General features: G+C 65.2%; 53 protein-coding genes and 2 tRNA genes (1 of these 55 cut by a window edge). 39 read left to right on the top strand and 16 right to left on the bottom strand.

Annotated features, from left to right (window positions below; translation table 11 throughout):
* The 9 genes from grpE to PSK12I2_RS0115670 all read left to right on the top strand — a co-directional run.
* Window positions 1-412: the 3' portion of a nucleotide exchange factor GrpE gene (gene grpE / locus PSK12I2_RS0115710; protein ID WP_007162665.1), read on the top strand. It extends 152 nt beyond the left edge of the window; only the last 412 of its 564 coding nucleotides appear in the window; the start codon falls outside the window, past its left edge; its stop codon occupies window positions 410-412.
* A 93-nt stretch (window positions 413-505) separates the two neighbouring features.
* A complete protein-coding gene (dnaK, locus tag PSK12I2_RS0115705; RefSeq protein WP_007162664.1) occupies window positions 506-2,434 on the top strand; it encodes a molecular chaperone DnaK in 1,929 nt (642 codons plus the stop codon).
* A gap of 112 nt (window positions 2,435-2,546) precedes the next feature.
* The gene (gene dnaJ, locus PSK12I2_RS0115700) at window positions 2,547-3,680 is read left to right on the top strand and encodes a molecular chaperone DnaJ (RefSeq protein ID WP_007162663.1); all 1,134 of its coding nucleotides are present in this window, start codon (window positions 2,547-2,549) and stop codon (window positions 3,678-3,680) included.
* Between the two features lie 54 nt (window positions 3,681-3,734).
* Window positions 3,735-4,541, top strand: a complete 807-nt coding sequence (gene dapB / locus PSK12I2_RS0115695; RefSeq protein ID WP_007162662.1) for a 4-hydroxy-tetrahydrodipicolinate reductase — start codon at window positions 3,735-3,737, stop codon at window positions 4,539-4,541.
* A gap of 176 nt (window positions 4,542-4,717) precedes the next feature.
* Window positions 4,718-5,854: a glutamine-hydrolyzing carbamoyl-phosphate synthase small subunit gene (gene carA / locus PSK12I2_RS0115690; RefSeq protein WP_027599122.1), complete on the top strand. Its 1,137-nt coding sequence runs from the start codon at window positions 4,718-4,720 to the stop codon at window positions 5,852-5,854.
* A gap of 21 nt (window positions 5,855-5,875) precedes the next feature.
* Window positions 5,876-6,532, top strand: a complete 657-nt coding sequence (gene leuE, locus PSK12I2_RS0115685) for a leucine efflux protein LeuE (RefSeq protein ID WP_007162660.1) — start codon at window positions 5,876-5,878, stop codon at window positions 6,530-6,532.
* Window positions 6,533-6,553: 21 nt separating this feature from the next.
* The gene (carB, locus tag PSK12I2_RS0115680) at window positions 6,554-9,775 is read left to right on the top strand and encodes a carbamoyl-phosphate synthase large subunit (protein WP_027599121.1); all 3,222 of its coding nucleotides are present in this window, start codon (window positions 6,554-6,556) and stop codon (window positions 9,773-9,775) included.
* Window positions 9,772-10,248 carry a transcription elongation factor GreA gene (greA, locus tag PSK12I2_RS0115675; RefSeq protein ID WP_007162658.1) on the top strand — a complete coding sequence of 159 codons (477 nt, stop codon included), beginning with the start codon at window positions 9,772-9,774 and terminating at the stop codon, window positions 10,246-10,248. Before carB ends, greA begins: the two co-directional genes overlap by 4 nt.
* Complete coding sequence (locus tag PSK12I2_RS0115670) at window positions 10,226-10,678, top strand: hypothetical protein (RefSeq protein WP_051398734.1); 453 nt, start codon at window positions 10,226-10,228, stop codon at window positions 10,676-10,678. Before greA ends, PSK12I2_RS0115670 begins: the two co-directional genes overlap by 23 nt.
* Here the strand turns inward: PSK12I2_RS0115670 and yhbY are convergent.
* Window positions 10,666-10,977: a ribosome assembly RNA-binding protein YhbY gene (gene yhbY, locus PSK12I2_RS0115665; protein ID WP_017640628.1), complete on the bottom strand. Its 312-nt coding sequence runs from the start codon at window positions 10,975-10,977 to the stop codon at window positions 10,666-10,668. The two genes, PSK12I2_RS0115670 and yhbY, sit on opposite strands and share 13 nt — an antisense overlap.
* 531 nt (window positions 10,978-11,508) lie before the next feature.
* Here yhbY and ftsH point away from each other — a divergent pair.
* The 14 genes from ftsH to pnp all read left to right on the top strand — a co-directional run bounded on the left by ftsH (window position 11,509) and on the right by pnp (window position 25,868).
* A complete protein-coding gene (gene ftsH / locus PSK12I2_RS0115660) occupies window positions 11,509-13,425 on the top strand; it encodes an ATP-dependent zinc metalloprotease FtsH (RefSeq protein WP_027599119.1) in 1,917 nt (638 codons plus the stop codon).
* Window positions 13,426-13,432: 7 nt separating this feature from the next.
* The gene (gene folP / locus PSK12I2_RS0115655; RefSeq protein WP_027599118.1) at window positions 13,433-14,296 is read left to right on the top strand and encodes a dihydropteroate synthase; all 864 of its coding nucleotides are present in this window, start codon (window positions 13,433-13,435) and stop codon (window positions 14,294-14,296) included.
* Window positions 14,296-15,633 (top strand): phosphoglucosamine mutase, encoded by a 1,338-nt coding sequence (gene glmM / locus PSK12I2_RS0115650; protein WP_007162653.1) that lies wholly within the window; start codon window positions 14,296-14,298, stop codon window positions 15,631-15,633. Before folP ends, glmM begins: the two co-directional genes overlap by 1 nt.
* Before the next feature lie 66 nt (window positions 15,634-15,699).
* Window positions 15,700-16,458, top strand: coding sequence for a triose-phosphate isomerase (gene tpiA / locus PSK12I2_RS0115645; RefSeq protein ID WP_027599117.1), 759 nt, complete (start codon window positions 15,700-15,702; stop codon window positions 16,456-16,458).
* Complete coding sequence (gene secG / locus PSK12I2_RS0115640; RefSeq protein ID WP_027599116.1) at window positions 16,458-16,838, top strand: preprotein translocase subunit SecG; 381 nt, start codon at window positions 16,458-16,460, stop codon at window positions 16,836-16,838. Before tpiA ends, secG begins: the two co-directional genes overlap by 1 nt.
* A 16-nt stretch (window positions 16,839-16,854) precedes the next feature.
* Window positions 16,855-16,940, top strand: a tRNA-Leu gene (locus PSK12I2_RS0115635).
* Between the two features lie 85 nt (window positions 16,941-17,025).
* Window positions 17,026-17,102: transfer RNA gene (locus PSK12I2_RS0115630), tRNA-Met, on the top strand.
* A 127-nt stretch (window positions 17,103-17,229) separates the two neighbouring features.
* On the top strand, window positions 17,230-17,688 hold the full coding sequence (rimP, locus tag PSK12I2_RS0115625; RefSeq protein WP_007162650.1) for a ribosome maturation factor RimP: 459 nt from the start codon (window positions 17,230-17,232) through the stop codon (window positions 17,686-17,688).
* A 49-nt stretch (window positions 17,689-17,737) separates the two neighbouring features.
* The gene (gene nusA / locus PSK12I2_RS0115620) at window positions 17,738-19,210 is read left to right on the top strand and encodes a transcription termination factor NusA (protein ID WP_007162649.1); all 1,473 of its coding nucleotides are present in this window, start codon (window positions 17,738-17,740) and stop codon (window positions 19,208-19,210) included.
* 26 nt (window positions 19,211-19,236) lie between these two features.
* A complete protein-coding gene (gene infB, locus PSK12I2_RS0115615; protein ID WP_027599115.1) occupies window positions 19,237-21,795 on the top strand; it encodes a translation initiation factor IF-2 in 2,559 nt (852 codons plus the stop codon).
* A 132-nt stretch (window positions 21,796-21,927) separates the two neighbouring features.
* Complete coding sequence (gene rbfA / locus PSK12I2_RS0115610) at window positions 21,928-22,311, top strand: 30S ribosome-binding factor RbfA (protein ID WP_007162647.1); 384 nt, start codon at window positions 21,928-21,930, stop codon at window positions 22,309-22,311.
* Window positions 22,312-22,313: 2 nt separating this feature from the next.
* Window positions 22,314-23,228, top strand: a complete 915-nt coding sequence (gene truB / locus PSK12I2_RS0115605) for a tRNA pseudouridine(55) synthase TruB (RefSeq protein ID WP_027599114.1) — start codon at window positions 22,314-22,316, stop codon at window positions 23,226-23,228.
* A gap of 93 nt (window positions 23,229-23,321) precedes the next feature.
* Window positions 23,322-23,591, top strand: coding sequence for a 30S ribosomal protein S15 (gene rpsO, locus PSK12I2_RS0115600; protein ID WP_007162645.1), 270 nt, complete (start codon window positions 23,322-23,324; stop codon window positions 23,589-23,591).
* A gap of 174 nt (window positions 23,592-23,765) precedes the next feature.
* Window positions 23,766-25,868, top strand: a complete 2,103-nt coding sequence (pnp, locus tag PSK12I2_RS0115595; RefSeq protein ID WP_007162644.1) for a polyribonucleotide nucleotidyltransferase — start codon at window positions 23,766-23,768, stop codon at window positions 25,866-25,868.
* A 331-nt stretch (window positions 25,869-26,199) separates the two neighbouring features.
* Here pnp and PSK12I2_RS0115590 read toward each other — a convergent pair whose 3' ends face one another.
* Window positions 26,200-27,084 (bottom strand): LysR substrate-binding domain-containing protein, encoded by an 885-nt coding sequence (locus PSK12I2_RS0115590; protein ID WP_027599113.1) that lies wholly within the window; start codon window positions 27,082-27,084, stop codon window positions 26,200-26,202.
* Window positions 27,085-27,197: 113 nt separating this feature from the next.
* Between PSK12I2_RS0115590 and PSK12I2_RS0115585 the strand changes: the two genes are divergently transcribed.
* From PSK12I2_RS0115585 to PSK12I2_RS0115545, 9 genes are all read left to right on the top strand, one after another.
* Window positions 27,198-28,688: an aldehyde dehydrogenase family protein gene (locus tag PSK12I2_RS0115585; RefSeq protein WP_027599112.1), complete on the top strand. Its 1,491-nt coding sequence runs from the start codon at window positions 27,198-27,200 to the stop codon at window positions 28,686-28,688.
* 24 nt (window positions 28,689-28,712) lie between these two features.
* Complete coding sequence (locus tag PSK12I2_RS0115580; RefSeq protein WP_027599111.1) at window positions 28,713-29,990, top strand: FAD-binding oxidoreductase; 1,278 nt, start codon at window positions 28,713-28,715, stop codon at window positions 29,988-29,990.
* A 494-nt stretch (window positions 29,991-30,484) separates the two neighbouring features.
* On the top strand, window positions 30,485-31,606 hold the full coding sequence (locus PSK12I2_RS0115575) for a branched-chain amino acid ABC transporter substrate-binding protein (protein ID WP_027599110.1): 1,122 nt from the start codon (window positions 30,485-30,487) through the stop codon (window positions 31,604-31,606).
* A 96-nt stretch (window positions 31,607-31,702) separates the two neighbouring features.
* The gene (locus PSK12I2_RS0115570; RefSeq protein WP_027599109.1) at window positions 31,703-32,617 is read left to right on the top strand and encodes a branched-chain amino acid ABC transporter permease; all 915 of its coding nucleotides are present in this window, start codon (window positions 31,703-31,705) and stop codon (window positions 32,615-32,617) included.
* Window positions 32,618-32,620: 3 nt separating this feature from the next.
* On the top strand, window positions 32,621-33,901 hold the full coding sequence (gene livM, locus PSK12I2_RS0115565; protein WP_027599108.1) for a high-affinity branched-chain amino acid ABC transporter permease LivM: 1,281 nt from the start codon (window positions 32,621-32,623) through the stop codon (window positions 33,899-33,901).
* The gene (locus tag PSK12I2_RS0115560) at window positions 33,898-34,773 is read left to right on the top strand and encodes an ABC transporter ATP-binding protein (RefSeq protein ID WP_027599107.1); all 876 of its coding nucleotides are present in this window, start codon (window positions 33,898-33,900) and stop codon (window positions 34,771-34,773) included. Before livM ends, PSK12I2_RS0115560 begins: the two co-directional genes overlap by 4 nt.
* The gene (locus PSK12I2_RS0115555; RefSeq protein WP_007162636.1) at window positions 34,770-35,486 is read left to right on the top strand and encodes an ABC transporter ATP-binding protein; all 717 of its coding nucleotides are present in this window, start codon (window positions 34,770-34,772) and stop codon (window positions 35,484-35,486) included. The genes PSK12I2_RS0115560 and PSK12I2_RS0115555 overlap by 4 nt, the downstream gene beginning before the upstream one ends.
* Window positions 35,487-35,488: 2 nt before the next feature.
* Window positions 35,489-37,210: an aconitase X gene (locus PSK12I2_RS0115550; protein WP_027599106.1), complete on the top strand. Its 1,722-nt coding sequence runs from the start codon at window positions 35,489-35,491 to the stop codon at window positions 37,208-37,210.
* A 250-nt stretch (window positions 37,211-37,460) separates the two neighbouring features.
* Window positions 37,461-38,219, top strand: a complete 759-nt coding sequence (locus PSK12I2_RS0115545) for an SDR family oxidoreductase (protein WP_027599105.1) — start codon at window positions 37,461-37,463, stop codon at window positions 38,217-38,219.
* A 9-nt stretch (window positions 38,220-38,228) separates the two neighbouring features.
* On the opposite strand, the gene PSK12I2_RS0115540 is transcribed toward PSK12I2_RS0115545, so the two are convergent.
* The 3 genes from PSK12I2_RS0115540 to PSK12I2_RS0115530 all read right to left on the bottom strand — a co-directional run bounded on the left by PSK12I2_RS0115540 (window position 38,229) and on the right by PSK12I2_RS0115530 (window position 40,074).
* Complete coding sequence (locus PSK12I2_RS0115540) at window positions 38,229-38,939, bottom strand: anti-sigma factor domain-containing protein (protein WP_037007774.1); 711 nt, start codon at window positions 38,937-38,939, stop codon at window positions 38,229-38,231.
* Window positions 38,936-39,463, bottom strand: coding sequence for a sigma-70 family RNA polymerase sigma factor (locus PSK12I2_RS0115535; protein WP_027599103.1), 528 nt, complete (start codon window positions 39,461-39,463; stop codon window positions 38,936-38,938). The genes PSK12I2_RS0115540 and PSK12I2_RS0115535 overlap by 4 nt, the downstream gene beginning before the upstream one ends.
* A gap of 83 nt (window positions 39,464-39,546) precedes the next feature.
* Window positions 39,547-40,074, bottom strand: a complete 528-nt coding sequence (locus PSK12I2_RS0115530; protein ID WP_027599102.1) for a DUF3455 domain-containing protein — start codon at window positions 40,072-40,074, stop codon at window positions 39,547-39,549.
* A gap of 257 nt (window positions 40,075-40,331) precedes the next feature.
* Here PSK12I2_RS0115530 and PSK12I2_RS0115525 point away from each other — a divergent pair, with 257 nt between their 5' ends.
* Both PSK12I2_RS0115525 and PSK12I2_RS0115520 read left to right on the top strand, forming a co-directional pair.
* Complete coding sequence (locus tag PSK12I2_RS0115525) at window positions 40,332-41,960, top strand: glycosyltransferase family 39 protein (RefSeq protein WP_244898833.1); 1,629 nt, start codon at window positions 40,332-40,334, stop codon at window positions 41,958-41,960.
* A 10-nt stretch (window positions 41,961-41,970) separates the two neighbouring features.
* Window positions 41,971-43,227: a metallophosphoesterase gene (locus PSK12I2_RS0115520; RefSeq protein ID WP_027599100.1), complete on the top strand. Its 1,257-nt coding sequence runs from the start codon at window positions 41,971-41,973 to the stop codon at window positions 43,225-43,227.
* 4 nt (window positions 43,228-43,231) lie between these two features.
* On the opposite strand, the gene PSK12I2_RS0115515 is transcribed toward PSK12I2_RS0115520, so the two are convergent.
* From PSK12I2_RS0115515 to PSK12I2_RS0115495, 5 genes are all read right to left on the bottom strand, one after another.
* Window positions 43,232-43,804, bottom strand: a complete 573-nt coding sequence (locus tag PSK12I2_RS0115515; RefSeq protein WP_027599099.1) for a HupE/UreJ family protein — start codon at window positions 43,802-43,804, stop codon at window positions 43,232-43,234.
* A 28-nt stretch (window positions 43,805-43,832) separates the two neighbouring features.
* Window positions 43,833-44,447 (bottom strand): urease accessory protein UreG, encoded by a 615-nt coding sequence (gene ureG, locus PSK12I2_RS0115510; RefSeq protein WP_007162627.1) that lies wholly within the window; start codon window positions 44,445-44,447, stop codon window positions 43,833-43,835.
* A gap of 11 nt (window positions 44,448-44,458) precedes the next feature.
* The gene (locus PSK12I2_RS0115505) at window positions 44,459-45,130 is read right to left on the bottom strand and encodes an urease accessory protein UreF (RefSeq protein ID WP_027599098.1); all 672 of its coding nucleotides are present in this window, start codon (window positions 45,128-45,130) and stop codon (window positions 44,459-44,461) included.
* On the bottom strand, window positions 45,127-45,627 hold the full coding sequence (ureE, locus tag PSK12I2_RS0115500; RefSeq protein ID WP_027599097.1) for an urease accessory protein UreE: 501 nt from the start codon (window positions 45,625-45,627) through the stop codon (window positions 45,127-45,129). The genes PSK12I2_RS0115505 and ureE overlap by 4 nt, the downstream gene beginning before the upstream one ends.
* A 97-nt stretch (window positions 45,628-45,724) precedes the next feature.
* A complete protein-coding gene (locus tag PSK12I2_RS0115495) occupies window positions 45,725-46,417 on the bottom strand; it encodes a TetR family transcriptional regulator (protein ID WP_027599096.1) in 693 nt (230 codons plus the stop codon).
* Window positions 46,418-46,533: 116 nt separating this feature from the next.
* On the opposite strand from PSK12I2_RS0115495, the gene pcaQ reads away from it, so the two are divergent.
* The 3 genes from pcaQ to pcaG all read left to right on the top strand — a co-directional run bounded on the left by pcaQ (window position 46,534) and on the right by pcaG (window position 48,905).
* Window positions 46,534-47,457, top strand: coding sequence for a pca operon transcription factor PcaQ (gene pcaQ / locus PSK12I2_RS0115490; protein WP_027599095.1), 924 nt, complete (start codon window positions 46,534-46,536; stop codon window positions 47,455-47,457).
* A 100-nt stretch (window positions 47,458-47,557) separates the two neighbouring features.
* Window positions 47,558-48,283 carry a protocatechuate 3,4-dioxygenase subunit beta gene (gene pcaH, locus PSK12I2_RS0115485; RefSeq protein ID WP_027599094.1) on the top strand — a complete coding sequence of 242 codons (726 nt, stop codon included), beginning with the start codon at window positions 47,558-47,560 and terminating at the stop codon, window positions 48,281-48,283.
* 10 nt (window positions 48,284-48,293) lie between these two features.
* The gene (gene pcaG, locus PSK12I2_RS0115480; protein WP_027599093.1) at window positions 48,294-48,905 is read left to right on the top strand and encodes a protocatechuate 3,4-dioxygenase subunit alpha; all 612 of its coding nucleotides are present in this window, start codon (window positions 48,294-48,296) and stop codon (window positions 48,903-48,905) included.
* A gap of 60 nt (window positions 48,906-48,965) precedes the next feature.
* Here pcaG and coq7 read toward each other — a convergent pair whose 3' ends face one another.
* The 4 genes from coq7 to hemJ all read right to left on the bottom strand — a co-directional run bounded on the left by coq7 (window position 48,966) and on the right by hemJ (window position 51,339).
* A complete protein-coding gene (coq7, locus tag PSK12I2_RS0115475; protein ID WP_007162620.1) occupies window positions 48,966-49,613 on the bottom strand; it encodes a 2-polyprenyl-3-methyl-6-methoxy-1,4-benzoquinone monooxygenase in 648 nt (215 codons plus the stop codon).
* A gap of 40 nt (window positions 49,614-49,653) precedes the next feature.
* Window positions 49,654-49,995: a histidine triad nucleotide-binding protein gene (locus PSK12I2_RS0115470; RefSeq protein WP_017642985.1), complete on the bottom strand. Its 342-nt coding sequence runs from the start codon at window positions 49,993-49,995 to the stop codon at window positions 49,654-49,656.
* 81 nt (window positions 49,996-50,076) lie between these two features.
* Window positions 50,077-50,865 carry an SDR family oxidoreductase gene (locus tag PSK12I2_RS0115465; RefSeq protein ID WP_027599092.1) on the bottom strand — a complete coding sequence of 263 codons (789 nt, stop codon included), beginning with the start codon at window positions 50,863-50,865 and terminating at the stop codon, window positions 50,077-50,079.
* 48 nt (window positions 50,866-50,913) lie between these two features.
* Entirely contained in the window at window positions 50,914-51,339 is a 426-nt protein-coding gene (hemJ, locus tag PSK12I2_RS0115460; RefSeq protein ID WP_007162617.1) for a protoporphyrinogen oxidase HemJ, read from the bottom strand.
* A gap of 187 nt (window positions 51,340-51,526) precedes the next feature.
* On the opposite strand from hemJ, the gene erpA reads away from it, so the two are divergent.
* Window positions 51,527-51,877 carry an iron-sulfur cluster insertion protein ErpA gene (gene erpA, locus PSK12I2_RS0115455; protein WP_007162616.1) on the top strand — a complete coding sequence of 117 codons (351 nt, stop codon included), beginning with the start codon at window positions 51,527-51,529 and terminating at the stop codon, window positions 51,875-51,877.
* Between the two features lie 18 nt (window positions 51,878-51,895).
* Here erpA and PSK12I2_RS0115450 read toward each other — a convergent pair whose 3' ends face one another.
* Both PSK12I2_RS0115450 and PSK12I2_RS0115445 read right to left on the bottom strand, forming a co-directional pair.
* A complete protein-coding gene (locus tag PSK12I2_RS0115450; protein ID WP_027599091.1) occupies window positions 51,896-52,981 on the bottom strand; it encodes an anhydro-N-acetylmuramic acid kinase in 1,086 nt (361 codons plus the stop codon).
* A 1-nt stretch (window position 52,982) separates the two neighbouring features.
* Window positions 52,983-54,419: a peptidoglycan DD-metalloendopeptidase family protein gene (locus PSK12I2_RS0115445; protein ID WP_027599090.1), complete on the bottom strand. Its 1,437-nt coding sequence runs from the start codon at window positions 54,417-54,419 to the stop codon at window positions 52,983-52,985.
* A gap of 167 nt (window positions 54,420-54,586) precedes the next feature.
* Between PSK12I2_RS0115445 and tyrS the strand changes: the two genes are divergently transcribed.
* Window positions 54,587-55,786, top strand: coding sequence for a tyrosine--tRNA ligase (gene tyrS / locus PSK12I2_RS0115440; protein WP_027599089.1), 1,200 nt, complete (start codon window positions 54,587-54,589; stop codon window positions 55,784-55,786).
* The last annotated feature ends 102 nt before the right edge of the window (window positions 55,787-55,888 follow it).

The following is a 55,888-nucleotide window of genomic DNA, read 5'->3' as shown; positions in this document are numbered from 1 at the left end:
CGTGCGTCGTCGCGCCGAGCAGGATGTGGAAAAGGCGCATAAGTTCGCCCTGGAAAAATTCGCTGGCGACCTGCTGCCGGTGCTCGACAGCCTGGAGCGTGGCCTGGAGCTGTCCAACGCCACCGACGAGACTTTGAAGCCCATGCGTGAAGGCATGGAGCTGACCCTGAAGATGCTGCAGGACACCCTCAAGCGCTATCAGGTCGAGGCCGTCGATCCCCACGGCGCGCCCTTCAATCCGGAACACCACCAGGCCATGGCCATGGAGGAGAGCGCCACCGCCGAGCCGGGCAGCGTCCTCAAGGTGTTTCAAAAGGGCTATCTGCTCAATGGTCGCCTGCTGCGGCCGGCGATGGTGGTCGTCAGCAAGGCACCTGCAGCGCAGCAGCCGAGCATCGACGAAAAGGCTTGAAATTCTTTCGCTCGGCCCCATCTGGTAGGCAAGCGAACATCAAAGGCCCCCTGAGCGGGCCGCGCGGAATCTGAGATTTCTGGAGAAGACTACATGGGCAAGATCATCGGTATCGACCTGGGGACCACCAACTCCTGCGTCGCGATCCTCGAAAACGGCAACGTCAAGGTACTGGAAAACGCCGAAGGCACCCGTACCACGCCGTCCATCATCGCCTACACCAACGACGGCGAGACCCTGGTTGGCCAGCCAGCCAAGCGCCAGGCGGTGACCAATCCGCAGAACACCCTGTACGCGGTCAAGCGTCTGATCGGCCGGCGTTATGAAGAAAACGTCGTGCAGAAAGACATCCAGATGGTCCCCTACAAGATCGTCAAGGCGGACAACGGTGACGCCTGGGTCGAGGCCAAGGGCCAGAAGATGGCGCCGCCGCAGGTGTCTGCCGAAGTCCTGAAGAAGATGAAGAAGACCGCCGAGGACTACCTGGGCGAAGCCGTGACCGAAGCGGTCATCACCGTCCCGGCCTACTTCAACGACAGCCAGCGCCAGGCCACCAAGGATGCCGGTCGCATCGCCGGTCTGGACGTCAAGCGCATCATCAACGAGCCCACCGCGGCTGCCCTGGCCTATGGCCTGGACAAGGCCAAGGGCGACCATACCGTGATCGTCTATGACCTGGGCGGCGGTACCTTCGACGTCTCGGTCATCGAGATCGCCGAGGTCGACGGTGAGCATCAGTTCGAGGTGCTGGCCACCAATGGCGACACCTTCCTGGGCGGCGAAGACTTCGACATCCGCCTGATCGACTACCTCGTCGAGGAATTCAAGAAAGAAAGCGGCATGAACCTCAAGGGTGACCCGCTGGCCATGCAGCGCCTGAAGGAAGCTGCGGAAAAAGCCAAGATCGAGCTGTCCTCGGCTACCCAGACCGACGTCAACCTGCCCTACATCACCGCCGATGCCAGCGGTCCCAAGCACCTGAACGTCAAGGTCTCCCGCGCCAAGCTGGAGTCCCTGGTGGAAGAGCTGGTCGAGCGCACCATCGAGCCCTGCCGCACGGCGTTGAAGGACTCCGGTCTGGACGTCTCCGACATCCACGAGGTCATCCTGGTGGGCGGTCAGACCCGCATGCCGCTGGTGCAGAAGCGCGTGGCCGACTTCTTCGGCAAGGAAGCGCGCAAGGACGTCAACCCGGACGAAGCCGTCGCCATCGGTGCCGCCATCCAGGGCGCCGTGCTGGCCGGTGACGTCAAGGACGTGCTGCTGCTGGACGTCACCCCGCTGACCCTGGGCATCGAGACCATGGGTGGCGTGATGACCGCGCTGATCGAGAAGAACACCACCATCCCGACCAAGAAGTCGCAGGTGTTCTCCACCGCCGACGACAACCAGGGCGCCGTGACCATCCACGTGCTGCAGGGCGAGCGCAAGCAGGCCGCGCAGAACAAGTCGCTGGGCAAGTTCGACCTGGCCGAGATCCCGCCGGCGCCGCGTGGCGTACCGCAGATCGAGGTGACCTTCGACATCGACGCCAACGGTATCCTCAACGTGTCCGCCAAGGACAAGGCCACCGGCAAGCAGCAGTCCATCGTCATCAAGGCGTCCTCCGGTCTGTCCGAGGAAGAGATTCAGCAGATGGTGCGTGACGCCGAGGCCAATGCCGACGAGGATCGCAAGTTCGAAGAGCTGGCCGCGGCCCGCAACCAGGGCGATGCCCTGGTGCACGGCACCCGCAAGATGCTGACCGAGGCGGGCGACAAGGCCACCGCGGAAGAGAAGAGCACCATCGAGAAGGCCATTGGCGAACTGGAAACCGCCGTGCGCGGTGACGACAAGGACGCCATCGAAGCCAAGATGAATGCCCTGTCCCAGGCCTCCGCGCCGCTGGCCCAGAAGCTCTATTCCGAGCAGGGCGCTGGCGCCGGTGCCGAAGGCGCCTCGGCCAAGGCGGACGGTGATGCCAAGAAGCCCGGCGACGACGTGGTCGATGCCGAGTTCGAGGAAGTGAAGGACAACAAGTAAGCCCCGTGCTTACCGCACCTGGCGGGCTTCGGCCCGTCGGATCCGCCACGCGGGAGCCTGCTCCCGCGTTGGCGTGTCTGGAGGGTGAGAAAATTTAAGGTGCAGAAAGTCTATGGCCAAACGTGATTACTATGAGGTGCTCGGGGTCGAGCGCGGCGCCAGCGAAGCCGAGCTCAAGAAGGCCTACCGACGCCTGGCGATGAAATACCACCCGGATCGCAATCCGGGGGACGCGGCTGCCGAAGAGCAGTTCAAGGAGGCCGCCGAGGCCTACGAAGTGCTGTCCGATGCGGGCAAGCGCTCGGCCTACGACCAGTACGGCCATGCTGGCGTCGATCCGAGCATGGGCGGCGGCGGTTTCGGTGGCGCGGCGGGAGGCGCGAGCTTCTCCGACATCTTCGGCGATGTCTTCAGCGACTTCTTTGGCGGACGCGGTGGCGCCGGTGGACGCGGCGGCCCGCAGCGCGGTGCCGACCTGCGCTACACCCTGGACCTGGATCTGGAAGAGGCGGTGCGTGGGACCACGGTCACCATTCGCGTGCCCACCCTGGTCGAGTGCAAGGTCTGCGATGGCAATGGCGCCAAGCCGGGTACCTCGGCGTCCACCTGCCCCACCTGCGGTGGCATCGGCCAGGTGCGCATGCAGCAGGGCTTCTTCTCGGTCCAGCAGACCTGCCCGCGCTGCCACGGCAGCGGCAAGATCATTCCCGAGCCCTGCAACGCCTGTCATGGTCAGGGGCGCGTGGAAGAGCAGAAGACCCTGTCGGTCAAGGTGCCCGCGGGCGTCGACACCGGCGACCGCATCCGCCTGACCGGCGAAGGCGAGGCTGGAACCTTGGGTGGCCCCAGCGGCGACCTCTATGTCGTGGTCAATGTGCGCGAGCACTCGATCTTCCAGCGCGACGGCAAGCACCTCTATTGCGAGGTGCCGATCAACTTCACCGACGCCGCCCTGGGTGGCGAGCTGGAAGTGCCGACCCTGGATGGCCGCGTCAAGCTGAAGATCCCCGAGGGCACCCAGACCGGCAAGATGTTCCGCCTGCGCGGCAAGGGCGTGACGCCCGTGCGCGGTGGTGGCGCCGGCGACCTGATGTGCAAGGTGGTGGTGGAGACTCCGGTCAACCTGAGCCGGCGCCAGCGCGAGCTGCTCGAGGAGTTCCGTAACACCCTGCAGAGCGACAGCTCCCATTCGCCCCGGGCCAGTGGCTGGTTCGACGGCATGAAGCGCTTCTTCGACGACCTCTAAACCGGCAGGGGCGCCGTCGCGAGGCGGCGCCCGGCCAGCAGCCTGGAGCTGATGATGCGACGTATAGCTGTAATGGGCGCCGCGGGGCGCATGGGCAAGACCCTGATCGAAGCGGTCCAGCAGACCCAGGGCGCTGCCGGTCTCACCGCCGCGGTGGATCGCCCGGAAAGCAGTCTGGTAGGTGCCGACGCCGGCGAACTCGCCGGTATCGGCCGCAACGGGGTGATGCTGTCGGGCGATCTGGCGCGGGTGCTGGATGATTTCGATGTGCTCATCGACTTCACCCATCCCAACGTGACCCTGCAGAATCTGGCGCTCTGCCGCAAGGCCAGGAAGGCCATGGTGATCGGCACCACCGGCTTCACCGCCGAGCAGAAGCTGACCCTGCTGGAAGCGAGCAAGGAAATTCCCATCGTCTTCGCCGCCAACTTCAGCGTCGGCGTCAATCTCTGCCTCAAGCTGCTGGACACCGCTGCTCGCGTGCTGGGTGACGAGGTCGACATCGAGATCATCGAGGCGCACCACAGGCACAAGGTCGATGCGCCTTCGGGGACCGCCCTGCGCATGGGCGAGGTCGTTGCCCAGGCGCTGGGTCGCGATCTGGAAGAGGTGGCCGTCTATGGCCGCGAAGGCCAGACCGGTGCCCGCGACCGCCAGACCATCGGCTTCGCCACCGTGCGCGCTGGCGACGTGGTGGGCGATCACACGGTGCTGTTCGCCAGCGAAGGCGAGCGAGTCGAGATCACCCACAAGGCCTCCAGCCGCATGACCTTCGCCAAGGGCGCGGTGCGCGCGGCCCTCTGGCTCAAGGACAAACAGCCGGCGCTATATGACATGCAGGACGTGCTGGAGTTGCGCTGATCCCCTTGCGGGGGTGCCAGCCGTGATCAATTCGTGTACAATGCAGCTTTAGTGTATCCACTAAAAGCTAGCGCAGAATGAAATCACAACATTAAAACGGGATGACTCTTCGAGATGTCATCCCGTTTTTTTGCACCCTGCGTTTGCCCGCCAAGGCTTGATTTTCGGAGGTCTTCTTGACTAAGCCAGCCATACTCGCACTTGCCGATGGCAGCATCTTTCGCGGTGAATCCATCGGTGCCGACGGCCACACGGTCGGCGAAGTGGTGTTCAACACCGCCATGACCGGCTACCAGGAAATCCTGACTGATCCTTCCTATGCGAAGCAGATCGTCACCCTGACCTATCCGCACATCGGCAACACCGGCACCACGCCGCAGGATGGCGAGGCCGCCCAGGTGTGGGCTGCCGGGCTGATCATCCGCGACCTGCCGCTGCTGGCCAGCAACTGGCGCAACAAGCAGTCGCTGCCGGACTATCTCAAGGAGAACGGCACCATCGCCATCGCCGGTATCGACACCCGTCGACTGACCCGCATCCTCCGTGAGAAGGGCGCTCAGGATGGCTGCATCCTTACCGGCGAAGACGCCACCGAGGAGCGCGCCCTGGAACTGGCCCGCGCCTTCCCCGGCCTCAAGGGCATGGACCTGGCCAAGGAAGTCAGCGTCAAGGAGCGCTACGAGTGGCGGTCCGGCGTCTGGTCGCTGGAAACCGACAGCCACGCCGAGATCCCGGCCGAGCAGCTGCCCTATCACGTGGTGGCCTTCGACTATGGCGTCAAGCTAAACATTCTGCGCATGCTGGTGGCCCGCGGCTGCCGCATTACCGTGCTGCCGGCCCAGACCCCGGCCAGCGAAGCCCTGGCGCTGCAACCCGATGGCATCTTCCTGGCCAATGGCCCGGGCGATCCCGAGCCGTGCGACTACGCCATCAAGGCGATCCAGGACGTCCTGGAAACCGAGATTCCGGTGTTCGGCATCTGCCTGGGCCACCAGTTGCTGGCCCTGGCTTCCGGCGCCAAGACGGTGAAGATGCCCAACGGTCACCACGGCGCCAACCATCCGGTGCAGGATCTCGACAGCGGCGTGGTGATGATCACCAGTCAGAACCACGGTTTCGCCGTGGACGAGGCCAGCCTGCCGGCCAATGTGCGGGCCACCCACAAGTCGCTGTTCGATGGCACCCTGCAGGGCATCGAGCGTACCGACAAGGTCGCCTTCAGCTTCCAGGGTCACCCCGAGGCGAGCCCTGGCCCGCACGACGTGGCGCCGCTGTTCGACAAGTTCATCCAGGCCATGGCGGCACGCCGCTAAGACGGGAGGAGGGTAGCGCTCATGCTGGCGAATCTGGGTGTCATCGACTTCTGGACCTATGTGGTCGGGACCCTGTTCGTCATCCTGTTGCCCGGCCCCAATTCCTTCTTCGTGCTGGCCACCAGTGCCCAGCGCGGCATTCGCAGCGGTTACCAGGCGGCCTCGGCCGTGTTCCTCGGTGACGCCGTGCTGATGCTGCTCTCGGCGCTGGGCGTTGCCTCGCTGCTCAAGGCCGAGCCGCTGTTCTTCCAGATCCTCAAGTATCTGGGCGCGGCGTACCTGTTCTACCTCGGCTGGGGCATGTTGCGCGGCGGACTCAAGTCTTGGCGCAGCCCGGCCCAGGGCCAGGCCGAGGCGACCCTGCGCGAAGACGTCCACCAGCCGTTCCGCAAGGCGCTGCTGCTGAGCCTGTCGAACCCGAAGGCGATCCTGTTCTTCGTTTCCTTCTTCATCCAGTTCGTGGACCCCGGTTACGCCCATCCGGCGCTGTCCTTCCTGGTGCTGGGCGCGGTACTGGAAGCGATCAGCTTCTGCTACCTGTCGTTCCTGATTTTCTGCGGCGTTCGCCTGGCGGCCTGGTTCCGTCAGCGGCGTCGCCTCAGCGCGGGCGCCACCGGTGGCGTCGGCGCCCTGTTCGTGGGGTTCGGTGTGAAGCTGGCCACCGCAACCCTGACCTGATTACCTGCATTCGAGAAGCCCATGCCTAAGCGTACAGACATCAAGAGCATCCTGATCCTCGGGGCCGGCCCCATCGTCATCGGCCAGGCCTGCGAGTTCGACTATTCCGGCGCCCAGGCCTGCAAGGCCCTGCGCGAGGAAGGCTTCCGCGTCATCCTGGTGAACTCCAATCCGGCCACCATCATGACCGACCCGTCGATGGCCGACGCCACCTACATCGAGCCGATCAAGTGGGCCACCGTGGCCAAGATCATCGAGAAGGAGCGCCCCGACGCCCTGCTGCCGACCATGGGCGGCCAGACCGCGCTGAACTGCGCCCTGGACCTGGAGCGGCATGGCGTGCTGGCGAAATTCGGCGTCGAGATGATCGGCGCCAACGCCGACACCATCGACAAGGCCGAGGATCGTTCGCGCTTCGACAAGGCCATGAAGGACATCGGCCTGGCCTGCCCGGTCTCGGGTATCGCCCACAGCATGGAAGAAGCCTACGGCGTGCTGGAGAAGGTCGGCTTCCCCTGCATCATCCGGCCGAGCTTCACCATGGGTGGCACCGGTGGCGGCATCGCCTACAACCGCGAGGAATTCGAAGAAATCTGCACCCGTGGTCTGGATCTGTCGCCGACCAACGAACTGCTGATCGACGAATCCCTGATCGGCTGGAAGGAATACGAGATGGAGGTGGTCCGCGACAAGAAGGACAACTGCATCATCGTCTGCTCCATCGAGAACTTCGATCCCATGGGCGTGCACACCGGTGACTCCATCACCGTGGCCCCGGCCCAGACGCTGACCGACAAGGAATACCAGATCATGCGCAACGCCTCCCTGGCGGTGCTGCGCGAGATCGGGGTCGAGACCGGCGGCTCCAATGTCCAGTTCGGCATCTGCCCCAACACCGGGCGCATGGTAGTGATCGAAATGAACCCGCGGGTGTCGCGTTCCTCGGCACTGGCCTCCAAGGCCACCGGCTTCCCCATCGCCAAGATCGCCGCCAAGCTGGCGGTCGGCTACACCCTGGACGAGCTGCAGAACGACATCACCGGCGGTCGCACCCCGGCGTCCTTCGAGCCGGCCATCGACTACGTGGTCACCAAGATCCCGCGCTTCGCCTTCGAGAAATTCCCCAAGGCCGATGCCCGTCTGACCACCCAGATGAAATCCGTGGGTGAGGTCATGTCCATCGGCCGTACCTTCCAGGAATCCCTGCAGAAAGCCCTGCGTGGCCTGGAAGTCGGCGTGGTCGGCTTCGATCCCAAGCTGGATCCGGCCGATCCCGAAGCCGACGGCACCCTCAAGCGCGAGCTGACCGTGCCGGGCGCCGATCGCATCTGGTACATCGGTGACGCCTTCCGCCAGGGCTATAGCCTGGACAAGGTCTTCGAGCTGACCCGCATCGATCCCTGGTTCCTGGTGCAGATCGAAGACCTGATCAAGGACGAGGAGCGCATCAAGACCCTGGGTCTGGCCGACCTCGACTACGACCTGATGCGCAAGCTCAAGCGCAAGGGCTTCTCCGATGCGCGCCTGGCCAAGCTGCTCGGCGTCACCGAGAAGAACCTGCGGGCCCATCGCCACAAGCTCAAGGTGCTGCCGGTGTACAAGCGGGTGGACACCTGCGCCGCCGAATTCGCCACCGATACCGCCTACCTCTACTCCACCTACGAGGAAGAGTGCGAGGCCAAGCCCAGCGGTCGCGACAAGATCATGATCCTCGGCGGCGGTCCCAACCGCATCGGCCAGGGCATCGAGTTCGACTACTGCTGCGTGCACGCGGCCCTGGCCATGCGTGAAGACGGCTACGAGACCATCATGGTCAACTGCAACCCGGAAACCGTCTCCACCGACTACGACACCTCCGACCGCCTGTTCTTCGAGCCGGTGACCCTGGAAGACGTACTGGAGATCGTCCGCGTCGAGCAGCCCAAGGGCGTCATCGTCCAGTACGGCGGCCAGACCCCGCTCAAGCTCTGCCGTGCCCTGGAAGAGGCCGGTGTGCCCATCATCGGCACCAGCCCCGACGCCATCGACCGCGCCGAAGACCGCGAACGCTTCCAGCAGATGGTGCAGCGCCTAAACCTGCGCCAGCCGGCCAACGCCACCGCGCGCAGCGAAGACGAGGCCCTGGCCCTGTCCAAGAACATCGGCTATCCGATGGTGGTCCGTCCCTCCTACGTGCTGGGCGGCCGGGCGATGGAGATCGTCTACCAGGAAGAAGAACTCAAGCGCTACATGCGCGAAGCGGTGAAGGTGTCCAACGACAGCCCCGTTCTGCTCGACCACTTCCTCAACTGCGCCATCGAGGTGGACGTGGACGCGGTGTGCGACGGCCAGACCGTGGTGATCGGCGCCATCATGCAGCACATCGAACAGGCCGGCGTGCACTCCGGTGACTCCGCCTGCTCGCTGCCGCCCTATTCGCTGCCCAAGCACATCCAGGACGAGATCCGCGAGCAGGTCAAGAAGATGGCCCTGGAGCTCGGCGTGATCGGTCTGATGAACGTGCAGATGGCCGTGCAGGGCGAAGACATCTACGTCATCGAGGTCAACCCGCGCGCCTCCCGTACCGTGCCCTTCGTCTCCAAGTGCATCGGCGAGTCCCTGGCCAAGGTGGCCGCCCGGGTCATGGCCGGCAAGACCCTGGCCGAAGTCGGCTTCACCCAGGAGATCATTCCGCCGTTCTTCAGCGTCAAGGAAGCGGTCTTCCCCTTCAACAAGTTCCCCGGCGTCGACCCCATCCTCGGCCCGGAGATGAAGTCCACCGGTGAGGTGATGGGCGTTGGCGACAGCTTCGGCGAAGCCTTCGCCAAGGCCCAGCTGGGTGCCAACGAGATCCTGCCGAACTCCGGCTGCGCCTTCATCAGCGTGCGTGACGACGACAAGCCCGAAGCCGTGCAGGTCGCTCGCGATCTGGTCGGCCTCGGCTTCGAGGTCGTCGCCACCGCCGGTACCGCGCGGGTGATCGAGGCGGCCGGTCTGCCGGTGCGTCGCGTGAACAAGGTGACCGAAGGCCGTCCCCATGTGGTCGACATGATCAAGAACGACGAGGTCACCCTGATCATCAACACCACCGAAGGCCGGCAGTCCATCGCCGATTCCTACTCGATCCGCCGCAACGCGCTGCAGCACAAGCTGTGCTGCACCACCACCATTGCCGGCGGCCAGGCCATTTGCGAAGCTTTGAAATTCGGCGCCGAGAAGACCGTGCGCCGGCTGCAAGATCTGCATGCAGGAGTTAAGGCATGACCAAGTACCCCATGACCGTCCAGGGCGCCCGTGCCCTGGAAGACGAGCTCAAGCACCTCAAGACCGAGCTGCGCCCGCAGATCACCCAGGCCATCGCCGAAGCGCGTGAACTGGGTGACCTCAAGGAGAACGCCGAGTACCACGCCGCCCGCGAACAGCAGGGCATGGTCGAGGCGCGGATCCGCGATATCGAAGGGCGCCTGCAGAATGCCCAGGTGATCGACGTGACCGCCCTGCCGCACACCGGCAAGGTGATCTTCGGTACCACCGTGGAGATCGCCAATACCGAGACCGACGAGACCGTGACCTACCAGATCGTCGGTGACGACGAGGCGGACATCAAGCAGGGCAAGCTGTCGGTGGGTTCGCCCATCGCCCGCGCCCTGATCGGCAAGGAAGAAGGGGACGTGGTGCTGGTGAAGACCCCGGGTGGCGATGTCGAATACGAAATTGTCGCCGTCCGTCACGTCTGATCGTCGCGCCGGAGGCTGGCTCGCCAGGCTGCTCGCTGCAGCCTGGCAGCTGGCCCAGGTGTTCTGGGTCGGCCCGCTGGTCGCCCTGCACCTGTGCATCCCCGTGGCGCTCGCCCAGGCGGGCTGGGCACCGCTGCTGATCCAGTCCGGGCGTGAAGAGTTGCTGCGCATGATGCTCAGCGCCGCGGCCGGCGGGGTCTTTACCCAGATCGTGGTGCTGGTGTGGTGGGCAGGCGTGGGCGCCCTGTGGCGTGATCTGCGCGGCCAGCTGCTGCTCGCCAGTGCCCTGGCTGTGCTGCTGCAGAACGAACTGGCGCGCTTCTGGACCGGGCCGACCGCCCTGGCCGGCTACCTGGTCCTGCTGCTCTGCGGTCTGATCCTGGTGCTGCAGCCCGTTCCCGGGCGTGCGCCGGGCAATCAGACGGTATAGCGCACCACGTTGGAGAGATTGCGATTCTGCTCGCGCGCCTTGCGGTAGATCAGCGCCATCTTGCCGATGACCTGCACCAGCTCCGCCTTGCTCGACGCGCACAGTTCGTCGATCAGGGCCCGGCGGTCTTCCCGCTCCGTGACGGCCAGCTTGATCTTGATCAGCTCGTGATCGTTGAGCGCACGGTCGAGCTCGCCCAGCACGCCTTCGCTCAGGCCGTTCTCGCTGATGGTGACCACCGGCTTGAGTTGATGACCGATCGCCTTGAACCGCTTTTTAAGCTCGTTGTTGAGCGCCATAATTCACCCCGGATAAAAGCCGGACAGTTTATCCCAGCTGCCACGTGCCGCCCAGCGATACGCGAAAACTTACCCACGCGCCCTGCAACGCCTGCCTGGTCGGCTCAAGGAACACCGCGACGGGCCTCCGGTCAAGTCGGTGCGCCAGGAAGACCTCGTCGCGAGCATCGAAGGGCCTTGTTATTTTTCATGGGGCCCCCATATGAGCGAGCTGAGTGCGACGGATCGATCCAGGGGCCTGCGGGACGAAGATGGCATGAGTCCTTCGAGCAGGGCTCTGGCGCCGCCGTCCGCGTCGCGGGACCAGATCGCGCCAGCAATATGTATTGGGTCGCGGTTTTAGGGGCAATTGAGAGAATTGATGGCCGCAACGTCTGCCTTGCCCTAGAGTCAAAGGCAGAAGACTCATATAGCGTTACAGACGATGTCTGCCGTGGGCCAGGCTTTGTGTAGTAACTTACCGGTCACTGCCGGTTTCGCTTCGAACGGTTTACCCACGAAACCGGCGCAGAGGGTAGTCAATTGAACGACATGGCAAAGAATCTGATCCTGTGGCTGATCATCGCCGCGGTGCTCGTCACCGTGATGAACAACTTCTCCAGCCCCAACGAACCCCAGACGCTCAACTACTCCGACTTCATCCAGCAGGTGAAGGACGGGCAGATTGAGAGCGTGACCGTGGATGGCTATGTCATCACCGGCAAGCATCGTGATGGCGATCCCTTCAAGACCATCCGTCCGGCAATCCAGGACAATGGCCTGATCGGCGATCTGGTCAACAACAGCGTCACCATCACCGGCAAGCAGCCCGAGCAGCAGAGCATCTGGACTCAGTTGCTGGTGGCCAGCTTCCCGATCCTGGTGATCATCGCCGTCTTCATGTTTTTCATGCGCCAGATGCAGGGAGGCGCCGGCGGTCGCGGCGGTCCCATGAGCTTTGGCAAGAGCAAGGCGCGACTGCTGTCGGAAGACCAGGTCAAGACCACCTTCGCCGATGTCGCCGGTTGCGACGAAGCCAAGGAAGAAGTCACCGAGCTGGTCGAATTCCTCCGTGATCCAGGCAAGTTCCAACGCCTGGGTGGTCGTATTCCCCGCGGTGTCCTGATGGTCGGCTCGCCGGGTACCGGCAAGACGCTGCTGGCCAAGGCCGTGGCCGGTGAGGCCAAGGTGCCGTTCTTCACCATTTCCGGTTCGGATTTCGTCGAAATGTTCGTCGGTGTCGGCGCCAGCCGTGTCCGTGACATGTTCGACCAGGCCAAGAAGCACGCGCCCTGCATCATCTTCATCGACGAGATCGATGCGGTCGGTCGCCATCGTGGCAACGGCATGGGCGGTGGTCACGACGAGCGCGAGCAGACCCTGAACCAGCTGCTGGTCGAGATGGATGGCTTCGAGATGAACGATGGCATCATCGTCATCGCTGCCACCAACCGTCCTGATGTGCTCGACCCGGCCCTGCTGCGTCCTGGTCGCTTCGATCGTCAGGTGGTGGTCGGTCTCCCGGACATCCGTGGTCGCGAACAGATCCTCAAGGTGCACATGCGCAAGGTGCCGGTCGGCGAGCGCGTCGACGCCGGCGTCATCGCCCGCGGTACCCCGGGTTTCTCCGGTGCCGATCTGGCCAACCTGGTTAACGAGGCCTCGTTGTTCGCCGCTCGTGCCAACAAGCGCATCGTCGACATGCGCGAGTTCGAACTGGCCAAGGACAAGATCATGATGGGCGCCGAGCGCAAGACCATGGTCATGTCCGAGAAGGAGAAGCGCAACACCGCCTACCACGAAGCGGGTCACGCCATCGTCGGTCGCCTGGTGCCCGAACACGATCCGGTCTACAAGGTCTCCATCATTCCCCGCGGTCGCGCACTGGGCGTAACCATGTTCCTCCCCGAGGAGGACCGCTACAGCCTGTCCAAGCGTGCCCTGGAAAGCCAGATCTGCTCGCTGTTCGGCGGCCGTATCGCCGAGGAAATGACCCTGGGCTTCGAGGGGGTGACCACCGGTGCCTCCAACGACATCATGCGCGCGACCTCCCTGGCACGGAACATGGTCACCAAGTGGGGCCTGTCCGAGAAGCTCGGCCCGCTGCTGTATGGCGAGGAAGAGAACGAAGGCTATCTGGGTCGTTCGGGTGGCGGCGGCGCCGGCAACATGTCGGGCGAGACCGCCAAGCAGATCGACCTGGAAATCCGCCGGATCATCGACGACTGCTATGGCACGGCCAAGCGCCTGCTGGACGAGAACCGCGACAAGCTCGAACTCATGGCCGATGCCCTGATGAAGTACGAGACCATCGATTCCGATCAGATCGACGACATCATGGCCGGCAAGGTCCCGCGTGAGCCGCGCGACTGGCATGACCGTGGCGGTCCTACCGGTGACGCTCCGGCGCCGCAGAGTGGTAGCGATCGTCCGGAAACCCCCATCGGTGGTCCGGCCGGAGAACACTGAAACATCCATGTTTAATCCGCTTCCTTCGACCCGATTGCCTTGCGGCAATCGGGTTCTTGTTTTTGACGCGCCCAAAGTCATGGGCATCCTCAACGTCACTCCCGACTCCTTTTCCGATGGCGGCCGCTATACGGCGGTCGAGAGCGCCCTGCGCCATGCCGAGGGAATGGTGTCGGCGGGTGCGGCCATCATCGATGTCGGGGGCGAGTCCACGCGCCCGGGGGCGCCCGCGGTATCCGAAGCGGAAGAGCTCGATCGGGTCGTGCCGGTGATCGAGGCGATCGCCCGCGAGCTCGATGTCGTGATTTCCATGGATACCTCCACGCCCACGGTCATGCGCGAAGGCGCCAGGGCGGGTGCCGGTCTGATCAATGACGTCCGCTCGCTGCGTCGGCCCGGTGCCCTCGAGACGGCGGCCGCGACCGATCTGGCGATCTGCCTGATGCACATGCGCGGCGAGCCCGGCACCATGCAGCAGGCGCCCGTCTATGCCGATGTCGCAGGCGAGGTAGGCGCCTTTCTCGCGGAGCAGGTGGCCCGCTGCGAAGCGGTCGGCATCTCCCGTCAGCGGCTGGTGCTGGATCCAGGCTATGGCTTCGCCAAGACCCTCGAGCACAACCTCGAACTGTTCAGGCGACAGGCCGAGTTGCTCGCCTTTGGGCTACCCTTGCTGGTGGGTGTCTCGCGCAAGAGCATGATCGGCGCGGTCACCGGGCGGCCTGTGGAAGGTCGTCTGGCGGGCGGTCTGGCCCTTGCGGCCCTGGCACTGGTCAAGGGCGCGCAGATCCTCAGGGTCCATGATGTGGCGGAAACGGTGGACGTGGTGAAGATGATCACCGCAGTCGAAGGCTTCAGGCAGGAACAGAACTGATGGCAAGAAAGTATTTTGGAACCGATGGCATTCGCGGCAAGGTCGGGACGTATCCCATTACCCCGGATTTCATGCTCAAGCTGGGCTGGGCGGCCGGTATCGCCTTTCGCAGCCGCGGTGGTTGCCGGGTCCTGGTCGGCAAGGACACCCGCAACTCGGGCTACATGTTCGAATCGGCACTGGAAGCCGGGCTGTCCGCCGCCGGCGCCGACGTCATGCTGCTCGGTCCCATGCCCACGCCAGGGATCGCCTACCTGACGCGGACCTTCCAGGCCAGCGCCGGCATCGTTATCAGTGCGTCGCACAATCCCTACTACGACAATGGCATCAAGTTCTTTTCCGGCGCCGGCACCAAGCTGCCCGATGAACTCGAGACCATGATCGAGGAACTGCTCGATACGCCCATGACCGTGGTCGACTCGGCGCGTATCGGCAAGGTCTCGCGCATCAATGATGCCGCCGGGCGCTACATCGAGTTCTGCAAGAGCAGTGTGCCTACCGGGACCAGCTTCGCCGGCATGAAGATCGTGCTGGATTGCGCCAATGGCGCTACCTACAAGATCGCGCCCAGCGTCTTCCGCGAGCTGGGGGCGGACGTCAGCGTGCTGGGCGTGCAGCCGGACGGACTCAACATCAACAAGGATTGCGGCTCCACTCACCTGGAAGGGCTGCAGCAGGCAGTGCTCGACCAGCATGCCGACATTGGCATCGCCTTCGATGGCGACGGCGACCGGGTGCTGATGGTGGATCACACCGGGGCGGCGGTAGATGGCGACGAGCTCCTCTATCTGATCGCTCGCGACCTCAAGCGCCGCGGCCGCCTCGAGGGTGGGGTGGTAGGTACCCTGATGAGCAATCTCGGACTCGAGCTGGGCCTGGCCGAGCTGGATATTCCCTTCGTGCGCGCCAAAGTCGGGGATCGCTATGTGATGGCCGAACTACTGGAGCGCAACTGGGTGCTGGGCGGCGAGAATTCCGGGCACGTGGTCTGCTGCCAGTACACCACCACCGGAGACGCCACCATCGCCGCGCTGCAGGTGCTGATCGCCCTGCGCAATGCCGGCCAGACCCTGGCCCAGGCGCGCATGGCGCTGCGCAAGTGCCCGCAGGTGCTGATCAACGTGAGATTCGGTGGCGGCCAGGATCCCCTGGAGCATCCACGGGTCAAGCAGGCCAGTGCCGAGGTGACCGAGAAGATGGCCGGCAAGGGGCGGGTGCTGCTGCGCAAGTCCGGGACCGAGCCGCTGTTGCGGGTCATGGTCGAGGGCGAGAACGAACGAGAGGTGCGGGCCCATGCGGAAGCCCTCGCTCAGTTGATAACCGAGGTATGTGCTTGATTTGCTTGCATGCCTGTTTTCGATTGAGTAACATCTGCGCCCACTTCGCTCCCTGAGGTAAAACGCATGCGTCGTTCCCTGGTTGCCGGTAACTGGAAAATGCATGGCTCGCTGCAAGGCGTGTCGGCGCTGGTCGCAGGCTTGAAAGGGTTGGATGGCGCAGCGGGTGTCGATGTCGTGGTGATTCCGACATTGGTGCATCTGCCAGGGGTGGCTGAAGCGTTGGCGGAAACGTCGCTGATGGTGGGAGCCCAGACCTGTGCTCCCGTCGCGGGCGAGAAGGCTCTGACTGGCGAGGTGTCCTCGACCCAGTTGGCAGAATTCGGTTGCCGCTACGTACTGGTGGGGCACTCCGAGCGACGTGCGCTGCTGGGCGAGGATGATGTGGTGGTGGCGAAGAAATTCGCGGCCATTCAGGAGGGCGGGATGATTCCCGTGCTCTGCGTCGGCGAAACCCGTGAAGAGCGGGAGGCCGAGCGCACTCTGGACGTGGTGGGTGGCCAGCTGAAGGCGGTCATCGATGCGGTTGGAGTGGCAGCGTTCGCCAATGCCGTCGTGGCCTACGAGCCGGTCTGGGCGATAGGTACGGGGCTCACGGCGACGCCGGAGCAGGCGCAAGAGGTTCATGCGGCGATTCGCGCCCTGGTGCGCGAGGCCGATGCTGGGGTCGCTGAAGGCCTTCAGTTGTTGTATGGCGGCAGTGTCAAGGCCGCCAACGCTGCCGAATTGTTCGGTATGCCGGATATCGATGGGGGGCTGGTAGGTGGAGCCTCCCTGAATGCTGAAGAGTTCAGTGCGATTTGCCGCGCTGCAGGACGTGGATAATGTTGGAAACTGCAGTTGTCGTGATCCACTTGCTGATGGCGCTTGGCCTGATCGTGCTGGTATTGATGCAGCAGGGCAAGGGTGCCGAAGCCGGTGCATCCTTTGGTGCGGGCGCCTCGGGTACCGTATTCGGTAGCCAAGGTTCTGCTACCTTTCTGAGTCGCTTTACTGCTATACTAGCCGCGGTTTTTTTCGCGACTAGCCTGGGTCTGGCGTACTTCGCCAAGAACCATGCGCTGAGTCTGCGCGAAGTGGGTCTGCCCACTCAGCCAGTCCAGCAGGCTCCTCAGCCGAAGCAGGATGGTAACGATGTTCCCCTGAGTCAGCCTAGCGCTGCCCAGAGTGGTACTTCCGGGGACGTGCCCCAGGAGTCCAAGTAGGTTTCAAAGGTTTCATGCCGAAGTGGTGGAATTGGTAGACACGCTATCTTGAGGGGGTAGTGGCCACAGGCTGTATGGGTTCGAGTCCCATCTTCGGCACCAAATAGCAAAGACGTCCTGCAGGACGCGGCGAGAGAGTAGGTTGACTCCTAGAGTTCAGTTGAATATAATCTCGCTCCAGCTTTGACGCGGGGTGGAGCAGTCTGGTAGCTCGTCGGGCTCATAACCCGAAGGTCGTTGGTTCAAATCCAGCCCCCGCAACCAGTTTTTTAAAGCCCCTTTATAGGGGCTTTTTGTTGGCTGGACAGTTCGGGTCGCGCTTTCTTGCGCAGACCTCTTAGGGATGGGCGTAATGCCCATTTTTTATTCTCAAAAAACGCGAGGCAACCAGGTGTCGAGCAAGCTAGAACAGTTGCAGGCCTTGCTGGCCCCCGTCGTCGAGGCGCTTGGCTATGTCTGCTGGGGTGTCGAGTACATCTCCCAAGGGCGGCATTCGCTACTGCGTGTCTATATCGATCATCCCAACGGCATTCTCGTCGAAGATTGCGAGGCCGTCAGTCGCCAGGTAAGTGGCGTACTCGATGTGGAAGATCCCATCACCAATGAATACACCCTCGAGGTGTCTTCCCCCGGTATGGATAGACCGCTGTTCACGCTGGAGCAATTCGCTGCCCACGCCGGTGAACAGGTCAAGGTCAAACTTCGGTCGCCCTTCGAAGGGCGACGTAATTTCCAGGGTTTGCTGCGCGGTGTGGAAGACCAGGACGTCGTGGTGCAGGTGGACGAGCATGAGTATCTGCTGCCCATCGAGATGATCGACAAGGCCAACGTCGTTCCCCGTTTCGAGTGATTTGAGCGCGAGACCGCGGATCCCAAGGATTGCGAATACGAGGCGTAAGATGAGCAAAGAAGTTCTGCTGGTAGTGGAATCTGTTTCGAACGAGAAGGGTGTTCCACCCGGCGTCATCTTCGAGGCACTGGAGTTGGCTCTCGCCACGGCTACCAAGAAGCGCTACGAAGAAGATGTGGATCTGCGGGTGTCGATCAACCGACACAACGGCAGCTACGAAACCTTCCGTCGCTGGACCGTGGTGGAAGACGAAGACTATCAGCTGCCCGATTCGCATCTGACGGTGGAAGACGCCCAAGAAGAGCATCCTGGCGTCAAGGCCGGTGAAGTGATCGAAGAAAAGATCGAGTCCATCGAATTCGGTCGGATCGCCGCCCAGACCGCCAAGCAGGTGATCGTGCAGAAGGTGCGCGAGGCCGAGCGGGCTCAGGTGGTGGACGCCTATCGCGAGAAGGTCGGCGAGATCATCTCCGGTACCGTCAAGAAGGTCACCCGTGACAGCGTGATCGTCGACCTGGGCAACAATGCCGAGGCGCTGCTGCCGCGCGAGCACATCATTCCCCGCGAGACCTTCCGCATGGGCGTGCGTCTGCGTGCCCTGCTCAAGGAAATCCGCACGGAGAACCGCGGTCCGCAGCTGATGCTGTCGCGTACCGATCCGCAGATGCTGATCGAGCTGTTCCGCATCGAGGTGCCGGAAATTTCCGAGCAGCTGATCGATGTCATGGCCGCCGCCCGGGATCCGGGTTCGCGCGCCAAGATCGCCGTCCGTTCCAAGGACAAGCGCATCGATCCCCAGGGTGCCTGCATCGGCATGCGCGGTTCGCGCGTCCAGGCGGTATCCGGTGAGCTGGGTGGCGAGCGGGTCGACATCGTCCTCTGGGACGACAACCCGGCGCAGTTCGTCATCAACGCCATGGCCCCGGCCGAAGTCGCCTCGATCATCGTCGACGAAGACAGCCGTACCATGGACATCGCCGTCGCCGAGGACAACCTGGCCCAGGCCATTGGCCGTGGCGGTCAGAACGTGCGCCTGGCCAGTCAGCTGACCGGCTGGACGCTCAACGTGATGACCGAGGCGGACATCAACGCCAAGCAGCAGGCCGAGACCGGCGACATCATCCAGCGCTTCATCGACGAGCTGGATGTCGACGAGGAACTGGCGCAGGTGCTGGTGGAAGAAGGCTTCACCTCCCTCGAGGAAGTGGCCTACGTGCCCATGGAAGAGATGCTCAACATCGATGGCTTCGACGAAGACATCGTCAACGAGCTGCGTACCCGGGCCAAGGATCGCCTGCTGACCCGGGCCATCGCGACCGAAGAACAGAAGAGCCCCAGCGAAGATCTGCTGACCCTCGACGGCATGGACCCCCAGCTCGCCAGCGCGCTGGCCCAGCGTGGCGTGGTGAATCGCGAAGAGCTCGCCGAGCAGTCGATCGACGACCTGCTCGACATCAACGGCATGACCGAAGAGCGTGCCGGCAAGCTGATCATGGCTGCCCGTGCCCATTGGTTCGAGTAAGCGGCGCAGTCTGAGGAGAGAAGTGCATGACGCAAGTCACGGTGAAAGAACTGGCCCAAACGGTCAATACGCCGGTGGAACGTCTGCTACAGCAGATGCGCGAGGCAGGTCTGACGCACAGCAGTGCTGAGCAGCTGGTGAGCGATGCGGAGAAGCAGGCCCTGCTGACGCATCTCAAGGGGACGGCGCAGCTCGACGAGCCGAGCAAGATCACCCTGCAGCGCAAGACCCAGACCACGCTGAAAGTGGCCGGCAGCAAGACAGTCAGCGTCGAAGTGCGCAAGAAGAAGACCTTCGTCAAGCGCAGCACCGCTGAACTCGAGGCCGAACAGCGCCGCGAGCAGGAAGCCCAGCGCGCGGCCGACGAGGCTGCGGCCCAGGCACGTGCCGAGGAAGAAGCTCAGCGCGCCGCCGAAGCGGCTGCCCAGCAGCAGGCCGAAGCCGCTGCCCAGGCCGCGCAGCAGCAGGCGGTCGCCGCCGAGGCTGCGGCGCCTGCCGCGTCGGAAGCCCCGGCCGTGGTGGCCGAGCAGCAGCCCGCTGCCGAGGCTGCCGCCGAGGTCAAGAAGGCCGATCCGGCCGGCGAGCGCAAGCGCGAAGAGCCGCGTCGTCCCGTGCATCCTGCGCCGAGCAGCAAGCGCGACGAAGACGAGCGTCGCGAGCGCAAGAACGCCCAACATCGCCCGTCGATCAAGGACAAGGTCGCAGCTCCCCGTACCGTGCGCAGTGGCGACGACGAGGAAGAAGGCTTTGGCCGGCGCGGTGGTCGCGGTGGCAAGTCGCGACTCAAGAAGCGAAACCAACACGGGTTCCAGAGCCCGACAGGACCTGTAGTGCGCGAAGTCAATCTAGGCGAGACCATCACCGTCTCTGAGCTTGCTCAGCAGATGTCGGTGAAGGCCGCCGAAGTCATCAAGTTCATGTTCAAGATGGGGTCTCCCGCCACCATCAACCAGGTGCTCGACCGCGAGACGGCGCAGCTGGTGGCCGAAGAGCTGGGCCACAAGGTCAAGCTGGTCAACGAGAACGCGCTGGAAGATCAGCTGGCCGAGTCCCTCAAGTTCGAGGGCGGCAAGGCCCTGCACCGCGCGCCGGTGGTGACCGTCATGGGTCACGTCGACCACGGCAAGACCTCGCTGCTGGACTACATCCGTCGCGCCAAGGTCGCGTCGGGCGAGGCCGGCGGCATCACCCAGCACATCGGTGCCTACCACGTGGAAACCGAGCGTGGCATGGTGACCTTCCTGGATACCCCTGGCCACGCCGCGTTCACCGCGATGCGTGCCCGCGGTGCCAAGGCCACCGACATCGTCATCCTGGTCGTCGCGGCCGATGACGGCGTCATGCCGCAGACCGAGGAAGCCATCCAGCACGCCAAGGCGGCGGGTGTACCTATCGTCGTGGCGGTCAACAAGATCGACAAGCCCGATGCCGACCCGGATCGCGTCAAGCACGATCTGGCCGGTCGTCAGGTGATCCCGGAAGAGTGGGGCGGCGACACCCAGTTCGTACACGTCTCGGCCAAGGCCGGTACCGGCGTCGACGAACTGCTCGAAGCCATCCTGCTGCAGGCCGAGGTCCTGGAACTGACCGCCACGCCGGAAGCACCCGGTCGCGGCGTGGTCATCGAATCGCGCCTGGACAAGGGTCGTGGTCCGGTGGCTACCGTGCTGGTGCAGAACGGTACCCTGCGTCAGGGCGACATGGCACTGGTCGGCGTCAACTTCGGCCGCATCCGCGCCATGCTCGACGAGAACGGCAAGCCGATCAAGGAAGCCGGTCCGTCCATTCCGGTCGAGATCCTTGGCCTGGACGGCACCCCGGATGCCGGTGACGAGCTCACCGTGCTGACCGACGAGAAGAAGGCCCGCGAAGTGGCGCTGTTCCGTCAGGGCAAGTTCCGCGAGATCAAGCTGGCCCGCGCTCACGCCGGCAAGCTCGAGAACATCTTCGAGAACATGGGCCAGGACGAGAAGAAGACCCTCAACATCGTGCTCAAGTCCGATGTGCGGGGCTCCCTCGAGGCGCTGCAGGGCTCGCTGTCCGGTCTGGGCAACGACGAAGTCCAGGTGCGGGTGGTCGGCGGTGGCGTCGGTGGTATCACCGAGAGCGATGCCAACCTGGCGCTGGCTTCCAATGCCGTGCTGTTCGGCTTCAACGTCCGGGCCGATGCCGGGGCGCGGAAGATCGTCGAGCAGGAAGGCCTCGACATGCGCTACTACAACGTCATCTACGACATCATCGAAGACGTGAAGAAGGCGCTGACCGGCATGCTGGGCAGTGACGTCCGGGAGAACATCCTGGGTATCGCCGAGGTGCGTGACGTCTTCCGTTCGCCCAAGTTCGGCGCCGTCGCCGGCTGCATGGTCACCGAGGGCATGGTGCACCGCAATCGTCCGATCCGCGTCCTGCGCGAAGACGTGGTCATCTTCGAAGGCGAGCTGGAATCCCTGCGTCGCTTTAAGGATGACGTGGCCGAAGTCCGTGCCGGCATGGAATGCGGTATCGGCGTGAAGAGCTACAACGACGTGCGCGTCGGCGACAAGATCGAGGTGTTCGAGAAGGTTCAGGTCGCCCGTTCGCTGTAACGACGACCCTGCACCAGGACGGCAGGTCGCGGACCTGGCAAAACCCTGCCAGGTCCGGACTTGCCGTTCGCGTTTCCAAGGTTCATGGCTGGCAGGCCTGGTGTCTGCGGCCTTTCGTACGAGAGTTTCGACATGGCCAAAGAATTCAGCCGTACCCAGCGCATCGGTGATCAGATGCAGCGTGAACTGGCACTGCTGATCCAGCGCGAGATCAAGGATCCGCGACTGGGCATGGTGACCATCACCGGTGTGGACGTCGCGCGCGACCTGTCCCATGCCAAGGTGCACATCACCGTCCTGGGCAAGGACGACGATGCCGACGCCATCAAGCAGAACATCGGCATCCTCAAGGACGCCGCCGGCTTCCTGCGCCAGCAGCTGGGCCGGGCGATGAAGCTGCGCACCGTTCCGCAACTGAGCTTCCAGTACGACGAGAGCATCCGTCGCGGTGCCCAGCTGTCGGCCCTGATCGAGCGAGCGGTCGCCGAAGACCGTCGCCACGAAGGGGAGGAATAGGGGTGGCCCAGGTCAAGCGTATTCGCCGCCAGGTGCACGGCGTGCTGGTGCTGGACAAGCCGCGCGGCTTCTCCTCCAACGCCGCCCTGCAAAAGGTCCGCTGGCTGCTCAATGCCGAGAAGGCCGGACACACCGGTAGCCTGGATCCCCTGGCCACCGGCGTGCTGCCACTGTGCTTCGGCGAGGCCACCAAGTTTTCCCAGTACCTGCTGGATGCCGACAAGGGCTACAGCACCGTGGCGCAACTGGGCGTCACCACCACTACCGGCGATGCCGAGGGTGAAGTGCTGGAGCGACGGGCGGTCGCGGTCGATGAAGCGGCCATCCAGACGGCACTGCCGGCCTTCCGCGGCCAGATAGAGCAGATCCCGCCGATGTATTCGGCGCTCAAGCGCGACGGTCAGCCGCTGTACAAGCTGGCGCGTGCCGGGGAAGTAGTGGAGCGCGAGGCGCGTTCTGTTACTATTGCCCGTCTGGAACTGCTGGCGTTGCAGGAAGATCGCGCGACGCTGGAAGTGGCCTGCAGCAAGGGCACCTATGTGCGTACCCTGGTCGAAGACCTCGGCGCCCGTCTTGGCTGTGGTGCCCATGTGGCCGAGTTGCGCCGCACCCAGGCCGGCCCCTTTGGCCTGGCGCAGGCCATCAGCCTGGAAGAGCTGGAGGCGGCGCACGCCGAAGGCGGTTCCGAAGCTCTGGATCGCTTCCTGCTGCCGGTCGACAGTGGCCTGGAGCACTGGCCGCTGGTGCAGTTGACGCAGCACAGCGCCTACTACTGGTTGCACGGTCAGCCCGTTCGGGCGGCCAATGCACCGAAATTCGGCTTGATGCGGGTGCAGGACGACCAGGGTCGTTTCATCGGCATCGGCGAGATTGACGACGAGGGGCAGGTTGCTCCCCGTAGACTGATTCGGTCCTAGACCGATACCGAGGGTGGCTGTCAGCAGGCACGGTCACACCTCTTTCCTTAAGCACGGGATCCATCCCGGCCTGTTCCTCAGAGGAGCCCTATCATGGCACTGAGCGTTGAAGACAAAGCCCAGATCGTAAACGAGTTCAAGCAGAGCGAAGGCGACACCGGTTCCCCGGAAGTGCAGGTTGCCCTGCTGTCCGCCAACATCGACAAGCTGCAAGGTCACTTCAAGGCCAACGGCAAAGATCACCACAGCCGTCGTGGTCTGATCCGCATGGTCAACCAGCGTCGTAAGCTGCTGGACTACCTGAAGTCCAAGGACACCTCTCGTTACAGCGCACTGATCGCTCGCCTGGGCCTGCGTCGTTAATACGATGCAGACCTGCTGCAAGCAGTCTGAAGCTGGAGGTCGGCTCGCGCCGGCCTCCGGCTTTTTTGCTTGAGAGGCCGACAGAATCGGCCTGCGTGACCCGGAGATCAGCGAGGGTCCGAATCCCTCTGGTCGCCCCCGTTTCCCCCAAGGCAATAAAGAGAAGGAAAGACTGTGAATCCAGTAATCAAGCAATTCAAGTTCGGTGAGCAGACCTTCACCCTGGAAACCGGCCGCATCGCGCGCCAGGCGACCGGTGCCGTGCTGGTTTCCACCGAAGACGTCAGCGTGCTGGTCACCGTGGTCGGTGCCAAGCAGCCCGCCGTCGGCAAGGACTTCTTCCCGCTGTCCGTGCACTACCAGGAGAAGACCTACGCCGCTGGCCGCATTCCCGGTGGCTACTTCAAGCGTGAAGGCCGTCCTTCCGAGAAGGAAACCCTGACCTCGCGCCTGATCGATCGCCCGATCCGCCCGCTGTTCCCCGAAGGCTTCCTCAACGAAGTCCAGGTGGTCTGCACCGTGGTCAGCACCAACAAGAAGTCCGATCCGGACATCGCCGCCATGATCGGCACCTCCGCCGCCCTGGCCATCTCCGGCATTCCCTTCGCCGGTCCCATTGCCGCTGCGCGCGTGGGCTACCACAGTGAACTGGGCTACCTGCTGAACCCCAGCTACGAGCAGCTGCAGAGCTCCAGCCTGGACATGGTCGTGGCCGGTACCCGTGACGCCGTGCTGATGGTGGAATCCGAAGCCGACGAGCTGACCGAAGACCAGATGCTGGGTGGCGTGCTGTTCGCCCACGAAGAATTCCAGGTGGCCATCGAGGCCATCAGCCAGTTCGCCGCCGAAGCCGGCAAGCCGACCTGGAACTGGCAGGCACCCGCCGAGAACACCGCTCTGGTCGAGGCCGTCAAGGCCGAGGTCGGCGAGGCCGTGTCCCGTGCCTACACCATCACCATCAAGCAGGACCGCTATGCGGCCCTGGGCGCCCTGCGTGACCAGGCCATCGCCAAGCTGGCCGGCGAGAACGGCCAGTACAGCGAAGCCGAGGTCAAGGAGACCTTCGGTCTGCTGGAATACCGCACCGTGCGCCAGAACATCGTCGACGGCAAGCCGCGTATCGACGGCCGCGACACCCGCACCGTTCGCCCGCTGCAGATCGAAGTCGGCACCCTGAAGAAGACCCACGGTTCGGCGCTGTTCACCCGTGGCGAAACCCAGGCCCTGGTCACCGCGACCCTGGGTACCGCCCGCGATGCCCAGCTGCTGGACACCCTGGAAGGCGAGCGTCGTGACAGCTTCATGCTGCACTACAACTTCCCGCCCTTCTCGGTCGGCGAGTGCGGCCGCATGGGCAGCCCGGGCCGTCGCGAGATCGGTCACGGCCGCCTGGCCCGTCGTGGCATCCAGGCCATGCTGCCGACCCAGGAAGCCTTCCCCTACAGCATCCGCGTGGTCTCCGAGATCACCGAGTCCAACGGCTCCAGCTCCATGGCCTCGGTCTGCGGTGCCTCTCTGGCGCTGATGGACGCCGGTGTGCCGGTCAAGGCCCCGGTTGCCGGTATCGCCATGGGTCTGGTCAAGGAAGGCGAGAAGTTCGCCGTCCTGACCGACATCCTGGGTGACGAAGATCACCTGGGCGACATGGACTTCAAGGTGGCCGGTACCGCCAAGGGCGTTACCGCCCTGCAGATGGACATCAAGATCAACGGCATCACCGAAGAGATCATGGAGATCGCACTGGAGCAGGCGCTGGAAGCGCGTCTGAACATCCTGGGTCAGATGAACCAGGTGATCTCCGAGTCCCGCGCCGAGCTGTCGGAAAACGCCCCGACCATGCTGGCGATGAAGATCGACCAAGACAAGATCCGCGACGTGATCGGCAAGGGTGGCGCCACCATCCGTGGTATCTGCGAAGAGACCAAGGCTTCGATCGACATCGAAGACGACGGCACCATCAAGATCTACGGCGAGACCCGCGAAGCGGCTGAAGCGGCCAAGCAGCGCGTTCTGGGCATCACTGCCGAGGCTGAGATCGGCAAGATCTACGTCGGCAAGGTGGAGCGCATCGTCGACTTCGGCGCCTTCGTCAACATCCTGCCGGGCAAGGACGGTCTGGTGCACATCTCGCAGATCAGCGATCAGCGCATCGAGAAGGTCACCGACGTCCTCAAGGAAGGTCAGGAAGTGAAGGTGCTGGTGCTGGACGTGGACAACCGCGGTCGCATCAAGCTGTCGATCAAGGACGTGGCGGCGGCGGAAGCCTCCGGCGTCTGAGACGACCCTGCATGAGAAAAACCCGGCTTCGGCCGGGTTTTTTCGTTTCGGGTACGGGTCCCGGGGACCTTTGTATCGCGGCCATGCCGGTGCGCCGTAGCGACCGCTTCTCCAGGGGGGCAACTGTCCTATCGCTATAGGAATACACCCGTAGCGTGGAAAACGGCGCAGCCTTTTCCACTGAAGAGTTCATCGCGGGTCCTACCCTCACCCCGGCCCTCTCCCAGAGGGAGAGGGGGTTATCCGAGCTGGCATTAGCCCCGGCAAGATCGCGATAAACCGGCGTGCCTCCCGCTGTAGGAGCGACCCATGGCCGCGATTGGTCCAGGCATTACGCCTTCTCGCGAATCCATTCGATGAAGCTGCGCACCTTGGGCACCTCGGCCATCTGTTCCGGATAGGCCAGCCAGTAGGCGTGGGGGCTGGCCAGGCGGTGGGGCCAGGCGAGCACCAGGCGGCCGGAGGCCAGTTCTTCGGCCACCAGGAATTCCGGCAGCAGCGCCACACCGCAGCCTTCCTGGGCGGCGCGGGCACAGAGGGTAAAGGTGTCGAAGCGCGGCCCGTGATGGCTGTGCACCTCCTCGCGCCCGAGGCTGGCGTACCAGTCGTGCCAGGACTCCGGGCGGGTGGTGTTCTGCAGCAGCACGAAGTCCACCAGTTGCTCCGGTCCGGCGATGCCCTCGGTGGGCAGCAGATCCGGCGCGCAGACCGCGACCATGTGCTCGTGCAGCAGCAGTTCGCACTCGGCACCCGGCCAGCTGCCATGACCATAGAACAGTGCCACGTCATGGCGGGGATCGCGGAAGTCCACCGGCTCCAGGGCGCTGGAGACGTCCAGGTGGATGTTGGGAAAGCGCAGGCGCCAGCCCTTCAGCCGTGGCACCAGCCAGCGTTCGCCGAAGGTCGGCGGGGTGGCCACGCGCAGCACCTCGGTCTCGCCGCCATAGGATCTCAGGTAGCGCGCCGACATCTCCAGCTGGTTGAGGATCTTGTCCACCTCGGCCAGGTAGAGCGCGCCCGCCGGCGTGAGTTGCAGGCGACGGCGGACCCGGCGAAACAGGCTGTGCTGCAGCAGGTCCTCGAGCTGGGCGACCTGCTTGCTGACGGCGCTCTGGGTCAGGGCCAGTTCGTCGGCCGCGCGGGTAAAGCTCAGGTGACGCGCGACCGCCTCGAAGCACTGCATGGCGGTGATGGACGGCAGGTGGCGACGTTGCATGAGCGGACTCGCGGCATGAAAAAAGGGAATGATATGCCGAGCAAAGGTCGGTTGTCCGGCGCCGCTGGGCTGACCATACTCAGGGACGATTCCCACTCTGCGGAGACCTCAGCATGAGCAAGGCCCTGTTGGAACGCCTCGGCGTTCCTGCCCAGCACTACACCCAAGGCGAGCACCGGGTGCATTCCCCCATCGATGGCAGCCAACTGGGCAGCGTCGCCCTGGAAAGCGCCGCCGAGGTGGAGCAGAAGATCTCCCGTGCCGAGCGCGCCTTCCAGGCCTGGCGTGCGGTGCCGGCGCCGCGCCGTGGCGAACTGGTGCGGCTGCTGGGTGAAGAGCTGCGCGCGCACAAGGCCGATCTGGGCGAGCTGGTGTCCTGGGAAGCCGGCAAGATCACCCAGGAAGGCCTGGGCGAAGTCCAGGAGATGATCGACATCTGCGACTTCGCCGTTGGCCTGTCGCGTCAGCTCTATGGTCTGACCATTGCCTCCGAGCGCCCTGGTCATCACATGCGTGAATCCTGGCAGCCGCTGGGGGTGGTGGGCATCATCAGTGCCTTCAACTTCCCGGTGGCGGTCTGGTCGTGGAATGCCGCCCTGGCCCTGGTCTGTGGCAATCCGGTGATCTGGAAGCCCTCGGAAAAGACCCCGCTGACCGCCCTGGCCTGCCAGGCGCTGTTCGAGAAGGCCCTGGCGCGCTTTGGCGATGCTCCGGCCGATCTGAGTCAGGTCATCGTTGGCGATCGCGCCGCCGGTGAAGCCCTGGTGGACGATCCGCGGGTGGCACTGGTGAGCGCCACGGGTAGCACCCGCATGGGTCGCGAGGTAGGACCCCGGGTTGCGGCGCGCTTCGGTCGCAGCATCCTCGAGCTGGGCGGCAACAATGCCATGATCCTCGCGCCGAGTGCCGATCTGGACATGGCGGTGCGTGCCATCCTGTTCAGCGCCGTCGGTACCGCCGGCCAGCGCTGCACCACCCTGCGCCGGCTGATCGCCCATCGTTCGGTCAAGGACGAGATCGTCGCCCGACTCAAGACCGCCTATGCCAAAGTCCGCATCGGTCATCCGCTGGAGGGCAACCTGATCGGTCCGCTGATCGACGCGGCCAGTTTCCAGGCCATGCAGGGCGCGCTGGAGCAGGCGCGTGGCGAGGGTGGGGTGGTCTACGGCGGCGAGCGCCAGCTGGCCGACAGGTATCCCGAGGCCTACTACGTGGCGCCGGCCATCGTCGAGATGCCCGAGCAGAGCGAGGCGGTGCGTCACGAGACCTTCGCGCCCATCCTCTATGTGCTGACCTATGACGATTTCGACGAGGCGGTGGCGCTGAACAACGCCGTGCCCCAGGGCCTGTCGTCCTGCATCTTCACCACCGACGTGCGCGAGGCCGAGGCCTTCATGTCGGCGACCGGCAGCGACTGCGGCATCGCCAACGTCAACATCGGACCGAGCGGTGCCGAGATCGGTGGCGCCTTCGGTGGCGAGAAGGAAACCGGCGGTGGCCGCGAATCCGGCTCCGATGCCTGGAAGGCCTACATGCGCCGCCAGACCAACACCGTCAACTACTCCCGCCAGTTGCCGCTGGCCCAGGGCATCGTCTTCGACTGAGTGGATCCGCCAGGAGCGCAGAGAATGCAGTTGCGTGAAGAGTGCCTATGGGAGCGGCTGTATCCGGCGGTGCCGGACGCACCGCAGCAGGGCGAGCGTGACACCGAGGTCTGCGTCATCGGCGGTGGTTACACCGGCCTGTCCACCGGCCTGCACCTGGCGCAGGCCGGGCGGCGGGTGGTGGTGCTGGAGGCCCATGGCGTCGGCCATGGCGGCTCCGGGCGCAATGTCGGGCTGGTCAATGCCGGCATGTGGATCCCGCCGGACGAGGCGGTGGCCACCCTGGGACCGGAGGTCGGCGAGCGTCTGCTGGGGGTGATGGGCGATGCGCCGAGTCAGGTGTTCGCCCTCATCGAGCGCTATGGCATCGACTGCCAGCCGCGCCGCGCCGGCACCCTGCACATGGCGCACAGCGCCAAGGGCCTGGCCGATCTTGGTCAGCGTGCCGAGCAATGGCAGCGCCGCGGCGCCCGGGTCGAGCTGCTGGAAGGCGAAGCCTGCTACAGCGCCTGTGGTACCCGCGACATCAGTGGTGCGCTGCTCGATCATCGCGCCGGTACCCTGGTGCCCATGGGGTATGCCCTGGGCCTGGCCAGGGCGCTGCGCCAGGAAGGCGGCGAGTTGTTCGAGCAGAGTTCGGTGCAGCGCCTGCAGCGGATCGGCGAACGCTGGCAGGTGGAAACCCCCCAGGGGCGGGTCACCGCCGACCAGGTGGTGATCGCCTCCAACGCCTACACCGAAGGCGAATGGACCACCCTGCGCAAGCAATTCTTCCCGGGCTACTACTACCAGGTGGCCTCGCGGCCCCTCGGCCCGGAGGCGGATTTCATCCTGCCCCAGGGCCGTGGCTCCTGGGACACCCGGACGGTGCTCAGCAGCATCCGCCGCGATGCCGATGGCCGTCTGCTGCTGGGCAGTCTCGGCAACATGGCGAGGCGGCCGGCCGGCTTCATCCGCGCCTGGGCCGATCGCATCCAGCGGCACTATTTCCCCGCGCTCGGACGGGTCGAGTGGGAATGCAGCTGGACGGGCCGCATCGGCTTCACGCCCGATCATCTGATGCGACTGTTCGAACCGGCGCCGGGCCTGCTGGCGGTGACCGGCTACAACGGACGCGGGGTTACCACGGGCACGGTGGTGGGGCAGGCCTTTGCCCGCTATCTGTGCAGTGGCGATCGCCACGACCTGCCGCTGCCCCTGGCGTCGCTGGATGCCAATCCGGTCGGCCAGTGGCGCAGCCTGATGTATGAAGCCGGCTTCACCCTCTATCACGCCGGGCAATGCCTGCGCGTGGTGCTCTAGCGACCCCGCCATACCTGCTGTCACCGGCCCTCGGGCCGGGCGATAACGCGCCGAAGCGGCCGATTTGCGCATCCCGACCTGTGCAATTCGGCCGCTTTTTTCTGGCTGTCCACCACTGCAAGCAGGTCGAGAGAACGGCAGATCCGCCCGGGGCCTGCGACCGCAAGATCATGGTTACTTTAGTGGCACAGTGTGGGGCCGGTGTTACGTTTTGGTGCGAAACAGGTGCAACCGGGTTGCTATCTGGTAACAAACCGCTGGGTTTCAACCCTCCCGCTGCTACCGCTTCGCCGAATTATTCAGACTAATGAGCCGCTTACGACAAAAGTCTAAAGGGCGGTCCGCTCCACTGGCTGCGGCCCTCGCCGCAGGCTGTCGGCGGTTTTGGCTCATCGCAGTAGCGGCAAATGGCCTTTGCGCCCGGTACACAACTGGCTGATGGCACAGGCTTTGCTCCGGCGAAAAGGCCAACCACCCTCTGGAGCAAACCTCCCATGTCGAAGATTTACAGAAAAGGCATTCTGGCTCTCGCTATCGGTTCTGCGTTCACTCTCTCCTCCCTGGCGCATGCCGACGTCGTGATCGGTGTCGCCGGTCCCTTCACCGGGGCCAGCGCCGCCTATGGCGAGCAGTTCTGGAAGGGGGCTACCCAGGCCGCGGCGGACATCAACGCCGCCGGTGGCATCAATGGCGAGAAGATCAAGCTGGTGCAGGGCGACGACGCCTGCGAGCCCAAGCAGGCCGTGGCCGTGGCCAACCGCCTGGTGGACTCCGAGAAGGTCAAGGCCGTGATCGGCCACTTCTGCTCCTCCAACACCATGCCCGCCTCGGAGATCTACGACGAAGCCGGCATCATCTCCATCACCCCGGCGTCCACCAATCCCAAGATCACCGAGCGTGGCCTGACCGGCGTGTTCCGCATGTGCGGACGTGACGACCAGCAGGGCATCGTGGCCGGCGACTACATCGTCGATACCCTCAAGGCCAAGAAGGTCGCCATCATCCACGACAAGGACACCTACGGTCAGGGCCTGGCCGACGCCACCAAGGCGCAGCTCAACAAGCGCGGCGTGAAAGAGGTGCTCTACGAGGGCCTGACCCGCGGCGAGAAGGACTTCAACTCCCTGGTCACCAAGATCCGCGCCTCCGGCGCCGACGTGGTCTACTTCGGTGGCCTGCACCCCGAGGCCGGTCCGCTGGTGCGGCAGATGCGCGAGCAGGGCGTGACCGCCAAGTTCGTCTCCGGCGACGGCATCGTCTCCGCCGACCTGGTCACCACGGCCGGTGGCGCCCAGTACACCAAGGGCGTGCTGATGACCTTCGGCGCCGACCCGCTGCAGAACCCCGCCGGCAAGACCGTGGTGGAAACCCTGCGCAAGTCCGGCTACGAGCCCGAGGGCTACACCCTCTACTCCTATGCCTCGCTGCAGGCCGTGGCCGCCGCCTTCAACGGCATCAAGGGCACCGACGGCGCCAAGGCCGCCGAGTGGCTGAAGTCCCACAGCGTCAACACCGTACTGGGTGAGAAGAGCTGGGACAGCAAGGGCGACCTCAAGGTCTCCGACTACGTGATGTACGAATGGGACGACAAGGGCAAGTACCACCAGCTGCCCTGATCCTCGCGTGAATCCGCCGGCCGCCGCCTCGTCTCCGCCCCAGGACGAGGTGGCGGCCGGCGGCCCTCGTCATCCATCCAGCGCGAGACTGCAAACGTGGACGGTATCTTCCTGCAACAACTGGTCAACGGCCTGACCCTGGGCTCGGTCTACGGACTCATCGCCATCGGCTACACCATGGTCTATGGCATCATCGGCATGATCAACTTCGCCCACGGCGACGTGTACATGGTGTCGGCCTATCTCGCCGCCATCGGCATCGCCCTGCTGAGCGTGTTCGGCCTGCATTCCTTCCCGGTGCTGATCCTCGGCACCCTGATCTTCACCGTGGTGGTCACCTCCGTGTACGGCTGGGCCATCGAGCGGATCGCCTACAAGCCGCTGCGCAACTCCACGCGCCTGGCGCCGCTTATCTCGGCCATCGGCATGTCGCTGATCCTGCAGAACTACGTGCAGCTCGCCCAGGGCGCGCGCCAGCAGGGGGTACCGACGCTGCTCGACGGCGCCCTGCGCCTGCACATCGGCGACGGCTTCGTGATCATCACCTACACCAAGATCTTCATCATCCTGGCCTCCATCATCGGCATGGGCCTGCTCACCTACGTGATCCAGAAGACCACCCTCGGCCGCATGTGCCGGGCCACCCAGCAGGATCGCAAGATGGCGCAGATCCTCGGCATCAACACCGACCGGGTGATCTCCTACGTCTTCATCATCGGCGCGGCCATGGCAGCGCTGGCCGGGGTGCTGATCACCCTCAACTACGGCACCTTCGACTTCTATGCCGGCTTCATCATCGGCATCAAGGCCTTTACCGCGGCGGTGCTCGGCGGCATCGGCTCGCTGCCCGGCGCCATGCTCGGCGGCATCATCCTCGGCATCTCCGAAGCCCAGTTCGCCAGCCTGGTGAACTCGGACTACAAGGACGTCTTCAGCTTCTCGCTGCTGGTGGCGATCCTGATCTTTAGGCCCCAGGGGCTGCTCGGCAAACCCCAGGTCACGAAGGTGTAATCCATGAGTCAGACGTCTTCCTCCTTCGACCTCAAGGTCGTGCTGCGCGACACCCTCATGGTGGGCCTGGTCTCGCTGATCCTGTTCGGTCCCATCGTCGGCATCGTGCTCGACGGCTACGGCTACAACCTCGAGCCCGGTCGCGTCGGCATCATGGTCGCGGTGGTCATGGCCGGCCGCTTCCTGCTCAGCCTGTTCGGCCAGACCGCCAAGGGCCGTGACTGGATCGAGTCCTTCAAGCGCAACGACGGCGGTGTCCATGTGCTGCCGCCGGGGCACAAGTCCAACCTGAGATTCATCCTGCCCATCGTCATTCTGGTGGCTATCGCCTTTCCCTTCCTGGCCACCAAGTACTGGCTGACGGTCATCATCCTCTGCCTGATCTACGTGCTGCTGGGCCTGGGCCTGAACATCGTTGTGGGCCTGGCCGGTCTGCTCGACCTCGGCTACGTCGGCTTCTATGCCATCGGCGCCTACGGTCTGGCGCTGGGTTATCAGTACCTCGGGCTGGGCTTCTGGACCATGCTGCCGCTCGCGGCGGTCATGGCGGCGGTGGCGGGAGCGATACTGGGCTTCCCGGTCTTGCGCATGCACGGGGACTACCTGGCCATCGTCACCCTCGGCTTCGGCGAGATCATCCGCCTGGTGCTCAACAACTGGCTGGAAGTGACCAAGGGCCCCAACGGCATCGCTGCGCCTTCGCCGACCTTCTTCGGCATCGAATTCGGCCGCCGGGCAAAGGAGGGCGGGGTGCCCATCCACGAGCTGCTGGGCATCAGCTACAACCCCAACGCGACGATGATCTTCATCTACACCGTGCTGTTCCTGGTGGTGCTGCTGGTGCTCTACATCAAGCACCGCCTGACCCGCATGCCGGTCGGCCGCGCCTGGGAAGCCCTGCGCGAAGACGAGATCGCCTGCCGCGCCATGGGCCTGAACCATGTGCTGGTCAAGCTTTCCGCCTTCATGATCGGTGCCTCCACCGCAGGCCTGGCCGGGGTGTTCTTCGCCACCTACCAGGGCTTCATCAACCCGGCCTCGTTCAACTTCTTCGAGTCGGTGCTGGTGCTGGCCATCGTGGTACTGGGCGGCCTGGGCTCCACCGTCGGGGTGGTGGTCTCGGCCTTCGTCATGACCCTGCTGTTCGAGCTGCTGCGCGAATTCGGCGACATCCGCATGCTGGTGTTCGGCGTGCTCATGGTGGTGATGATGATGTGGCGGCCGCGTGGCCTGATCCGTATCGCCCGCAGTGGCTTCGCGATTCGCAAGGGAGTGGCGCCGTGAGCGACAACATTCTGACCGTCAGCGGTCTGGGCATGAGATTCGGGGGTATCAAGGCCCTCTCGGACGTGTCCTTCGATATTCAGCGACACTCCATCACCGCGCTGATCGGCCCCAACGGCGCCGGCAAGACCACGGTGTTCAACTGCCTGACCGGCTTCTACAAGGCCACCGATGGCGAGATCCGCCTGGATACCGCCGATGGCCGTTCGACCCGCGTCGGCAAGATCATGGGCGAGCGCTTCCAGGCCACCGACTTCGTCAATCCGGTGCAGTTCGGCAGCCGGCTCTGGTACAAGATGTTCGGCGGTACTCACCTGGTGAACCGCGCAGGGCTCGCCCGCACCTTCCAGAACATCCGCCTGTTCAAGGAGATGTCGGTAGTGGAGAACCTGCTGGTGGCGCAGCACATGCAGTGCAACCGCAACCTGATCACCGGCATCCTCAATACCCCCGGCTATCGCCGGGCCGAGGAAAAGGCGCTGGATACGGCCTTCTACTGGCTGGAAGTGGTGGACCTGGTGGACCACGCCAATCGTCTGGCCGGCGAACTCTCCTACGGCCAGCAGCGCCGCCTGGAAATCGCCCGCGCCATGTGCACCCGTCCGGAGATCGTCTGCCTGGACGAACCCGCCGCCGGTCTCAACCCGGCCGAGACCGAGGCGCTGGCCGGGATGATCCGCCTGCTGCGCGACCAGCACCGCATCACCGTGGTGCTGATCGAGCACGACATGGGCATGGTGATGAATATCTCCGACCACATCGTGGTGCTGGACCATGGCCAGGTCATCGCCCGCGGCCTGCCGGCCGATATCCGCAACGATCCCAAGGTCATCGCCGCCTACCTCGGCGCCGAAGAAGAGGAGGTGGCATGACCACGCCGATCCTGGAATTCCGTAACGTCGACGTCTTCTACGGGCCGATCCAGGCGCTGAAGAGCGTCTCCCTGTCCATCAACGAGGGCGAGACGGTGAGCCTGATCGGCTCCAACGGCGCCGGCAAGTCCACCCTGCTGATGTCCATCTTCAGCCAGCCCCAGGCGCGCAACGGGCAGATCCTCTACCGGGGCGAGGACATCACCCGCAAGAACGCCCACTACGTGGCCTCCAACGGCATCGCCCAGTCACCGGAGGGGCGCCATGTGTTTCCCGACATGACGGTCGAGGAGAATCTGCTGATGGGTACCATTCCCATCGGCACCCGCTGGGTGGACGAGGACATGCAGCGCATGTTCGAGCTCTTCCCGCGGCTCAAGGAGCGTCGCAACCAGCGCGCCATGACCATGTCCGGCGGCGAACAGCAGATGCTGGCCATCGCCCGGGCGCTGATGGCGCGACCCAAGCTGCTGCTGCTCGACGAACCCAGCCTAGGCCTGGCGCCCATTGTGGTGAAGCAGATCTTCCAGATCCTGCGCGAGCTGGCCCAGAGCGGCATGACCATCTTCCTGGTGGAGCAGAACGCCAACCATGCCCTGCGCCTGTCCGACCGCGCCTATGTGATGGTCACCGGCGAGATCCGCATGAGCGGCAGTGGCCAGGAATTGCTGGCCAATCCCCAGGTGCGCGAAGCCTACCTGGGCGGCCACTAGCGGTGGCAGCGGTCCGCGGTCGCTGTCTGGTCGCGGGCCATGCCCGGGGACGCCTGGCCTGGGCGCCCCTGGGCCTGAGTTTCTGGGGTGGCGTCGATCCGGCCAGCGGTCGGGTGATCGATCGCCACCATCCCCTGCACGGCCTGGAACTGGCCGGACGCATCCTGGCCATTCCCAGTGGACGCGGTTCCTGCACCGGCAGCGCCGTGCTCTTGGAGCTGTTGCTGGCGGGACGCGGACCGGCAGCGCTGGTACTGGCCGAGCCGGACGAGATCCTCAGCCTGGGTGCCATCGTTGCGGAAGAACTCTTCGGTCGCTCCCTGCCGGTGGTCAGCCTGGGCGCCGAGGCCTTCGCCGCGCTCGCCGAGCAGGATGAGATCGCGGTGAACGATGGCTGGGTCGGCGCGCCGGGAGAGTTCTTTCCCGACTCCACTAGCGAGGCCCCTGCCGACCTGCAGCTGAGCGCGACCGACCAGGCCAAGCTGGCGGGCGCCGAGGGCCAGGCCGTCCAGGCGGCGATGAAGATCCTGGTGCGCATGGCGCACCTGCAGGGTGCCCGCGAGCTGCTCGACATCACCCAGGCCCATATCGACGGCTGCATCTACACCGGTCCGGCCAGCCTGGCCTTCGCCCAGCGCCTGGTGGAGTGGGGCGGTCGGGTACAGGTACCTACGACTCTCAATGCGGTATCGGTGGATCAACGCCGCTGGCGCGCGCAGGGCGTGGCGCCGGCGTTGGGTGAGCCGGCCTCTGCCCTGGCCGAGGCCTATGTGGCCCTAGGCTGCCGTCCCACCTTTACCTGTGCCCCCTATCTGCTGGACAGCGCCCCGAGCCTGGGCGAGCAGGTGGTCTGGGCCGAATCCAATGCCGTGGTCTTCGCCAACAGCGTACTGGGCGCGCGCACCCAGAAGTACGCCGACTTCCTCGATATCTGTACCGCCCTGACCGGTCGGGCTCCTCTGGCCGGCTGCCACCTGGACAGCGGTCGCCGCGCGGCCAAGGTCTTGCGGGTCACCGTACCCGAGGGCCATGACGACGCCTTCTACCCGCTGCTCGGCTACTGGATCGGCCTGCGTTCACCCACGCGGATTCCGGCGGTGCTGGGGCTGGAAAACAGCCAGCCCAGTCGCGACGATCTCAAGGCCTTTGGCGCCGCCTTCGCCACCACCTCGGCGGCGCCGCTGTTCCATCTGGTCGGGGTGACGCCCGAGGCGCCGACCCTGGCCGCGGTGGCCGCACCCGAGCTGGAGATCGAAGACATCAGCCTGGCCGATCTGCGCCAGGCCTGGGCCGAACTGGACAGCGCCGTCGCGCGCGAGGTGCAGCTGGTGGCCCTGGGCAATCCGCATTTCTCCGCCGAGGAGTGCCAGCGCCTGGCCGAACTCTGTCGCGGGCGGCAGCGGCATCCCGAGGTGGCGCTGGTGATCACCCTGGGCCGCGAGGTGCGCGCGGCGGCCGAACGGTCTGGCAGCCTGGCCGAGCTGGAAGTCTTCGGTGCCCAGCTGGTCGGGGACACCTGCTGGTGCATGCTCGGCGAACCCCTGGTGCCGCCCCAGGCCCGCACCCTGCTGACCAATTCCGGCAAGTTCGCCCACTACGGCCCGGGCCTCACCGGGCGCGAGCTGCGCTTCGCCGGCCTCGCCGCCTGTGTCGAGGCCGCCTGCACCGGACTGGCGCCGGCCGAACCGCCTGCCTGGCTCGTGGCAGCGGACTTATCCACCTGAAGCCCGGTCCGAATTCTGTACAGGAATTCCGTGGATCGTCCTGTGGATAAGCTTGGCATAGCCGGGCGTGAGGCCCAGGGCGCCTGGCCTGGCGAGAACTGTTCAAAAATTCGCCAGTGCGCGGAAAACCCTGCAATACCAAGGCGTTATAACTGATCCGCTGGATTTGTGGCGATCTGGGTATTCGCCTGACCAATGCCCCTGAGCTATCGTGGGCCTCGGCCAACCTCCCTCGCAGAAGGAATCTTTCATGTCTTCGATCTTCATCACCGGCGCCACCTCCGGCTTCGGCGCCGCCACCGCTCGCCGCTTCGCCAAGGACGGCTGGTCGATCGTCATCACCGGTCGCCGCGAGGATCGCCTGCACGCCCTGGCCGAGGAATTGTCCGGTCAGGCCAAGGTGCTGCCGCTGGTGCTGGACGTCCAGGATCGCGCCGCCGTGGAAGCCGCGGTCGCCGGCCTGCCGGAAGAATTCAACCAGTTGCGCGCCCTGGTCAACAACGCCGGTCTGGCGCTGGGCAACACGCCCGCCCAGAGCTGCGACCTGGACGACTGGGACACCATGGTCGATACCAACATCAAGGGCATGCTCTATTGCACCCGCCTGCTGTTGCCGCGGCTGATCGCCCATGGCGCCGGGGCCGGTATCGTCAACCTGGGCTCGGTGGCGGGCGACTATCCCTATCCGGGCAGCCATGTCTATGGCGCCACCAAGGCCTTCCTCAAGCAATTCAGCCTGAGCCTGAGATCCGACCTGCTGGGCACCGGGGTGCGGGTGACCAACATCGAGCCGGGCCTGTCCGAAAGCGAATTCTCGGTGGTGCGCTTCGGGGGTGACAAGGCCAAGGCCGATGCCGTCTATGCCGGCACCGAACCCCTGACCCCGGACGACATCGCCGAATCCATCCACTGGACGCTGAACCAGCCCAAGCACGTCAACATCAACCGCATCCAGCTGATGGCGACCTGTCAGGCGTTCAGCAATTTCAACATCCACCGCAAGAGCTGAGACGTCGGCCTAGAGCACCTTGACCGCCCGGCCGATGAACTGGATCGGCCCGGTGGGTCGGCCGGTAGGCGAGCCGCCCTGGTCTTCCAGGGTGAGCTCGAACAGCTGATTGGCTTCCAGCGGCGGCAGCTGGTCCAGAGGCACCTGCAGGGTGCGTCCCGGCTGTACCAGACCCAGGGATACCGGACCCTGCCAGGCGTCGGCCTTGGTCCAGAATTGCAGCGTCTTGCCGCTCGGCACGGCGTCGCGCCCCAGGGGAATCAGCTGCAGGTCATGGGCGCTGGCGGTCTGGATCACCCAGCCGGGCGTCCGATCGCTGGGCGCGGCCAGCACCACCAGGTAGCTTGGCGTGGGGACCGGACGCATCAGCAACAGCACCGCGAGCACCAGGCTGGCAGCCAGCCCTGCCGCACTCAGGCCCTGCCAGAGTGCCAGGCGGTGCCACAGCGACTCACGCCGGGTGGTGGCCTTGGCGTCGGCCTCACCCAGACTGCGCTCGATGCGCGGCCAGAGATTCGTGCCGGGTTCGACGGGCTGCACACGCTCGGCCAGCGGCTGCAGCCGCGCCTCCCAGCGCGCCACCGCGGCGGCCAGCCGGGCATCCGTCGCCAGCGCACCTTGCACGCGACGGCGCTCCCTGGCATCCAGGGTACCGAGCACGTATTCGCCGGCCAGGCGTTCGCGCTCTTCGTCCGGGGGCAGGGGAGTATCGTCGTTCATGTCATGCACTCCCTGAGCGCCTTGAGGCCGCGCGTGATCCAGCTCTTCACCGTGCCCAGCGGTGCCTGCAGGCGCTGGGCGATCTCGCCATGGGAGCAGCCGTCCAGGTAGGCGGCCAGGATGGCCTTCCGCCGCGGCGCTTCCAGGTTCTGCAGGCAGCCCTCCAGCCGACGGCCGTCGGCCTCTCGCGCCGGATCGGCCGACTCGGCCAGGGGTTCCCACCCGTCCGCCAGGGGCACCAGGCGCTGGCGATCGCGCAGGGCGTTGAGCGCCAGGTTGCGCGCGATGCTGCACATCCAGCCGCGGGCCGTACCGCGCTCCGGGGCGAATCCGGCGGCGCCGCGCCAGATGCGCAGAAAGGCGTCGTGGAGAATGTCCTCGGCCAGTCCGCGATCGCGCACCAGGCGCAGGACGATGCCCAGCAAGAGCGGCGCCTCGTTCTGGTAGAGCCGCTGCAGGGCGGCGCGCTCGCCCCGGGCACAGGCGGCGAGCAGTGCAGCGGGATCGTAAAGGGGATCGGTCACGAAATCGCGCCAGGCTGGGGACGCCAGGGTGGCGACCGGATCAGCCGAGCCTAGCCGATCCGCGCCTGGCTGTCCCCTGGACCTCAGCCCTTCTTCCAGAACAGATAATCCGCCTGGTAATTCACGGTCTGCCGTTCGCCCTTGTTGGCCGAGGTGCAGGCCTTGGTCGGCGCCACGCCACCCTTGAGCGCGGTGCGCTGGATGTAGGTGGTGCCCTGGAAGGCGCCCTTGCCCTCGGCGGGCGCGGCCTCCACCAGCTGATAGGGCAGGTTGCCGCTGCCGGCGGGGGCGATCGCCAGTTGCTTGCCGACCACCTTGGAGCCGTCGCTGGCTTCCCAGGTTGCGGGCGGACCGTAGTAGCGACCCACCTGCTTGCCCTGGCGATCATGCAGGTCGGCCTTGGGACCGACAAAGAACCACTCGGTCTGGCCGGGCATGTCCTTCTTGTCGCGGCACTCGTAGACGATGGTGCCCTTGCCTACGGTTTCCAGCATCAGGCTGTTGCCGGCGGGGACGCGGACGGCTTCGGGCAACTCGCCTTGCGCCAGCAGCGGGGTGCTCAGCAGGGCGGTGAGGGCCAGGATGCTGCAACGGCTATAGGTGTTGTTCATGCGCTTGCTCCGGATTGAGAGGGGCACAGTCGACTGGACTGTAGGGGCTATACCCGGCAGCCGACGCCCTGGATGCAGCTGTCATGAAATATTTTCAATGCAGCGGCATAGTCGCCACCGCCTCGCGGCCGAACCGCTCTGTCCTGCGGCTTCTGTCAGCCTGCCGTCAGCCTGGTTTCAGCGATCCCTAAGGTTGTTCGGCGATAGTGGCGCCGGGTCGCGAGCCCGTCCTTCCCAGCCTGCCGGAGTCCTGCCGCGTGTCGTCCATCCCGAGTCCGGCGCGCCTGCGCCTCGAAAGTCTGGCGTTGTGTCTGCTGGCGGTGCCGCTGTTCACCCTGGGGCTGTGGGAGCAGCCCTTCATCGGCTTCGACGGCCGCTTCGCACTCTTCGCCCAGGAGATGTTTCGCCATGGGGCCAGTGCCTTCCCGACCAGCTACGGACAGCCTTACCCCGACTATCCCGCCACCTCCACCCTGCTGATCGACGTCTTCGCCCAGCTGTTCGGGGAGGTCAATCGCCTGGCCACGGTGATTCCCACCGCCCTGGCCTCGGCGGCCATCGTCGGGCTGCTCTATCGCCTGCTGGCCGAGCGGTCCCGTGCCTGGGGCCTGCTGGCGGTGCTGGTGCTGCTGCTCACCAATGGCTTCCTGGCCAAGGCGCGCTCCATCTGCCTCGATCAATTCGTCACCCTGGCGGCACTGGGCTGCTTCTATCTGCTATGGAGCGCCGACCAGCGCGGCCTGTCCCGGCGGCGCGCCCTGGTGTTCCTGTGCATGGCCGCCGGCTTCGCCGTGCGCGGGCCGCTGGGCCTGATCGAGCCCTGTGGCGTGGTCTGCGTCTACTGGCTGGTGCAGGGCGACTGGCGGCGCAGCTTCGGCTACGGCCTGGTCGGCGCCCTGGTGCTGATGCTGTGCTGCGCCCTGCTGTTCGGCCTGGCCTGGCGTACCGGTGGTATGCCCTTCGTCGAGGACGTGATCCGCATGCAGGTCTCTGGCCGGCTGGACGACACCGACGGTGCCGGCTATCCCTGGTGGTACTTCCTGCAGCTGGGCCTCTACCGCTACGCCCCGGCCTTTCCCCTGGCGCTGCTGGCCCTGCCGACGCTGAGACACCACTGGCGGCAGCGCCAGGCGCAGGCGGACAGTCGCCTGCTGCTCCAGCTAGCCGGCTTCGCCGCGCTGATCGTGGTGGCCCTGTCGATTCCCACCTTCAAGAAACCCTATTACATCCTGCCGGCCATTCCGGCCTGCGCGGCTCTCGGCGCCTGGGTGCTGCTGCAGGGGCAGGGCGCCCTGGCCTGGGTACGGCGGCTGTTCCTGCCTTTGCTGGTGATCTTTCCGCTGGTGCTCGGGGCGCTGGTCAAGCTGCAGCAACCCCGGCTGCAGGCCGCCGGCTGGTGGCCCGAGCTGGACCTGCGTTTCCTGCTGGGTGCCTTCGCCATCCTGGCGCTGTTCGCCCTGGTGGCCACCTGGCGCGAGCGCGGGGCCTTCCGCCTGGGCATGCCCCTGGCCGCGGCGGCCCTGGCGCAATGGCTGCTGGTGGTGCTGGCGCTGGATCCGATGCAGGCGCTGCGCTACGACACCCGCGCCTTCGTCACCCGCCTGGAAAGCCTGCGCCAGGGTGAACCGGGGCAACTGGTGTTCTTTGGCCTGGGCCAGGACACCAAGGCCTTCCGCTACCTGATGAATCTCGACTACGACGTGCCCCTGCCGACCTTTATCGATATCGGCCAGGCAGGGCAGCTCGCCCAGGTCACCCGACCCGCCTATGTGCTGCTCGATGCCGACAGCCAGGCGGCCCTGGCCGGCACGCCGCTGGCCAGCCGCCAGCCGGTGCTGGAAGGGCGCTTCAACGACAATCGCTGGCAGGCCTACTACCTGCCCTGAGGCCGCTGTGATGACCGATTCGCCCGATTTCAAACGTCGCCGGCTGTGCCTGGCGCTGGCCGGTCTGCCGCTGCTGGCCGCCTGCAAGCCGACCCAGCGCTACGGCCTGCCGGAACACCGCGCCCACTGGTTCGAGCGGCATGCCTTCGCTCCTCTGGCGCCGCTGCCGTCGCGCAGCAGCTTCGTGCTCGGCGTCCTCCCCGATACCCAGTACTACAGTGAGAACAACCACGAGATGCAACCCAACGGCCGGCGGGTGGAGCGCTATGGCCACCTGGGCTATCCACCGGCGCTGGCCTTTCATGCCCAGACCCATTGGCTGGCGCACAACGCCGCGGCGCTGAACCTGCCGTTCGTGGTGCACCTGGGCGATCTGGTGGAAAACGCCGAGCAGCGCGGCGAGTGGGCCCTGGCCAGTCACGCCATGGCACGCCTTGAACAGGCCGGGGTGCCCTATAGCGTCATGACCGGCGACCATGACGTCGTCGAGCTCTACACCGAGGACCGCCTGCGTGACGGTCGCGAACTCTTCACCCAGTATTTCGGCCGTGAGCGGGCGGCGCGCCAGGCCACCTTCATCGAACGCGACGTCACCGGTCTCAACGAGGCCCATAGTTTCTCGGCGCTGGGGCAGGGCTTTCTGCTGCTGACCCTGGATTGGTGCCCCTCGGACCAGAGTCTGGACTGGGCCCAGGGCATGCTGGATCGCTATCCGCATCTGCCGACCATCCTGGCCTCGCACAACATCGTCGACCTGGTGAACGGCCAGCCGGTGCTTTCCACCCGGCGCAACGACACCGGGATACGGTTGTGGAATCGGCTGATCCGCCGCAACGACCAGATCTTCCTCACCCTCAACGGCCACAATCACGGCAGTGGGCACCTGCGGATGACCAATGACCTGGGCCATCCGGTGGATCTCCTGCTGATCAACTACCAGACCGAATACGCCGGCGGCAACGGCCTGCTGCGCCTATTGGAACTGGACCTGGCGCGGGGCCGACTGGAGGCCTTCACCTATTCGCCCTGGGTCGCCTATCGCCAGCAGAGTGGCGACCTGCCGGTGCGGCTGGGCAACGATCCGCGCGACACCTATACGGCCGAGGTGCTGGCACCCCTGGCGTCGCCGCAGTTCGACAACAGATTCGTGCTCGAGGTGGATTTCGCCACACGCTTCGCCGGCTTTGGCGGCTATACCGCGCAACTGCCGGCGGTGGCGGAAGAGGGTGTGCTGGCGCGACTGCGCCAGCAGCTGGGGATCGCCTGACGGATCAGGCGGCGAGCAGCCAGCCCCCGGCCACGGCCGTGGCGACGCCGGCGAGTCGCACCAGCGGCGTGGCCGCCTGGGGCAGGTAGCGCACCACGGCATAGCCCAGAGCATGCAGGGTGGCGGTGGCGGCGACGAAACCGGCGGCATAGGCCCAGGGATTGCCCATTTCCGGCAATTCCAGACCATGGGCCACGCCGTGGAACAGGGCGAAGGCGGCGGTCAGGCCGACGGCGGCGGCCACCGGCGGACGAGCGGCCAGGGCCACCAGCAGACCCAGGGCCAGCACCGAGGCAGCGATGCCGGTCTCCAGCAAGGGCAGCTCCAGCCCGGCGAAGCCCAGCAGGCCGCCGATCAGCATGGTGCCGACAAAGGTGCAGGGCAGCGCCAGGCGCGCCTTGCCCTGCTGCTGGGCGGCCCAGAGTCCTACGGCAAGCATGGCCAGCAGGTGGTCGAGACCGGTCAGGGGGTGCAGCACCCCGGCGGCCAGGCCGTTCTCGGCATGACCCGGATGGGCGAAGGCCAGGGCCGGGGCGAGCAGCAGGGCGGCGGTGGCGAAGATCTTGGCGTGTTTCATGGGGGCTCCTTGGGATGGTTTCCTGGACTCAGGCGGCGGTCAGCAGACCCTGCTTCTCGATGAAGGCGATGATCTCTTCCAGTCCCAGACCGGTCTTCTGATTGCTGAAGACGAAAGGCTTGTCGCCACGCATCTTGCGGGTGTCGCGATCCATCACCTCCAGGGAGGCACCGACCTGCTCGGCCAGGTCGATCTTGTTGATCACCAGCAGATCCGACTTGCAGATACCGGGGCCACCCTTGCGCGGCAGCTTGTCACCGGCCGAGACGTCGATGACATAGAGGGTCAGATCGGACAGCTCCGGGCTGAAGGTGGCGGACAGGTTGTCGCCACCGGATTCCACCAGGATCAGGTCCAGGCCGGGAAAGCGGCGGTTGAGCTGGTCCACCGCTTCCAGGTTGATGGAGGCGTCTTCGCGGATGGCGGTGTGCGGACAGCCACCGGTCTCCACGCCCAGGATGCGCTCGGGCGCCAGGGCCTCGTTGCGCACCAGGAAATCGGCGTCTTCGCGGGTGTAGATGTCGTTGGTCACCACCGCCAGGTTGTAGCGCTCGCGCAGGGCGCGGCAGAGGGCCAGGGTGAGAGCAGTCTTGCCGGAACCGACCGGTCCGCCGATACCGACGCGCAGGGGTTGAGTTGTCATCAGGGGATCTCCTAGGAACGGAACAGGCGGCTGTACTGCCGCTCGTGGGCCATGCTGCTGAGGGCCAGGCCGAAGGGGGCGCCGCCCCAGTGCGCTTCGGGCAGGTCAGCGGCCTGCTCGGCCACGGCGGTCAGGGTCGGCAGCAGAAGGGAGGTGAGGCGCTGGGCCGCTTGCTGGCCCAGCGGCAGGGTTTTCATCAGCACCGCCAGCTGATTTTCCAGCCAGGTCCACAGCCAGGCGTCCAGCGCCGCTCGCGGTGCGATCGCCCAGGCGCGGGCGGCCAGCGCCCAGCCGAGGGCAAAGGTCGGGGCCAGTTCGCCGAGCAGGCGGCGGCTACTGTCATCCAGCTCCGGCAGACCGAGCAGCAGTTGCGCCAGGGAATAGCCGGTCTGGCGACTTTCCAGCTGGAATTCCGCGGTCTCGCGACTGGCACGATGATGGTCGGCCAGCTCGCTCAGACGCGTCCAGTCGCCCGCCGCGGCGGCTTGGCAATGGGCCAGCAGCAGCGGCGCTTCGAAGCGCGCCAGATTGAGTTCGAGATTGTCGCGCAGCCAGACCTCGGCCTCCGCCGCGCTGCGGATCAGGCCGCTGTCGATGGCCAGTTCCAGTCCCTGGGAATAGCTGTAGCCGCCAATTGGCAACTGGGGACTGGCCAGGCGCAGCAGCGCGAAGGGCGAATTCACGTGCGCACGCCGAAGTGGTGCAGTTTGGGGGCGTAGTTGAAGCCTTCCTCGCCATGGTGCGAGTGATGGTGACCGCCGCCGTAGGCGCCGTGCTCGGGCTGGAAGCCGGCCTCGATCTCGCTGACCCGGGCGCCGAGCTGCTCCAGCATGGCCTTGAGCACATAGTCGTCCAGCAGCCGTAGCCAACCGTCGCCGATCTGCAGGGCGACGTGGCGATTGCCCAGGTGATAGGCGGCGCGGGTCAGTTCGAAGGCGCTGGCGCAGGTCACGTGCAGCAGCTTTTCCGGGCGGGCGACGACCCGCACGATGCGGCCATCGCGGGCTTCGAGGCAGTCGCCATCGGCCAGCGGCGGTTGGCCGCGTTCGAGAAACAGGCCGACGTCTTCGCCAGCGCTGGTGGTGGCTCTCAGGCGACTCTTGCTGCGGGCGTCGTAGGTGAGGTGGAGTTCGGCGTCCCAGGTATCCCGGGGCGCGCAGCGGCTTTGGACGACCAGCATGGCAGGACTCTTGGCAGTTTTGCCCAGCTCTACAGCAAGGTGCCTGCCAAGGCGCGCAAGTCGCCTGGTTCTGGGGCGCCATGAGTTGACCTGGCGTTCAGGTCGCTCTTATTTGGTGCGCCATTGCATCGGCTAGCAGAGCAACGCCCTCTTTTGGGGCGTTTGCGCGCTCGCCGCGCCGCCAATGCTTGCTGCCGATCAGGATCAGCTTGAGTTGCTGCACCATCTTCGCCGCCGGCCACAGCGGCGGCGGTGTGGTCAGGGGTGGGGGATCGATCAGCTCCGGCAGGGTGGCGAACACCGTCTTCACCACCAGGTCGGCGAGGACATCGATCTGCGACGGACTCAGGTGGGGCAGGCGACCCAGGGCGAGCAGGTCACGGGCCAGGTCCTGGGTGATGCGCTGGCGCAACTCGGCGATGGCCTGGCGCACGGCCAGGGAGCCGCCGTATTGCTCGCGGGCGAGAAAGAGGAATTGATCGCGGTTGTCGCTCACGGCGCCGAGAAAGATCTCCACCGAGGCCTCGATCATGCCGCGCTGCTGCAGTTCGTGATGACGCACCTGGCGCAGGGCGTCGCGAAAGGTGTCGCCCACCTCGGCTACCAGCGCCAGGCCAAAGCTCTCCATGTCGGCGAAGTGGCGATAGAAACCCGCCGGCACGATCCCGGCCTGGCGACTCACCTCGCGCAGGCTCAGGCTGCCGAAGCCGCGGCCGCTGTTCATCAGCAGGCGTGCCGATTCCAGCAGCGCCTGGCGCGTTTGCAGCTTCTGCTGGGCACGGATCGACATGGAGAGATCTCGGAAGACAAGGCGGCACTGTAGCAAAGGATGCCCCTGCTGACTCCAAGGGTTTTCCGTGACCGCCGGGTGGTAGTCTCTGGCCCGTGCCTTGCCTTGAGAGCGTCATGAATCTCGACAACCGTATCAAGTTTCGCCACCTGCTGTGCTTTCTGGAGATCGCCCAGCAGCGCAGCTTCGCCAAGGCCGCCGATGCCATCGCCGTGTCCCAGCCGGCCATCTCCAAGACCATCCGCGAACTCGAGGAAATCCTCGAGGTGCGCCTGTTCGAGCGCGGCAAGGGCGAGGTGACCCTGACCGAGGCGGGCCTGCTGTTCCTGCGCCACGCCGGTCCCTGCGTCCAGGCCCTGCGCGAGGGCATGCAACTGGTGCGTGGTGGCGAGGCCGGCGGCCTGGTGCGGGTCGGGGTCCTGTCGACGGTCGAAAGCCAGGTGCTGCCCGAGGTCCTGATGCGCCTGCATGACCGTCATCGCCAGCTGATCGTCAACGTCGCCACCGGTCCCAGCGCCTATCTGCTCGGACAATTGCGCGTCGGCGACCTGGATCTGGTGGTCGGCCGCATGACCGACAGCCCGGACATCCATGGCCTCGACTTCGAACACCTCTATACCGAGGCCCTGACCCTGGTGGTGCGCCCGGGACATCCGTTGAGCCAGGCGCTGCCGGCGGACCTGGCGACCCTGGCGCGCTATCCCCTGGTGCTGCCCTTGCCCGGGACCACCATCCGCCGCCACGCCGAGAGTCTCTTCGTCCAGTGCGGCATTCCTCTCAGTCCCCAGCGGCTGGAAACCCTGTCGCCGACCCTCAGCCGCCAGTACGTCCGCCAGAGCGAGGCCCTGTGGATCGCCCCGCTCGATGCGGTACGCCGCGACCTGGCCAGCGGCGAACTGGTGGAGGTGGAGCTTGGCGTGCGCGAAGCCGGGGGTTCGGTCGGCATCTGCCGCAATGGCAGCGTGCCCCTGTCGTTGGCAACCCAGAGATTCTGCGACGTCCTGCGCGAGGTGGCCGGCGAGTTGACACTTAACCATTAGGTTATGGGTAAGGGCGCAGCTTTCAATTCAGCCAGGCGGCGCCCTGGGCCACACTGGGATCAGCCAGCCTTTGGCCCCGATCCTTCCGTGGAGCATTCCAATGCATAACAAGCCCCACGACGTTCGCTACGTCGCCCGTGATCGCACCTGGCATCCCCAGGCCTATACGCCCGCCTACAAATCCTCGATTCCCCGCTCGCCGCGCCAGGCGCTGGTCAGCCTGCAGCACCAGACGGCTTCCGAGCGCAGTGGCCCGGACTTATCGCGGCTGCCGCTGGGACCGCACGACAACGACCTGCTGCTAAACTTCGGCACCGGCCAGTTGCCCCAGGGCGAACGCATCATCCTGTTCGGTACCCTGCGTGACCAGTTCGGCAAGCCGGTGCCCAATTCCCTGGTGGAGATCTGGCAGGCCAACGCTGGCGGTCGCTATCGGCACAAGAACGACGTCTACCTGGCACCGCTCGATCCCAACTTCGGCGGCGTCGGCCGCACCCGTACCGACAGCCAGGGCAACTATGTCTTCCGTACCGTCCGCCCGGGTCCCTATCCCTGGCGCAACGGCAGCAACGACTGGCGTCCGGCGCACATACACGTCTCGGTCATGGGGCCGGCCATCGCCACCCGGCTGATCACCCAGCTCTACTTCGAGGGCGATCCGCTGATCCCGCTGTGCCCCATCGTCAAGTCCATCGCCGATCCCGACGCCGTCCAGACTCTGATCGCCCGCCTGGACATGAGCATGGCCAATCCCATGGACTGCCTGGCCTATCGCTTCGACATCGTCACCCGCGGCGCGCGGCAGACGTTCTTCGAACACCACTGAGGACGCCGACATGACCCCCAACAGCCACGCCCTGCTGCCGGAAACCCCCTCCCAGACCGCCGGTCCCTATGTGCACATCGGCCTGGCCCTGGCCGCCGCCGGCAACCCCACCCGCGAGGTCGAGATCTGGAACCAGCTGGCCAAGCCCGGCGCGCCGGGCGAGCACATCCTGCTCACCGGCCAGGTGTTCGACGGCAACGGCAACCTGGTGCGCGATTCCTTCCTGGAGTTCTGGCAGGCCGATCACCAGGGCCACTACGATCCGGTCTATGACGTGGAAAAGGCCTTCAACGGCTTTGGTCGCACCGCCACCACCTTCGATGCCGGCGACTGGACGCTGCACACCGTCAAGCCCGGCCAGGTCGCCGATCAGCGCGGCCAGCCCATGGCGCCGCACATCAACGTTACCCTGTTCGCCCGCGGCATCAACATCCACCTGCAGACCCGCCTCTACTTCGACGATGAAGCCGAAGCCAACGCCCGCTGCCCGGTCTACAACCTGCCGGAGCCGGAGCGCCGGCCCACCCTGCTGGCGCGTCGCTGCGAGATCGATGGCCGCCTGGCCTATCGCTTCGACATCCATCTGCAGGGCCCGCAGGAAACGGTCTTCTTCGACATCTAGCCGTCTGGACAGCAAAAAGCCCTGCCAAGGCAGGGCTTTTTCGTGGGCGCCAGCCGCAGGTCAGATACGGTAGGTGGTCTTGGTCATCACCTTGGACACCAGGCTCATGCCGTATTTGACCGGCGCGGGGAAGCGCCAGCCACCGGCCGCCAGGGCATGTTCGGCGTGCTGTTCTTCATCGCTGCGCATCTGTTCCAGCACCGCGCGGGACTTGGCGTCGGCCGCCGGCAGCTTGTCCAGGTGCTCGTCCAGATGGCGGCAGACCTGATCCTCGGTAGCGGCGACGAAGCCCAGGCTCAGGCGATCGCTGATCAGGCCGGCACCGGCGCCGATCCCGAAGGACAGGCCATAGAAGAGGGGATTGAGCAGGCTTGGACGCTCACCCAGGGCGCGGATGCGCTGCTCGCACCAGGCCAGGTGATCGATCTCTTCGTCGGCCGCCTTTTCCATTTCTTCGCGCACTTCCGGCAGTTTGGCGGTCAGCGCCTGACCCTGGTACAGCGCCTGGGCGCAGACCTCGCCGGTGTGGTTGATGCGCATGAGGCCGGCCGCGTGACGGCGTTCTTCATCGCTCAGTTCGGCGTCCTTGAGCGGAATGGCCGGCGAGCTGCGGGTGGGAGCGCCACTGAAGGGCGTCAGGGTACGCAAGGCGGTATCCGCCTGGATAAGCAGTCGATCGAGGGGGGAGTAGAGGCGCTTGGATCTCAAGGTGATCTCCTTGGCGGGCGAAGGGAGGACAGAACGTGGCTCAGCCCGGAGGCCAGGTCATCTGCCGCTTGCCCAGCACATGCATATGGATGTGATAGACCGTCTGGCCACCCAGGGCGTTGCAATTCATCGCCACGCGGAAGCCTTCCTCGCAACCCTGTTCCTGCGCCAGGCGCTGGGCGGTGAAGAGGATATGGCCGGCGAGCTGCTTGTCATCGGCCTCGCTGAGGTCGTGCAGGGTCGCGATGTGCTTCTTGGGAATGACCAGGAAGTGCACGGGCGCCTGCGGGGCGATGTCATGGAAGGCCATGACCTGATCGTCCTCGTAGAGCACCTTGGCCGGAATGTCCCCGGCGACGATCTTGCAGAACAGACAATCCACGTCGATCTCCTGCTGGCTGAATAGACCCCGAGTGTACCAGCGGCTGCCGCCCGGGGTCAGGTGCCGCCGGCGGGATCACCCTTACGCGGGTTGAAAGAGTTTGCCGATCCGCACCGCGGCCGAACGCACCAGGGCGCGGGGGAAGAAGCGGGGCAGCAGACTGCCCAGGCGATTGCGCCAGCCCGGGACGATCACCGCCTGGCGTCTTTCCAGTCCGTGCACCGCGGCCAGGGCCACCTCTTCGGCGGACATCAGCAGCTTGCCCTGCTCCATGCGCCCGGTGTGCAGCCCGGCGTTCTTGAAAAAGGCGGTACGGGTCGGGCCGGGGCAGAGCACCGACACCGACACCCCCCGCTTCTTGAGTTCCTCGCGCAGGCCCTCGGAGAAGTGCAGCACATAGGCCTTGGTCGCCGCATAGCTGCTCATGTAGGGAATGGGCTGGAAGGCCGCGGTCGAGGCGACGTTGAGGATTTGGCCGCCCCCCTGGATCGCCATGTGCTGACCCAGGGCATGACACAGGCGAGTGAGCGCCAGGATGTTCAGCTCCAGTAGCTCCTGCACCCGCGGCCAGTCGGCGGCGAGAAAATCCCCGCCGCTGCCGATCCCGGCGCAGTTGACCAGCAGGCCGATGGCTCTCTCGCTCTGCTCCAGTTCGTGCAGCAGACCGGTCAGGTGCAGCGGCTCCGCCAGATCGCAGACCCGGTACAGCACCTCCACGTCGAAGCGCTGGGCCAGCTCGGCGGCGATGCTCTCCAGCTTGTCCTTGCGCCGCGCCAGCAGGATCAGCGGCTGACCCCGCCGCGCCAGGGCCTCGGCCAGGGCCAGACCGATCCCGCACGAGGCACCGGTTACTAGGGCATAACGCTGCATACTGCTTTCTCCAGGAAAACGCCGGTCGCCGGCGGATCCACCGCGCACCTAGTAGGGTTTGACCACCACCAGGATGACGATGGCGATGAGCACCAGAACCGGTACCTCGTTGAACCAGCGATAGAACACATGGCTGCGCTTGTTCTCGCCGCGCTCGAATCTCTTGCGCATGGCGCCGCAGACATGGTGATAGCCGATCAGCACCACCACCAGCGCCAGCTTGGTGTGCATCCAGCCCTGGGTCAGCCAGCTCGGGTTGATCACCAGCAGGCCGATGCCGAACACCAGCGTCAGGATCATCGCCGGCAGCATGATGCCGCGGTACAGCTTGCGCTCCATCAGGCAGAAGCGCTCATGGCTCACGGCGTCGCTGCTCTGGGCGTGATAGACGAACAGGCGCGGCAGATAGAACAGGCCGGCGAACCAGCAGACCAGGGCAATCAGGTGGAAGGCTTTCAACCAAAGATAGAGCATCGGGGCGTTCTCCTTATCAATCGGCGTCATCGGGCGGCGCGATATTAGAGTGGCGCTGCCGGCAAGTCATTCACTCCGGTCATCTCGGCCAGGCTCCCGTGGTCGTGCAATAGTTGACCCTTTTGCTCGGGCAAGCGGATAATTTCCTGACTGAATTGTGTTCGGCGCAAGCCGGGAGACTACGGCAATGACCATTGAAACCTTCACCCCGACCCCCCTGCAGTTCACCCTGGGCGCGGCCAGCAAGGTGAAGAACCTGATCGAGGAAGAGGGCAATCCCCGCCTGAAGCTGCGCGTCTTCGTCACGGGTGGCGGCTGCTCGGGCTTCCAGTACGGCTTCACCTTCGATGAAGATTCCGCCGACGACGACACCGTCATCGAGCGCGATGGCGTGCACCTGGTGGTGGATCCCATGAGCTTCCAGTACCTGGCCGGCGCCGAGGTGGATTACCAGGAAGGCCTGGAAGGTTCGCGCTTCGTCATCAAGAACCCCAACGCCGCCACCACCTGCGGCTGCGGTCAGTCCTTCTCCATCTGACCTTGCACAGCCTCTGGCCTAGTGCGGATAGAGCGCACCCAGGACGCGGAGGCCGCGGGCGCCGGTGACTTCCGGGCAGTTGCCGGGCAGGCGCTCGCAGAAGCGCTGGGCCAGCCAGGCAAAGGCCATGGCTTCCATCCAGTCCGGCGAGACGTCATAGGCTGCGGTGCTCTGCACCTTGGCCGGCGCCAGTAGCCGCGCCAGACGCGCCATCAGATCCCGGTTGTGCGCCCCCCCGCCACAGACCAGCACCTCGTCCACCACCTGGGCTGCCAGGATGCTGTCGGCGATGCTGCGGGCGCTCAATTCGGCCAGGGTAGCCTGAACATCGGCCGAAGCCAGCGCCTCATGCTGGGCGAGATGCGCTTGCAGCCAGGGCAGGTTGAAATGCTCGCGCCCGGTGCTCTTCGGTCCGCTTTTCACGAAGAAGGGATCGCTCAGCAGCCCCTGCAGCAGCGCCGGCACGACCTGTCCCTGCGTGGCCCAGGCGCCATCGGCGTCGAAGAGTCGCCCCTGGCTGTGGTGGATCCAGGCATCCAGCAGCACATTGCCCGGTCCGCAATCGAAGCCTCGTACCGGCAGACCCGGCGCCAGCAGGGTCACATTGCTGAAGCCGCCGATATTGAGCACCGCGCGCGGGCGGTCCAGGCCGAAGAGATCGGCATGGAAGGCCGGGACCAGGGGCGCGCCCTGGCCACCGGCGGCCAGGTCGCGGCGGCGAAAGTCGGCGATGACATCGATGCCGGCCAGTTCGGCCAGCAGGGCGGCATCGCCGATCTGCAGGGTGTAGCCCTGCGCCGGCAGATGGCGGATGGTCTGGCCATGGCTACCCACGGCGCGGATATCCGCGGCCGTCAGTCCCTGCTGCGCCAGCAGTTCGGCGATACCCTGGGCAGCCAGCCCGACCCAGGCCTGTTCGGCCCGGGCGATGCGCTCGATCTCGTTGTCGCCGGGCGCGCACAGCGCCAGCAGCTCGCGGCGGAGCGCGTCCGGCATGGGCACGCCCAGGGCAGCGACGAAACGGGTCCGCTCATCCTGCTCGATCAGGGCGATATCCAGTCCATCCAGACTGGTGCCGGACATCACTCCCAGGTAGCGCTCCATCTCAGCGCTTGTTCATCGCGAGCAGCGACGCCCGCTCCTGGTCCATGCGGGCCATGAGCGGCTGGCTCTGGGCCAGGAAGCGCGAGATCTCGTTCTTGGCGATGGGATCGGCCATCGGCAGTTTCACCCCGAGCGGATCGACGTGGTTGCCATTGATGCGGAATTCGTAGTGCAGGTGCGGACCGGTAGCCAGCCCCGTCATGCCCACGTAGCCGATCACCTGGCCCTGCTTCACCGAGGCGCCGGCCTGCATGCCCTTGGCGATCCGGCTCATGTGGCCATAGACGGTGGTGTAGGTCTTGCCGTGCTGGATCATCACCACGTTGCCGTAGCCATTCTCGCGACCGGACTTGGCGATCTTGCCGTCGCCGGTGGCATGGATCGGCGTACCGGTAGGCGCGGCATAGTCGACGCCCTTGTGCGCGCGCATCTTGTTCAGCACCGGGTGGAAACGGCCCATGGTGAAGCGCGAGCTGATCCGCGAGAACTCCACCGGGGTACGGATGAAGGCCTTGCGCATGCTGCCGCCTTCCGCCGTGTAGTAGTTGGTGGTGCCGTTCTTGGCGGTGTAGCGCACGGCCGTGTAGGCCTTGCCCTTGTTGACGAAGCGGGCGGCCAGGATGTTGCCGTAGCCGACGTGCTTGCCGTTGACCACCTTGTCCTCGTAGACCACTTCGAATTCGTCGCCTTCCTGGATGTCCAGCGCGAAGTCGATGTCGTAGCCGAAGATGGTGGCCAGCGCCATGGTCATGTCATGGGACAGTCCGGCCTTCTGCGCCGAGGCGAACAGCGAACTGCTGATCCGACCCTGGGCATAGGCCTTGCGGATGTCCGGGGTAACGGTCTTGTGCTCGACCTCATAGCCCTGGTCGGACTTGACCAGCGCCAGGGTCTGCAGCGCGGTGAGCTTGGTGCGCACCGCCAGCAGGTCACCTGAGTGATCACGCTGGAACTCGATTTTCTGGCCCACCCGCAGGCGGGTCAGCTTCTTGGCTTCCTTGCTGCTGGCCAGCACCTCGTGCACCACGGCAGCGGCAAGGCCAGCCCGCTCGAACAGGGTCGAGAGGGTGTCGCCCTTGCGCACGGTTTCGGTCTTCCACTGCGGCTCGACGCTCTCGGTGGCGGCAACTTCCTCTTCGGCAGGCGCTTCCTCGGCGGTCTGAGCTTCCGTCTGCTCAGGGGCGACCTGGGCAAATGGGGAGGGGGACTGGGTGTCCGCGGCTTGAGTATCTGCGAGCACTTGCTCCTTCAGGTCATCCTGACCCTGCACGACGCGCCGGGCGTCCTGTTCAACATCCAGATTGATGGAAGTGCGTTTCGCCTCGACCTGCTGAGAGGGAAACACGAGCAAGGCCAGACTCAAGAGTGCGGCCACCCCGCTGGCGGCCACGAGGTGGCTTTTGGGGTAGAACGGACTTTTGGGGATTGGCTTCGTCATTTAGCTAAAGTGATGATCTGACGTTAAAAGAAGTGAATAACTGCCTAAAATATAATCAAAATCTGGCTGTCACAACCCTTTGGGGTGGTGATCCGACGTGCCGGCTGGCGGCTACTAGGGGCATCTTGATAAGGTTCACGCTTTCGAAATTCAGAGGCGAAGCCCCCATGAAAACGGTCCAGGAGCAGCTGGCGGTCATCAAGCGTGGAGCAGATGAGCTGCTTGTCGAGTCAGAGCTTGTAACAAAACTGGAGCGTGGCACCCCGCTGCGCATCAAGGCAGGCTTCGATCCGACCGCTCCGGATCTGCACCTTGGCCACACCGTGCTGATCAACAAGCTGCGCCAGTTCCAGGAGCTGGGCCACCAGGTCATCTTCCTAATCGGCGACTTCACCGGCATGATCGGCGACCCCAGTGGCAAGAGCGCCACCCGCCCGCCGCTGACCCGCGAGCAGGTGCTGGAGAATGCCGAGACCTACAAGGCCCAGGTGTTCAAGATCCTCGATCCGGCCCGTACCGAAGTGGCCTTCAATGCCACCTGGATGGATCAGCTGTCGCCGGCCGACTTCATTCGCCTCTCTTCCCAGTACACCGTAGCGCGCATGCTCGAGCGCGACGACTTCAGCAAGCGCTACGCCGGCAACCAGCCCATCGCCATCCACGAGTTCCTCTATCCCCTGGTCCAGGGCTATGACTCCGTCGCCCTGCGCGCCGATGTCGAGCTGGGCGGTACCGACCAGAAATTCAACCTGCTCATGGGCCGCGAACTGCAGCGCGCCTATGGCCAGGAAGCCCAGTGCATCCTCACCATGCCGCTGCTCGAAGGTCTGGACGGCGTGAAGAAGATGTCCAAATCCCTGGGCAACTACGTCGGCATCCAGGAAGCGCCCGGCGTCATGTACAACAAGCTGGTGTCCATTCCCGACACCCTCATGTGGCGTTACTTCGAGCTGCTCAGCTTCCGCAGCCTGGAAGAGATCGCCCAGTTCCGTAGCGATGTTGCGCAGGGCGCCAATCCCCGCGACATCAAGATCAAGCTGGCCGAAGAGATCGTGGCCCGCTTCCACGGAGAAGAAGCCGCCCAGACCGCCCACCGTTCCGCGGGCAACCGCATGAAGGATGGCGAGCTGCCGAAAGACCTGCCGGAAGTCGAGCTGGAAACCGATGCGGCGCTGCCGGTCGCTGCCGTCCTCAACAAGGCTGGACTGGTGAAGAACGCAGCAGCAGCCCGCGACCTGCTGGCGGCGGGTAGCGTCAAGGTGAATGGCGAGGTGGTCGATCGCGGCTTCCTGTTCGAGATCGGCCGTACCTATATATGTCAGGCCGGCAAGAAGGCTTTCGCCCGCATTAGCGTCCGTCAGCAATAAATTTGAAATAACCTGTTGACCTGCCCCAAAACTCCCCTATAATGCGCCCCACTTCCGGCGCAGACGCTGAAGCGGCTTGAAAATCAAGCACTTAGGTCTGAG

Source organism: Pseudomonas sp. MOIL14HWK12:I2 (genome assembly GCF_000510745.1).
GTDB lineage: Bacteria > Pseudomonadota > Gammaproteobacteria > Pseudomonadales > Pseudomonadaceae > Chryseomonas > Chryseomonas oryzihabitans.
Note: the sequence above shows the minus strand (reverse complement) of the source record. Positions and strands in the feature narration are given on the sequence as shown.

Excerpts from the sequence above, each read along its gene's own strand:
- PSK12I2_RS0115530 (WP_027599102.1), bottom strand. The coding sequence starts at position 40,074 with ATGAACAACACCTATAGCCGTTGCAGCATCCTGGCCCTCACCGCCCTG.
- ureE (WP_027599097.1), bottom strand. The coding sequence starts at position 45,627 with ATGCTGGTCGTCCAAAGCCGCTGCGCGCCCCGGGATACCTGGGACGCC.
- PSK12I2_RS0115580 (WP_027599111.1), top strand. The coding sequence starts at position 28,713 with ATGCAGTTGCGTGAAGAGTGCCTATGGGAGCGGCTGTATCCGGCGGTG.
- folP (WP_027599118.1), top strand. The coding sequence starts at position 13,433 with ATGTTTAATCCGCTTCCTTCGACCCGATTGCCTTGCGGCAATCGGGTT.
- PSK12I2_RS0115540 (WP_037007774.1), bottom strand. The coding sequence starts at position 38,939 with ATGAACGACGATACTCCCCTGCCCCCGGACGAAGAGCGCGAACGCCTG.
- rbfA (WP_007162647.1), top strand. The coding sequence starts at position 21,928 with ATGGCCAAAGAATTCAGCCGTACCCAGCGCATCGGTGATCAGATGCAG.
- tpiA (WP_027599117.1), top strand. The coding sequence starts at position 15,700 with ATGCGTCGTTCCCTGGTTGCCGGTAACTGGAAAATGCATGGCTCGCTG.
- hemJ (WP_007162617.1), bottom strand. The coding sequence starts at position 51,339 with ATGCTCTATCTTTGGTTGAAAGCCTTCCACCTGATTGCCCTGGTCTGC.
- leuE (WP_007162660.1), top strand. The coding sequence starts at position 5,876 with ATGCTGGCGAATCTGGGTGTCATCGACTTCTGGACCTATGTGGTCGGG.
- rpsO (WP_007162645.1), top strand. The coding sequence starts at position 23,322 with ATGGCACTGAGCGTTGAAGACAAAGCCCAGATCGTAAACGAGTTCAAG.
- glmM (WP_007162653.1), top strand. The coding sequence starts at position 14,296 with ATGGCAAGAAAGTATTTTGGAACCGATGGCATTCGCGGCAAGGTCGGG.
- pcaG (WP_027599093.1), top strand. The coding sequence starts at position 48,294 with ATGACCCCCAACAGCCACGCCCTGCTGCCGGAAACCCCCTCCCAGACC.
- pcaQ (WP_027599095.1), top strand. The coding sequence starts at position 46,534 with ATGAATCTCGACAACCGTATCAAGTTTCGCCACCTGCTGTGCTTTCTG.
- PSK12I2_RS0115555 (WP_007162636.1), top strand. The coding sequence starts at position 34,770 with ATGACCACGCCGATCCTGGAATTCCGTAACGTCGACGTCTTCTACGGG.
- PSK12I2_RS0115590 (WP_027599113.1), bottom strand. The coding sequence starts at position 27,084 with ATGCAACGTCGCCACCTGCCGTCCATCACCGCCATGCAGTGCTTCGAG.
- ureG (WP_007162627.1), bottom strand. The coding sequence starts at position 44,447 with ATGACAACTCAACCCCTGCGCGTCGGTATCGGCGGACCGGTCGGTTCC.
- PSK12I2_RS0115575 (WP_027599110.1), top strand. The coding sequence starts at position 30,485 with ATGTCGAAGATTTACAGAAAAGGCATTCTGGCTCTCGCTATCGGTTCT.
- dnaK (WP_007162664.1), top strand. The coding sequence starts at position 506 with ATGGGCAAGATCATCGGTATCGACCTGGGGACCACCAACTCCTGCGTC.
- dapB (WP_007162662.1), top strand. The coding sequence starts at position 3,735 with ATGCGACGTATAGCTGTAATGGGCGCCGCGGGGCGCATGGGCAAGACC.
- secG (WP_027599116.1), top strand. The coding sequence starts at position 16,458 with ATGTTGGAAACTGCAGTTGTCGTGATCCACTTGCTGATGGCGCTTGGC.
- pcaH (WP_027599094.1), top strand. The coding sequence starts at position 47,558 with ATGCATAACAAGCCCCACGACGTTCGCTACGTCGCCCGTGATCGCACC.
- yhbY (WP_017640628.1), bottom strand. The coding sequence starts at position 10,977 with ATGGCGCTCAACAACGAGCTTAAAAAGCGGTTCAAGGCGATCGGTCAT.
- dnaJ (WP_007162663.1), top strand. The coding sequence starts at position 2,547 with ATGGCCAAACGTGATTACTATGAGGTGCTCGGGGTCGAGCGCGGCGCC.
- PSK12I2_RS0115445 (WP_027599090.1), bottom strand. The coding sequence starts at position 54,419 with ATGACGAAGCCAATCCCCAAAAGTCCGTTCTACCCCAAAAGCCACCTC.
- PSK12I2_RS0115450 (WP_027599091.1), bottom strand. The coding sequence starts at position 52,981 with ATGGAGCGCTACCTGGGAGTGATGTCCGGCACCAGTCTGGATGGACTG.
- livM (WP_027599108.1), top strand. The coding sequence starts at position 32,621 with ATGAGTCAGACGTCTTCCTCCTTCGACCTCAAGGTCGTGCTGCGCGAC.
- greA (WP_007162658.1), top strand. The coding sequence starts at position 9,772 with ATGACCAAGTACCCCATGACCGTCCAGGGCGCCCGTGCCCTGGAAGAC.
- PSK12I2_RS0115495 (WP_027599096.1), bottom strand. The coding sequence starts at position 46,417 with ATGTCGATCCGTGCCCAGCAGAAGCTGCAAACGCGCCAGGCGCTGCTG.
- PSK12I2_RS0115585 (WP_027599112.1), top strand. The coding sequence starts at position 27,198 with ATGAGCAAGGCCCTGTTGGAACGCCTCGGCGTTCCTGCCCAGCACTAC.
- PSK12I2_RS0115465 (WP_027599092.1), bottom strand. The coding sequence starts at position 50,865 with ATGCAGCGTTATGCCCTAGTAACCGGTGCCTCGTGCGGGATCGGTCTG.
- erpA (WP_007162616.1), top strand. The coding sequence starts at position 51,527 with ATGACCATTGAAACCTTCACCCCGACCCCCCTGCAGTTCACCCTGGGC.
- ftsH (WP_027599119.1), top strand. The coding sequence starts at position 11,509 with ATGGCAAAGAATCTGATCCTGTGGCTGATCATCGCCGCGGTGCTCGTC.
- PSK12I2_RS0115520 (WP_027599100.1), top strand. The coding sequence starts at position 41,971 with ATGACCGATTCGCCCGATTTCAAACGTCGCCGGCTGTGCCTGGCGCTG.
- infB (WP_027599115.1), top strand. The coding sequence starts at position 19,237 with ATGACGCAAGTCACGGTGAAAGAACTGGCCCAAACGGTCAATACGCCG.
- PSK12I2_RS0115515 (WP_027599099.1), bottom strand. The coding sequence starts at position 43,804 with ATGAAACACGCCAAGATCTTCGCCACCGCCGCCCTGCTGCTCGCCCCG.
- PSK12I2_RS0115545 (WP_027599105.1), top strand. The coding sequence starts at position 37,461 with ATGTCTTCGATCTTCATCACCGGCGCCACCTCCGGCTTCGGCGCCGCC.
- nusA (WP_007162649.1), top strand. The coding sequence starts at position 17,738 with ATGAGCAAAGAAGTTCTGCTGGTAGTGGAATCTGTTTCGAACGAGAAG.
- carB (WP_027599121.1), top strand. The coding sequence starts at position 6,554 with ATGCCTAAGCGTACAGACATCAAGAGCATCCTGATCCTCGGGGCCGGC.
- tyrS (WP_027599089.1), top strand. The coding sequence starts at position 54,587 with ATGAAAACGGTCCAGGAGCAGCTGGCGGTCATCAAGCGTGGAGCAGAT.